We start from the raw sequence: 56,567 nt of genomic DNA, 5'->3' as shown, positions 1-56,567 counted from the left end.
CCCTTCCTCGCCTCGGCGGTCCTGGCGACCACCACCCTGCTGCGCTCGGCCGACGAGGACGCCCGCAAACGGCTGCTCCCGGCGCTGGCCGCGGGTGAAAGGGTGGCGACCCTCGCCCTCACCGAGGACTCCGCCCGCTGGGACCGGCAGGGCGTCACGCTCACCGCCCGCCCCGCGGACGGGGACTGGCTGCTGGAGGGGCACAAGACCTTCGTCCTCGACGGAGCCGCCGCCGACGTCGTCCTCACCGTGGCCCGCACCGGCGACGGGGGCATCGGCGTGTTCCTGGTCGAGGGCGACGCGCCGGGGCTCACCCGCCGGCCGCTGCCCACGCTGGACCCGACCCGGCGCCAGGCACGGCTGGAGTACGCGGCCGTACCGGCACTGCGGCTGCGCACGCACGGCGAGGGCGACGGCTGGGACCTGGTCGCGCAGGTGCTCGACCGGGCCGCGGTGGCGCTGGCCGCCGAGCAGGTCGGGGTGGCCGCACGCGCCCTGGACAGCGCGGTCGAGTACGCCAAGGTGCGGCGGCAGTTCGGCCGGCCCATCGGCTCCTTCCAGGCGATCAAGCACCTGCTGGCCGACGTCCTGCTCGAAGTGGAGTCGGCCCGCGCCGCCGCCCACTACGCGCTGCTCGCGGCCGGGAACGAGGACCCGGAGCTGCCCGCCGTGGCGAGCCTCGCCACGGCGTTCTGCTCCGACGCCTGCCTCCGGGCGACGGAGGAGAACATCCAGGTGCACGGCGGCATCGGCTTCACCTGGGAACACCCGGCCCACCTGTACCTCAAGCGGGCCAGAACGTCACAGCTGCTGTTCGGCGACCCCGCGTACCACCGGGAACGGCTCGCCCGGCACATCGGACTGGACACGGACACGGTCGAGGGAGTGGCATGAAGGTCGACGGCAAACTGAACGTCTGGGGCACCGCCGAGGTGGTCGAGGAGGCCAGGCACCACGAGAAGGCCGGCTACGACGGCCTGTGGGCCTCGGAGTCCAAGCACGACCCCTTCCTGCCGCTGCTGCTGGCCGCCGAGCACACCGACCGGCTGGAGGTGGGCACGGCCATCGCGGTCGCCTTCGCCCGCTCCCCCATGCAGCTCGCGTACACCGCGCACGACCTGCAGAGCTACTCCGGCGGACGGTTCTCGCTCGGCCTCGGCAGCCAGATCAAACCGCACATCGAGCGCCGCTTCGCGATGCCGTGGAGCCGGCCGGCGGCCCGCATGCGGGAGTACGTCGGCGCGCTGCACGCCATCTGGGACGCCTGGAACGAGGGCGCGAGGCTCGACTTCCGGGGCGACTTCTACACGCACACCCTGATGTCCCCCTTCTTCTCGCCCCCGCCCGCGCCGGGCGGGGCGCCGAAGGTGTTCGTGGCCGCCGTCGGGGAGGCGATGACCAGGGTGGCGGGCGAGGTGGCGGACGGGCTGCTCGCGCACGGCTTCACCACCGAGCGGTATCTGCGGGAGGTGACCCTGCCGACCCTGGAGGCGGGCCTCGCGGCCTCGGGCCGCACGCGCGGCGACTTCTCCGTGTCGCACCTGCTGCTGACCGCGACCGGCCGCACCGAGGAGGAACTGGCCCGCGCGATCGAGGGCACCCGCCGCCAGATCGCCTTCTACGGCAGCACCCCCGCCTACCGCGGGGTGCTGGAACTGCACGGCTGGGGCGAACTGGGCGACGAGCTCAACGCGTTGTCGAAGTCCGCGCGCGAGGACAAGTGGGAGGCGATGGGGCGGCTCGTCGACGACGAGGTCCTGCACGCCTTCGCGGTCGTCGCCGAGCCGCAGCGGGTGGCCGCCGAGATCCGCGCCCGCTACGGGGCGCTGGTGGACCGGGTGTCCTTCTACACCGCGTACGAGATCGACGCCGAGGTGTGGGAGCCCATCGTGCGGGAGCTGCGCGACAGTTGAGCGGCGGGGTGTGACCCCCGGCCCACGGGGGCAGGGGGTCAGCCGAGCAGGTCCAGGACGGTGGTCATGGACCTGTTCTGCAGCAGGTAGTCCTCGGCCTCCTGGAGGTGGACGCGCCACAGTTCCTCGGCGTCCTGGGCCCGGCGGGCGGCGACCAGCTCGACGAGGGCCACATGGGCGCGGAAGCCCCGGCGGTTGGCCCGGAGGTTCTCGGGGCTGCCGGCGTCGAGGTCGACATGGGACCAGTTCGCCTGGTCGATGATGTGCCGGACCATGCCGTTGAGGACGTTCAGCGTCTGGTTGGCGGCCAGTTCGACGACCAGGGCGTGGAACTCCATGTGGGCCCGGATGAACGCCGACGGGTCGTCCATCAGCCCCTCCGCCTCGGCGACGGCGGCCCGCAGCCGCCGCAGGTCCTCCTCGGTGCGCCGCTCGGCCAGCAGTCCGGCGCAGGGCGCCTCGATCACCGTACGGGCGTCGTAGACGTCCTTCAGGGTCGTACCCCGGTACTCCAGGACGACCCCGGCGTAGCGGGCGGCCACCGTGCCCTCCGGGACCTGCACCCGCGCCCCGCCCCGGGCACCCCGGCGCACGTTGATCAGCGACTCCGACTCCAGTACCCGGAACGCCTCGCGCAGGGTCGGCCGGGACACGGCGAACTCCTCCATGAGGGCCGTCTCGGAGGGCAGCGCGTCGCCCTCGGCGAGTTCGCCGCGCACGATCATCCGGCGCAGCCGTGCCGCGACCAGCTCCGCCATCTTGGGCACCCGCACCTGGACGCCGCCGATCCGGCCACCGCCCTGTCCACCCGTCGCAGTCATCGCGGGGCCCACCTCCGTCCGGCCCGCGGGCGGGGCACGCGGCCCGTCCGTCGAGTGGACACCACTCTACAACTAGATAACTCTTTCAACTAGGTCAGCGAGTTCGTCGTGATGAGGTGTTCGGCCAGCGTCAGCAGCAGGTCGCGGCCGACCGACCGCTGCCGCATGTCTCCCATCAGCAGCGGCACTTCGGGGTCGAGGTCGAGCGCCTCGCGCACCTCCCGCTCGTCGCGGTCCCGGTGGCCGTGGAAGCAGTTGACCCCGACGACGAACGGGATACGGCGGCTCTCGAAGAAGTCGATGGACGCGAAGCTGGTCTCCAGGCGCCGGGTGTCGGCGAGGACGACCGCACCGAGGGCGCCCTGTACGAGGTCGTTCCACATGAACCAGAAGCGTTCCTGGCCCGGCGTGCCGAACAGGTAGACCACCAGCTGCGGGCCGACCATGATCCGGCCGAAGTCCATGGCCACCGTGGTGGTGGACTTCCGCTCGATGCCGTCGACGTCGTCGATGCCGACGCTTGCCACGGTCAGGTACTCCTCGGTGCGCAGCGGCGGCACCTCGCTCACCGCCCCGACCAGGGTCGTCTTGCCCACACCGAAGCCGCCGGCCACGAGGATCTTGACGGCCGCGGGGGCCGTGCCGGCGGGGGTGCGCTCGATGAGGTCAGAGTCTGCGAAGTCCATCCCGCACCGCCCGAAGTAGGTTCATGTCCCAGTTGCTTCCTGCCGCCACGGCGAGCGGCGGACGGGTGGTCGCCCTGCCCATGGCGACCAGGTCGTCGATCAGGATCTTCGTCACCGACACCGGCAGGTCCAGTTCGGCGGCGATCTCGGCCACCGCCGCGGGCGCCCGGCACTGCCGCAGGATCGAGCGGTGCTCGGGCTGGAGACCGCGGGAGCCCGCCCGGGTGGGCTCGGGCTCGACGGTGGACACCAGCGTGATCAGGGTGAGGTCGTCGCGGGCCGGCGCGGTCCGGCCCTGCGTGATCGTGTAGGGCCGTACGGACAGTGCTTCCGCGTCACCGGGTTCCATGCCGTCCGTCCAGTGACTCACTCACGCACACCGCCCTCGCCGGCGGGTGTCACGACGCGCGCTTCGCTGCCGAGGCGCTGCCCCACCTGCTGCATCAGCGTGTGCATGGCCACCGCCATCAGTTCGGCGTCGACCTCCTGGGACGCCACGACGGCCAGATGCGTGCCCCGGCCGGCCGCGGAGATGAACAGCCACAGCTCGGCCAGCTCCACGATCACCTGGTGCACCGGGCCGCCGCCGAACAGCGTCCCGACCCCTCGGGCCAGGCTCTGCTGGCCGGTGGCCACGGCGGCCAGCCGCTCGGCGTCGCCGCGGGCGATGGTGCCGGACTGGCTCACCACCAGACCGTCGTCGGACAGCACGATGGCGTGCCGGGTGCCCGGCACCTGCTCGACCAGGCCGTCCAGCAGCCAGTCGAGATCCTGATGAGTGGCGGTCGTTCGCAGTGTCATGGTCAGTCTTCCGTCGGGAACCGTCTGCGGGTCGGCAGGCCCTCCGCGGGACCGCGGTCTGCCGTGGGTGTCGTACGCCGCGCCATCCGGGACTGGCGCTGGAAGGCGCCGACCGTGGCGCCGGAGCGGACCGGGGCGGCCCGTGGCACGGCCGGCTCGCCGTCACCGCGCGCCCCGGTGCCCGCGTCGGGGTCCCGCAGTTCGTCGACCAGGCTGGCCTGGCGCACCCGTTTGGGCAGCGGCCGCACCACCCCGGGTCCGGCGTCGCCGGGCGCGCCGGCGTGCGCCTGCCCGGGCAGCCCCGGCACCCCGTGCGGGTGCGGCGGACCGGTCCGGGCGCCGGGCCACGGATTCGCCCCGGTCGACGGGCCCGCCACCGGCACTCCGTACCCGGGCCCCGTCGCCGGTCCCCCGGACGTGCGGTGTTCGGCCGCGTGACCGGTGGCGCGCCCGTTTCCGTGTCCGGGCGCGGGGCCGGGCGCGGGGGCGGTGCCGTCTCCGTGTCCGGGCGCGGGGCCGGTGCCGTGTCCGACCGCCGGTCCGGGGCCGTGGACGGGGAGGGTCATGAGCCGTGCGTCCGGGCCGGGCCGTGGGGACGGTACGGCGTGTTCCGGCGACGGCGGCCAGGAGGCGACGGCCTCGGCCGGCCCGTTCGCGGCCTGCTCGGCGATGTCGACGACCAGTTCGTCGGGGATCAGGACGACCACCCGGGTGCCGCCGAACGCGGAGGGCCGCAGCTCCACGTGGATACCCAGGCCCTGGGCCAGCCGCGCGACCACGTACAGCCCGAGCCGGACGTCTTCGGCCCGGGACATGACGTCCATCCGCGGCGGTTCGGCCATCAGCCGGTTGATCGACTCGTACTGCTCGGCGGGCATGCCCACACCGCGGTCCTCGATCTCCACCGCGAGCCCGCGCCCCACGCGGGCGGCGTACACCTCCACCGGGGTGGGTGGCCTGGAGAACCCGACCGCGTTCTCCATGAGTTCGGCCAGCACGTGGATCACCAGTCCCACCGCCCGCTCCGACAGCCACACCCGGCTCTCCACCTCGATCTGGACGCGCCGGTAGTCCTGCACCTCGCTCTGGGCGGAGCGCAGCACGTCCAGCAGCAGCACCGGCTTGCGCCAGCGTCGCTGCGGCTGGCCGCCGCCGAGGATCACCAGGTTCTCCTCGTAGCGGCGCAGACGGGCGGTGAGGTGGTCGAGGTCGAACAGTCCCTCCAGGACCTCGGGGTCCTCGTGCCTGCGTTCGAGTTCGCTGAGCTTCTTCATCTGGAGGCCGATGAGCAGCTGGGTGCGCCGGGCGATGCGCTGGAGCAGTTTCTCGAAGCCGTGGAACTGGCCCACCTGGGCCACCGTGGTGTCCAGGACGGTGTGGCGGGCGAGGTTGAGTGCCTGGCCCAGCTGGCCGAGTTCGTCGCCGCCGTGATGGATGACGGGGAGTTCGGCGTCCGGGTCGACGCTCTCCCCCGCGCGCATGCGCCGCACCACGTCCGGCAGCCGGGTCGTCAGGTCCAGGGCGGCGGCGCGCAGGGCGGAGATCCGGCGGCGCAGCAGGCGGGTGAACAGCACGGTGACCACGGCCACCAGGATCACGGCGACGGCGCTCAGCACGCTGGTGACGACGAGCCGGGTCCGGGTCGCGTCCAGCTTGTCGTCGGTCGCCGCCGTCAGGGTCCTGGCGTAGGCGGTGTTGCGCTCCTGGAGTCCGGCGGTGACCTGGCGGACGCTGCCGCGCCAGTCGCGGCCGAGGGCGGCGGGGAAGGCGTCGGTGTCGGAACCGCTCGCGGAGCCGGCGAGGACGGCCTCCTCGACCTCCGTCTTCTTCTGCCATGCGCCGCCGGTCATGAGCTCGCGGAAGAGTTTCGCCTGGTCGGCGGGGAGCAGCGGGACGACCTTGCTGTCGTAGACGAACTGCTGGGAGCCGATCCAGCCGGCCAGTCGCCCGCGGTCGGTGCCCGAGAGGCGGCCGGTCACGGAGGCGCGGGTGAAGAGCGCGTCCTCGCGCGAGATCATCTCCAGGCCCCAGTCCTCGTCGATGGCCGGCCGGGCGAGGTGGTCGATGCCTGCCAGGCCCACGTTGCTCAGCGTGTTGAAGACCTCCAGGTGCCGGTCGACGAGGGCGGTGTAGCGGTCGAACGTCTGCTGCTGCGAGGCGGTGCGTTCGTCGACGCCGGCGCGGTAGTCGGCCAGCCTGCGCAGGTCCTGCCCCAGGTCGGCCACCCCCTCGCGGATGTCGCCCGGTGCCTTCCACCCGCCGGCGGGCAGTTCCTCGACGGCCTTGACGACGGCGTCGGTCCGGACGCGCTGCTCGCGCAGCTGTTTCTGGTAGGCGGCGGGATCGGCCAGGGCCGCACCGCTGAGCCGGCGTTCCTCCTGGAGGCTGAAGAAGGCTCCGAGGACCGGGCGGGCGGCCTGCGTCGACACGTCGTTGCGGTCCTGTTGCCGCCGCCAGTCCGTGTAGAGCTGCGCCGAGCCGGTCGCCCACAGCGCCACCAGCGTCACGATGGGCACCAGGGCGAGGACGAGCAGGACCGTCCGCAGCGACAGCTGCCGTCCGGAGTCCCGGTCCCGCTGGTCCTGTCTCTTCGACGCACGCGCATGCACTGCCACTTGGGGTCCCCAGCGATGGTCTGAAGGGGCGGGCCGTCTCGACGGGCCCGCGCGATGGCGCAGATGCTATCGCGGGAAACCGCTAACTAAATACACTGAACGCAATCAGCGTTTAAAATGTGACGAAGTACCAAGGCGGGCAAGCGGGTCAGCTCTCCGGCACGAAGTACGGCAGCGTGATCCGGTCGGTGAGGGCCCGGAAGTCGACACGCACCCGCATGCCGATGACGACGTCGTCCGGGTCGCCGGCGTCGACGTGGGACAGCAGGGTGCCCCCGTCGTCCAGGTCGACGACGGCGAGCGCGAAGGGCGCCTCGAACCCCGGTCCGGGTGCCCGGTGCACCACGGTCACCGTGTAGACGGTGCCCCGTCCGCTGCTCGGCGCGTACCGCCAGTCGCGCGCCATGCAGCCGGGGCAGGCGGGCTCGGGGACGAAGAACCGCAGGTCGCAGGAGACGCACTCCGGGACGACCAGGTCGCCGCGGCGGGCGGCGGCCCAGAACGGCTCCGACAGGACGGTGGGCCGCGGGACGGGCCTGGCGCTCATCGCATCCTCCCCAGCACGCTCATCTCGTAGTGCTGAGCGCCGGATCCGGCGTTGCCCACCACCGCGAGCTCGGCGCCCGCCACCTGGTGCACGGCGCTGCCGCGCAACTGCCGTACCGCTTCCACGACTTTGAGGGTCATCTGCTGGGTCCCGTTCCACGCGTAGGCCAGACAGCCGCCGTCCGGGTTGACCGGATGCTTGCCGTCCACGGCGATGGCGCCGTCGGCGGCCAGTGGCCCGCCCTCGCCCTCGCCGCACAGTCCGAGGATCTCCAACTGGCGTATGATCTCGAAGGAGTTGGGGTCGTAGAGGGAGAAGACGTCCACGTCCTGCGGGTCGATCCCGGCCATCGCGTAGGCGCGGTGGGCCGCTGCCCGGCCCAGGCCGCCGACCTCCCGGTGCAGTGCCGGGTTGGCGTAGGCGGCCTGGTGGTACTCCATCGCGCCGCCGAGCACGGCGACGGGTGTGCCGGGCAGGTCGCGGGCCCGTTCGGCGGTGGTCACCACGAGCGCCGCCCCGCCCTCGCCGACGATGCAGCAGTCCAGCAGGTGGAAGGGTGTGGCCACCATGCGGGAGGCGAGCACGTCGTCGGCGGTGTAGGGCCCCCGGCCGTACATCATGGCCTCGGGGTTGGTGGTGCCGTTGTTGCGGATCGTGGCGGCGACCTCGGCGAGCTGGCGGGAGGTGGTCCCGTACTCGTGCATGTGCCGGGCGGCGACCAGCGCGAACTGGGCAACGACATAGCTGCCCCACACGTCGGCGAACTCCAGCGGCACCCCGGCCCCGACCGGACCCGTCCCGCGCGAGACCAGTTTGCAGCCGCCGACCACGACGGTGTCGGCGAATCCGGCCCGGACGGCCGCCGCCGCCTTCAGCAGACCCCGGGAGCCCGCGTTGTCGAGCATCGAGTCGCTGGTCCAGCGCAGGTCGCGGCCGAGCATCCGGGCCCACGAACTGCCCTCGCCGGGCACACCGCCCGGCCCGGGCCAGTCGACCTGGGCGCCGTCGACGTCCGAGGGGGCGAGCCCGGCGTCCTCGATCGCGCCCCGCACCGCTTCGAGCGCGAGGTCCATGGCGTCGCGGTCGGGAAGGCTCAGCGCCTGTTCGGTGGCGTGCACCCCGACGACGACCGGCTGACGGGGGTCTTCCATCTCCCGCCCCCTCAGCGTCCGGCGCCGAGGGTGGCGCCGCCCGGATACCCGCCGCCGCCGAACCGCTCGTCGAGCGCCTCGTAGTCCTTGGCGAAGTCCTTGGTGCGCGGCAGCGCCTCGACGAACTCCACCGTCTTCGGCTTCTTGTACGAGGCGATCCGCGCCCGGCAGTGCTCGATGACGTCCTCGGCGGTGAGCGGGCCCGCTCCCGGGCCGAGCACCACGACGGCCTTGACGTCCTGCGCCCAGCGTTCGTTGGGCACGCCGATCACCGCGGCCTCCCTGACGTCCGGATGGGACTCGATGCAGTTCTCCACCTCGGCGGGGAAGATGTTCTCGGCCGCCGACTTGAGCATGCGGGTGGTCGTGCCGAGGAAGCTGATCGTGCCGTCGCTCTCGCGGCGGCCGAGGTCGGTGGTGTGCCACCAGCCGAAGCGGAAGCGCTCCGCGTTGATCTCCGGACGGTTCCAGTAGCCGAGGTGCACCAGGTCGCCGCGGACGCAGATCTCACCGGCCACCCCGGTCGCGCACTCGTCGCCGGCGTCGTCCAGGACGCGGACGGCGGCGAAGGGGCCCGGCCGGCCCGCGTTGCCGGTGCCGGTGCCGCCGTAGGCACCCGTCACGGCGAACCCGGTGACCTCGGTCTGTCCGTAACCGCGGCCCTCGCCGCCGCCGTTGAGGGTGAAGCGGCTCCGGTCGGTGGGCACGGTGCCCTGCCACAGGGGCGCGGCCACGCTCGCCCGCAGATGCGACAGGTCGTGGCCCGCCTCACGGTTGAGGGCGACCAGTTGCGCGATGGTCGGAGGCATCAGGTAGGCGTGGGTGCACTGTTCCGCCGCGAGCAGCGGCAGCAGTTCCTCGGCGACGACCCGGCGGACGACGACGTTCTTCCCGCCGTGCACGAAGGCCGGGACGCCCCAGAACTGGTAGTTGCCGATGTGGAACATCGGTCCGGCGCCGAGGAAGGCGGTCTCCCGGCCGATGTCGCCCATCCAGGCGGCGCCCGCCCCCATGGCGAGCAGGTTGCGGTGCGAGAGCATCGAGCCGGACTGCCGGCCGGAGATCGCCGCGGTGTAGATGACCAGCAGCGCGGAGTCGGGGTCGACGTCGGCGGCCGGGTCCTCGGGCGAACCGGAGGCGAGGAAGGACTCGTAGGTGTCCGGCCCCTCGGACTCCTCGCTCCCGGTGTCGTGCCGCAGCCACAACGCCCGGTGGTCGTCGCCGAGTTCGGCGCGTGCCTTGCGGACCGTGTCGCCGATCTCCTCGTCCTGCCAGATCACCACCCGGGGGTCGAAGTCCTCTACGGCGAACGCCATTTCGGGGGCGGCCCAGCGCCAGTAGCCCGGGCAGACCATGGCCCCGACCTTGGCGGCGGCGCCGAGCAGCTCCCAGATGCGGAAGGAGTTCTGCCCCAGCCACAGGATGCGGTCGCCGGCGCCGACGCCCGCGTCCGCCAGGGCGTTGGCCAGCCGGTTGGTGCGCTCGTCCAGCTGCGGCCAGGTCGTCCTGACCTCGCCGTCGACCAGGGCGACACCGTCGGGGAAGGAACGCCGGTGCTCACGGATGAGGTCGCCGAACGTCAGCCGGCGGGCGCGGGGGTCCGGTCCCCCGGGAGAACTCAGCATGCTGTCTGCTCCAAAAAGGCTCGGAAGGCCGCGAAGGCCGCGAAGGCTGTGACGACTACGAGGGCCGCGAAGGCTGTGAGGACTGGGAAGGCCGCGAGGACTGCGAGGCCGTGCAAGCGGTGCGGGCTGCCGCGCGGGTTGGGGCGCGTTCAGACCCGGCCGATGCCGACGCCCTTGACGTTGATGAACTCCTCCAGACCCGCCCGGCCGCCCTCCCGGCCGAAGCCGCTGATGCCGACACCGCCGAAGGGTGTGGCCGGCGAGGTGATCGGGTTGGGGCCCGGGTTGACGTAGACGGTGCCCGCCCTCAGCCGCGGCACGAGGCGGTTGACGCGGGTGATGTCACGGGACTGGATGTAGGCGGACAGGCCGTACTCGGTGTCGTTTGCCAGGGCGACCGCCTCCTCCTCCGTGTCGAAGGGGGTGAGGGCCAGGACCGGGCCGAAGATCTCCCGCTGGGCGAGGTCGCTGCGGTTGTCGACGTCGGCGAAGACGGTCGGGGTCACGAAGTAGCCGTCGGCGTCGATGCGTTCACCGCCGTACACGAGCCGTCCCGATCCGTCGTGGATCGCCTTGTCCACCACGCCCCGCACCCGGTCGCGCGCGGCCGCGTCGACGAGCGGCCCGATGTACGTCGCCGGGTCGAGCGGGTCGCCGACGGGGAGATGGGCGACGACGCCGGTGACGCGGGCGACGACCTCCTCGTAGATCGACCGCTCGACCAGCAGCCGGGTCGGCAGTGCGCAGCCCTGGCCGGTGTTGCTCATGGCGAAGGCCGCGCAGTACGGGACGACGGTGTCGAGGTCGGTGTCGGCGAAGAGCAGGTTGGCGGACTTGCCGCCCAGCTCGAACACCACGGGCTTGAGGCTGAGCGCCGCGTCCGCCATGATGCGGCGCGCGGTCGCGGGGCCGCCGGTGAAGGAGATCTTGTCGACGCCGGGGTGCTTCACCAGGGCCGCACCGGCGTCGCCGAGCCCGGTGACGACGTTGACGACGCCCTCGGGGATGCCCGCCTCCAGGGCCAGGTCGGCGAAGAGCAGGGCGGAGAACGGGGTGGACTCGGCCGGCTTGATGACCACGGTGTTGCCGGCCGCGAGCGACGGCGGGACCTTCATCGCCAGGGACAGCGCGGGCGAGTTCCAGGTGATGATGTGGCCGATGACGCCGTACGGCTCGGCGATGGTGTACTCGACGTTCTCGTGCGGGCTGTAGGCCGCGCCGACCATGCCCTCGATCTTGTCCGCCCAGCCGGCGTAGTACTCGGTCCACTCGGCGACGTGCGGTCCGACGTTGTCCGCCCAGCCGCCGACGCACACGCCGTTCTCCAGCGGGCAGATCGCGGCGAAGTCGTGGATGTGCTCGCGCAGCAGCTGGGCGAAGCGGGTGAGCAGGCGGCGGCGCTCAGCGGGGCGCATGGTGCCCCACACCTCGAACGCCTGCCGGGCCGCGGCCACCGCCCGGTCCACCTCCAGGGCGCCCGCGAGCGGGATGTGCGCCTGGACCAGGCCGGTCGCCGGGTTGCGGTGCTCGTGCACTCCGCCGCTGGCGTCGGTGACGTCCTTGCCCCCGATGACGAGCCGCGGTCGCGGCAGGTCGTGCTCGGCCCTGTCCTGGTGCAGCTTCACGTCGACCGTGACCACGGATGCCTCCTCGAGCCCGTCCCACCTATCTCGCTTAAATAGCTAACCTATTTATCCAGTCCAGTCAATGAGCGGGGAGCCGCCGGAGTCCCTCCGCAGCGCCCTTCTCACAGTCCGAGCGAGCGTCCGACGATCTCCTGCATGATCTCCGAGGTGCCGCCGAAGACCCGCTGCACCCGGCTGTCGCGCCAGATGCGGGCGATCTCGTACTCGTTGACGTAGCCGTAGCCGCCGAAGAGCTGCATACAGCGGTCGATGACCTCCCAGCCGGTCTCCGAGGTCCAGTACTTCGCGGCGGCGGCCTCCTCCGCGGTCAGCTCCCCCTCGCACAGCGCCACGATGCAGCCGTCGAGGTAGACCCGGGCGGCGTTGAGCTTGGCCCGGGCGTCGGCGAGCGCGAACCGGTTGGCCTGGAACTCGCCGATCGGCCGGCCGAAGGCGGTGCGGGACTTCGCGTAGTCCAGCGCGAGCTGGAAGGCGCGCTCGGCGGAGGCGAGCGAGGCGACGGCGATGGCGAGCCGCTCGGTCGGCAGGTTGCCCATCATGTGGTAGAAACCGCGCCCCTCCTGCCCGAGGAGGTTCTCGGCCGGGACCCGGACCTCGTGGAAGAAGAGTTCGGCGGTGTCCTGCGCCTTCATCCCGACCTTGTCGAGCTTGCGCCCCCGCTCGAAGCCCTCGGTGCCGCGTTCGACGACGATCAGGCTGATGCCCTTGTGGCCGGCCTCGGGGTCGGTCTTGCAGGCGACGATGACGAGGTCGGCGAGGATGCCGTTGGTGATGAAGGTCTTCGAACCGTCGACGACCCACTCGTCGCCGTCCCGGCGGGCGGTGGTGCGGATGCCCTTGAGGTCGGAGCCGGCGGCCGGTTCCGACAGCGCGAGGGCGCAGATCGTCTCGCCGCTGACCACCCCGGGCAGCCAGCGGGCCTTCTGCTCGGGGGTGGTCAGCTTCATGAGGTAGGGCGGGATGACGTCGTTCTGCAGCCCGAGGCCGATGCCGACCGTGCCGGTGGCGTGCATCTCCTCCGCCATGATGGCGTTGTAGCGGAAGTCCTGGATGCCCTGGCCGCCGTACTCCTCGGGGAACTGCCAGCCGATGAGTCCGGCCTTGCCCGCGGCCTCCCACGCGGCCCGGCTCACCTGGCCCTCGCGCTCCCACTGCTCGGCGTGCGGGGCGCATTCGCGCAGGTAGTAGGTGCGGGCGGTGTCCCGGAAGAGGTCGTGCTCCTCGGTGAAGATCGTACGGCGCATGCTCGTCCCCAGTCCCTCGGCGACCGTCGGTCGGCGTTCGCCGCCCGCCGGTCAGCGATCTCGATTATTTAGCTGAAGTAGTTATATGATAGAGCTGAAACGTCGGATGGTCGACGGTCCGGTCACGAGAGCGGGAGGGCGCGTGAGCGCAACGGAGAAGGTGGCACTCGTCACCGGCGCGGGCCGGGGCATCGGCGAGGCGATCGCCGGGGCGCTGGCCGCCGGCGGGGCCTCGGTCGCCGTCTGCGACGTGGACGCGGAGGCCGCCGGCAAGGTCGCGGCCCGCCTCACGGAGCGGTACGGGGTGCGGGCCACGGGAGTCGGCGCGGACATCTCCGACGGCGCGGCCGTACGCGCCGCGGTGGCGCGGGTGGAGGCCGAGCTCGGGCCGGTGGACATCCTGGTCAACAACGCGGCCGTGGACGTCATCGGCCGCTTCGTGGACAGCGACGAGCAGACCTGGGACCGGATCATCGCGGTCAACCTGCGCGGCACCATCACCGTGACCCGCGCCGTCCTCGACTCGATGATCGAGCGCGGCGGCGGCCGGGTCGTCCACATCGCCTCGGACGCCGGCCGCGTCGGCTCGTCCGGCGAGGTGGTGTACTCCGCGACGAAGGGCGGTGTCATCGCCTTCGGCAAGGCGCTGGCCCGCGAGGTCGCCCGGCACGGCATCACCGTCAACACGGTCTGTCCCGGGCCCACCGACACCGCGCTGCTCGGCCAGGTCGCCGACTACAGCCAGAAGATGTACGACGCCACGGTGCGGGCGATCCCGCTGCGCCGGGTCGCCCGGCCCACCGAGATCGCCGACGTGGTCGCCTTCCTCGCCTCCGACAACGCCGCGTACGTGACCGGGCAGACGCTGTCGGTCAGCGGCGGCCTCACGATGGTCTGAGGTGAGCCGGATGAGCAGTGTGCTGCGGGTGGAACTCCGCGACCGCGTCGCCGTGTTGACCCTCGACCGGCCCGAGCGGCTGAACGCCGTCGGGACGGACACCGTCGAGCGGCTGACGCGGGTCCTGGAGGACGTGCGCCACGACGACGGCGTCCGGGCCCTCGTGCTGACCGGGGCGGGCCGCGCCTTCTCGGCCGGCGCCGACCTCGGTGAGATCGAGTCGTTCACCTCACCCGGCCAGTTCCGGGCGTTCGTGGGCGGGCTGACCACGGCGTACGCGCTCCTGGAGGACTTCCCCAAGCCCTCGGTCGCGGCCGTCCACGGCTTCGCCCTCGGCGGCGGCCTGGAACTCGCGCTCGCCTGCGACCTGCGGGTGGCGGAGCGCGGCGCCCGGCTGGGCGTGCCCGAGATGAAACTCGGGGTGCTGCCCGGCGCGGGCGGCACCCAGCGGCTGGCGCGACTGCTGCCGCCCGCCGTCGCCAAGCAGATGATCCTCACCGGTGAGCCGCTGGACGCGGACCGCGCCTGGCAGCTGGGCCTGGTCAACGAGGTGGCCGAGCCCGGCGGCGCGCTCGCGGCCGCCGAGGCGCTCGCCGGTCGGCTCGCGGCCGGCGCCCCGCTGGCGCTCGCGGCCGGCAAGCGGCTGGTCGACCACGGGCTCGGCATGGACCTCGACGCGGCCGTCGCCTACGAGCGCGAGACCGTCTCGGTGCTGTTCTGCACCGAGGACCGGGCCGAGGGCCTCAAGGCCTTCCGGGAACGGCGGCCCGGGGAGTTCCGCGGCGTGTAGCGGTCCGCCGGGCCGGGGCCCGCTGCGGGCCCCGGCCCGGCGGACACGACAGATCCGAACCCGAACCAGGCGTGGAGGTGGGCCGTGCGGCCACTGGAGGGCATTACCGTCGTCGAGCTGGGCATGTGGGTCGCGGCCCCGGCAGCGGCCACCATGCTGGCCGACTGGGGCGCCGACGTGATCAAGGTGGAGGCGCCCACCGGCGACCCCAACCGCTACACGCTGCGCCACGTCGGCCAGGACATCGACAGCGCGCCCCCGTTCGAGACCGACAACCGCGGCAAGCGCGGCATCGTCCTCGACCTGCGGTCGCAGGACGGGAAGGACGTGCTGGAGCAACTCCTGGCGCGAGCCGACGTGTTCGTCACCAACCTGCGCCCCGGCGCGCTGGAGCGGCTCGGCCTCGGCCCGGACGCGCTGCGCGAACGCCATCCGCGGCTGGTCGTCGGCACCCTCACCGGCTACGGCTGGAGCGGCGCCGAACGCGACCGGGCGGGTTACGACGTGTCCGCCTTCTGGGCCCGGCCCGGAATCGCCGGCATGCTCAACCCGGCCGGACAGCCCCCACCCGGCATCCGGCCGGGACTCGGCGACCGTACGGCCGCCGCCAACCTGGTGGCGGGTGTGCTGGCCGCGCTGTTGCGCCGGGCCCGCACGGGCGAGGGCGGGGTCGTCGACGTGTCCCTGCTGCGCTCGGGGACCTACGCCAACGGCAACGACCTCGCGCTGCAGAACTTCTTCGGCCGGCGCGGCCGTACCCGCCCGCGCACCGAGCACGAGTCCCCGCTCTACAACTGCTACCGGGCCGCCGACGACCGGTGGTTCTGGCTGGTCGGCCTGGAGGGCAACCGGCACTGGCCCGGCGTCGTCAAGGCGCTCGGCCGCGATGACCTCGGCGTGGACGAACGCTTCGCCACCGGCAAGGCCCGCCGCGCTCACGTGCGCGAACTCATCGCCGCCTTCGACGAGGAGTTCGCGAAGCGGCCGCTGCCGGAGTGGGCCGAGCGCTTCGACGCCGAGGGCGTGTGGTGGGCGCCCGTGCAGACCCTCGCCGAGGTCGCGGCCGACCCCCAGGCCGAAGCGGTGGGTGCGTTCGTCGAGCAGCCCGGCATGGGCGACGCGCCGCCCCTGCGGACGGTGGCCACCCCGGTCAGCTTCTGGGGCGTCGACGACAAGCCGCGCGCCGGGGCACCGACGCTCGGCGAGCACACCGACGACGTACTGCGCGAACTCAACTGACCCCGTACATCAGCTCAGGAGGTAGGTCGTGGGCATCCTCGACGACAAGGTCGCCATCGTGACCGGCGGTGGCAGAGGGCTGGGCCGGGCGCACTGTCTGGCGCTCGCCGAGGCCGGCGCGACCGTGGTGGTGAACGATCTCGGCTCCGGTGTGCACGGCGAGCGGACGGGGGACTCCCCCGCCGACGACGTCGTCGCCGAGATCACCAAGCTCGGCGGCCGGGCTACGGCCAACCACGCCTCGGTCACCGACTGGGACGCCACCGAGGCCATGGTCGCCGACACGGTCGCGGAGTTCGGGCGGCTCGACGTCATCGTGAACAACGCGGGCATCGTCCGCGACCGCATGCTGTTCTCGATGAGCGAGGCGGAGTTCGACGCCGTCATCGCGGTGCACCTCAAGGGCACCTTCGCGCTCACCCGGCACGCCTGCGCCTACTGGCGCACGGCCGCCAAGCGGGGCGAGCGGGTCACCGGCCGGGTGATCAACACGACGTCCGGGACCGGGCTGTTCGGCAACCAGGGCCAGTCCAACTACGGTGCCGCCAAGGCGGGGATAGCCGGCCTGACCGTGATCACCGCGCTGGAGATGCGCAAGTACGGCGTCACCGCGAACGCCATCTCGCCGATCGCGACGACCCGGATGACGGCCGACCTCGCGGTGGGGCAACCGGCGCCGGACGAGGGCGGCTTCGACCCGGGGGACCCCGCGAACGCCTCCGGCGTCGTCGTCTACCTGGCCTCCGACGAGGCCGCCTGGCTCACCGGCCAGATCCTGCGCATCGAGGGCAACCGGCTGAACCGGCTGCGCGGCTGGACGGTCGCCGGCGTGCACCCCAGCCGGTCGGGCGGCGCCCTGACGACCGAGGAACTCATCGACGCCGTACCGCAGTTGTACGGCGCTCTGCCCGCGGGCCGGGCCACCGGGGCCGGCCAGTGACCGCGCGGGGCCACGACGCCGCCGCGCTCGTGCTGCGCGCGACCCTCGGTCCGATGCTCGTCGCGCACGGCTGGAACAAGGTCGCCGGTCCGGGCGGACTGGCCGGCACCACCGGCTGGTTCGAGGCGCTCGGGCTGCGGCCCGCGCGGGTGCACGCCCGGCTGGCCGCCGCGACCGAGATCGCGGCGGGCGTCGGCATCACCGCGGGCGCCGCGGGCCCACTGCCCGCGGCGGCGGCCGTCGGCCTCATGACCGTGGCGGCCCGCACCGACCACCGCGGCAAGGGCTTCTTCGTCTTCAAGGGCGGCTGGGAGTACGCCGGCGTGGTCGGCGGCGCGGCCGTCGCACTGGCCGCCCTGGGCCACGGCAGGTACTCGCTCGACGCCCTGCTTCGACGCCGGCACGCGGGCCCCGGCCCCGCACTGCTCGCCGCGGCCCTCGGCACGGCCGGCGCCGCCGCCCTGCTGGCCGCGTGCTACCGGCCGCACCCGGCCGCGGACACGGCCACGGCCACGGCCACGGCCGAGCCGGACACGACGGATCACTGACATGGGACGTGGACGAGAAGGGAGTCGACATGGACGCGGATGACTTCAGCGCGGTGCTGTCCGAGGTCCGGCGTTTCGTGCGGGAGCGCGTCGTGCCGGTCGAGGCGGAGATCGACGAGAAGGACGAGATGCCCGCGGACATCCGCGAGGCGGCGAAGAAGATGGGCCTGTTCGGCTTCGCGCTCCCCGAGGAGTACGGCGGGCTCGGGCTGTCGATGTACGAGGAGGCCCGGCTGATGTTCGAACTGGGCTACACCACACCGTCGTTGCGCTCGATGTTCGGCACGAACAACGGCATCGCGGGACATGTGCTGATGGTCGGGGGCACGCAGGAGCAGAAGGCGCGGTGGCTGCCGCGGATCGCCTCGGGCGACGTCCTGGCGTCGTTCGCGCTCACCGAGCCCGAGGCCGGCTCCGACCCGTCGACGCTGACCACGCGCGCCCACCGGGACGGCGACGAGTGGGTGATCAACGGTGCCAAGCGGTACATCACCAACGCCCCGCTCGCCGACGTCTTCATGGTCTTCGCGCGCACCGACCCCGACGCCCCGCGGACCCGGGGCATCTCCACCTTCCTGGTCCCGGCCGGCACCCCCGGTCTCACCGTGGCGCCCCGGGACCACAAGATGGGCCAGTTCGGCGCCTGGACGGCGGACGTGTTCTTCGACGACGTACGGGTTCCGGCCGACGCCCTGGTCGGCGGCGAGGAGCACGGGCTCAACCGGGGCTTCGGCACCGCGATGGGCTGTATCGCGCACGGGCGGGTGCACATCTCCGCGCTGATGGTCGGCATGGCCGAGCGCCTGGTCGACGAGTCGGTGGCGTACGCGAGCACCCGCAGGCAGTCCGGGAAGCCCATCGGCTCCTTCCAGCTCGTCCAGGGCCTGATCGCCGACTCGCAGACCGACTACTACGCGGGCCGTGCCACGGTCCTGGAGGCCGCGAGGCGCTTCGACTCCGGCGAGGACACGAAGCTCGGCCCGTCCTGCACGAAGTACTTCGCGAGCGAGATGGTGTGGCGGGTCGCGGACCGCGCGGTGCAGGTGCACGGCGGCGCGGGCTACATGCGCGGCGTCGCCGTCGAACGCTTCTACCGCGACGCCCGCCTCTTCCGCATCTACGAGGGCACCAGCCAGGTCCAGCAGGTCATCATCGCCAAGGCCCTGCTGGGCGAGGCGGCCCGCGGCTGACCCGGCACTCCGTGCCCGCACGGCTGTCGGCATGCGACCGCGACGGCCGGTCCCGCGCGGGAACCCCACGGTGGACGTCCGTACGTCCCGGTGTCGGTCCGCCTGTCGGGTCCGACCGATCGACCACGCGGCCTCTGCGCGTGTCACGTCACCAGTTCGTAGATGCTGCGTGCCGTCAGCCACAGGCCGAACAGCAGGGAGAGGGTGACGATCAGCTGTTCCTGGTGATGGTCCAGCCAGCTGCGCAGGGCGTGCAGACGGGCGTTCGCGGCGCTCGGCGCCCAGACCGCGTACATCTCCATGACGATGAGGATGAGGCTGAGGGTGGCCAGCAGGCAGTAACCGGTCAGCACGAGCCAGTCGGCGGTGGTGGAGAGGTCCGCGTCGACAGCGGTGGCGGCACCGGCGCCGACCAGTGCCCAGGGCTGCAGCACCCAGGCCAGACCGGCCGCTGTGGCCAGGGACGCGTCGTCGATACGGGCGGTCCAGCGCGGCGGCCCGTGCGGGGGCGGGGGCCGGCGGTGCCGGTGTGTGCCGTAGACCACCAGCAGCACGCCGAGGGCGAGTTTCGCGGCGATCGCGGCGGTCGAGGGCGCGCTGTGCTGGTCCAGGGGCTGACCGCCGGTCAGCAGCAGCACACAGGCGATGACCACGGTCAGGTTGACCAGCCATGACAGCAGGAACGCCAGACCGTGGCGAACGCCGCGCCGCGCGGAGAGCAGCAGGATGAAGGCGCTGTTGTGCAGGGGCCCCAGGGTGATGGCCGTACCGATCACGAGCAGGTCGAGGACCATCGGATCAGTCGCTCCCGAATGTCGGGCCGCCTGGGCCCGTGACGGGCAGGCCGGTCGGCGGGATTCGGGCGGCGCTGGGATGGTGCCGCATGCCGACTCTGAACGCGGTGACACGGCAGGTCAAGCAAGCCGTGTCCGTGTCCTGGTGCACGTCTGGCCTGTTCGATTTCGCTGGGGGCGACCGTGCTCACCAGCGGCCCAGCAGCCCGCGAAGCCGACGCGGACACGGCGCGCCGAACGTGGACCGGATCACGCCGCGGCAGGCAGGGTCGCGGGGAACGGCCGCCCGAGCCGCCCGTGCAGCCCGCCCCTCTCCTGATGAGGCGGCACGCCTCAGTCATCCGAGGCGGCGTGCCGGTCCTGTCCTGGAGGCGGCGCCTCAGTACGGCAGGCCCTCCGAGGCCGCGCGCACGGCGGCGAGGAGACAGGCGGTGATGTCGTCCGACGCCTCGTGGGCTGCCGAGGACCGGCGGGCGAAGTCCTCCGCCGCTGCGCGCAGTGCGCCGTTGAGAGCCGCCGCGTGCACTTTCACCCGCAGGTCGTCGGCGCTGGCGCCGGAGCGCTGGGCGAGGAGCTTGCCGAGAACCGGGAGAGCGTCGTTGTGGGCCTGGAGCCAGACGGCGCTCAGGGCCGGGTCGGTGGAGGTCATGCGGATCAGGTCGAGGATGACGGGGGCGGTGGACGGCAGTTCACCCGGGCTGCAGATCTCGGTGAACCACTCCAGCAGGCTCGTCCGGGGCGGCCAGCGGCGCAGCTGGTCCACGGCGAAGTCGAGCCCCGCGGTGAGCAGGGGCAGTACACAGCTTTCCTTGGTGGGGAAGTGGCGCCACAGCGTACGGGAGGAGATGCCCACCGCCCGGGCGATCTGCTCCCCCGTCGTCGCGGTGACGCCCTGCGAGGTGAACAGCCGGACCGCCTCGGCCGCGATCTCCAGGCGGAGAGCCGACTTGCGGCGCTGAGCGATCGACGGCCGTACGCCGTCAGCCTGTTGCGGTACCGCGGCGAGTGTCTCGTGCACGCTCGCTCCACCACCCCTCTGTCGTCGAGCGCGCAGCATAACGAAGCAGCCGGAAGTGGCACACGCAGACGTCTTGTCACTGACTGCCATCCGAACCTACGCTCCAGTAGGTAACCCGCGAGTAACCCACACCCACGATTGGCATGTCCCCGTCATACCGTCTGGGTCGCCGTACCACCCCCCACGTGGTCGGCCCGTCGGCCGGGACTCCGACAGCCGCCCGCGACCTCGGCACCCCCACCTCTTCGACGAACGAGGAGCTCCCCCATGAGCCGCAAGGGATCGCGTTCCCGCTCCACAGCCGTTCTCCGGCCCGCCGCGGATCCGTCCGCGGACGCGGCCCGCCGCAGCATGCCGGCCGGCCTGCGACTGCTGGCCGGCGTCATGACCGTCGGCGTCATCACCGTCGGCGTCGTCGGCGCCGGCCCGTCGGCGGTGGCCGCCGCCTCGGCGGATCCCGTCGTCTCCCGCGGGGTCACCATCCCCGCCTTCTACACGCCGCCGACCGAACTTCCCTCGACCAACGGGGCGTTGGTCCGAACCGAGGCCATGCCGCTCGGGCTGAGCATCCCCGGCCTGGACGGACGCCCGATGCCGGGCACCGCCACCCGTCTGATGTACAGGTCCACCGACTCCGCCGGGCAGCCCGTCGCCGTGACCGGCGCCTACATCGAGCCGTCCGCCGCCTGGAGGGGCTCCGGTCCGCGCCCCCTGGTCGCGGTGGCCTCGGGCACCATGGGCCAGGGCGACCAGTGCGCCCCGTCGTTCGCCCTGCAGCATCCCCTCACCCTCACGGGCGACACCGTGTCCGTGGGATACGAGGCCCTGGCGATCTACCGCCTCCTCGCCACCGGCGCGGCAGTCGTCGTCACCGACTACGTGGGCCTCGGCACCACCGACCGCCTGCACACCTACGTCAACCGCGTCGACGAGGCACACGCCCTGCTCGACGCGGCCCGCGCCGCCCACGCCGTCCCCGGCGCGTCGATCACCGCCGCCTCCCGCACCGGCCTGTACGGCTACAGCCAGGGCGGAGGCGCCGGCGCCGCGGCCGCCGAACTCCAGCCCTCCTACGCCCCCGACGTCCCGCTCGCCGGAACCTACGCGGGAGCGCCCCCGGCGGATCTGACCTCGGTCATGAAGGGCATCGACGGCAGCGCGCTCGCCGGCGCGCTGGCCTGGTCGATCAGCGGGTTCGCCCAGGCCGACCCCGACCTGCGCGCGGTCGTCGACGCGAACATCAACGCCACCGGCAGGGCCGCCCTCGCGGACGCGTCAACCATGTGCGTCGGCGACGCGCTCCTCGGCTACGGCTTCACCAAGAGCAGCAAGTGGACCACCAGCGGCAAGTCCATGGGCGACATCATCGCCGCGGACCCCCGGGCGAAGGCGGCCCTGGACAAGCAGCGCATCGGCACCCTCAAGCCCTCCGGGCCCGTACGTCTGGCCACCGGCGTCCAGGACGACATCGTCCCCCACTCGCAGGCGCGGCAACTGGCCCTCGACTGGTGCGAGAAGGGTGCCAACGTCACCTACCGGGCCGTCGTGCTGCCGAACCTCGGTGACAAGATCCTCACCAACCATCTCGTGCCGCTCATCACCGACCAGGGCGACGCCATCTCCTGGCTGACCGACCGCCTGGCCGGCAAGGCAGCCACATCCAACTGCTGGACGATGCCCGTCCAGCCCTGAACCGCTGCACCGAGGGGCCGAGGGTCTCACGCTCCACCGAGGGGCCGAGGGTCTCCGTGGCGGAGACCCTCGCGTCCCACCGGTTCGCGCGTCACGGTCGGCCGACCCACCCCGGATCGGCCGGCCTTCCCGCCGCACGCCCACTTTCGCCGCACGGCCCGCGCCCCGCATCCACTCACCGCCGCCGGACGGACAGCACCCCGACTCGCAGCCGAGATCGCCGTCGAAGGCGTTCACGCACGACCGCCGCACGCCACGGTCCTCGACGCCGGCCGATCGACAGAGACCCGTTCTAGACGACTGGTCTATTCCTGGGGTACGGTTCCACCATGCCCGCCACCACAGCACGCAGCGCCGACACCCGTCGGAGCATCCTTGACGCCGCCCAGCGGATCATGGCCCACAAGGGCTACTCCGCGGTCGGCCTCAACGAAGTGCTCGCGGAGGCCGGCGTCCCGAAGGGGTCCTTCTATCACTACTTCGCTTCCAAGGACGCCTTCGGCGAGGCCCTGCTGAAGAGTTACTTCGAGGAGTACCTCGCCGACATGGACCGCGTCCTCGCGCGGCCCGGCCGGTCCGCCGGCGAGCGCCTGCTGGACTACTGGCAACTCTGGCGGGAGACGCAGAGCTTCGACGAGTGTCAGGGCAAGTGTCTCGCCGTGAAACTCGGAGCAGAGGTCTCCGACCTCTCCGAGCCGATGCGGCTGGCACTCAAGGAGGGAACAGGCGCGATCATCGATCGTCTCGAGCGGACCATCTCCCGTGGTCTCACCGACGGATCGATCGCGACAGACGGTGCGCCGCTCGAAACGGCGCAGGTCCTCTACGACATGTGGCTCGGCGCCAGCGTCATGGCGAAGATCCATCGCAGCCTCGAACCCCTCGACGCCACTACGGCGATGACGCGCCGACTCCTCAACGCACAGGGGTAGTTCCGCGGACCCACCGACCGACCGACTGTCGGACGCGGGGGCGCTTCTTCGCCCGTTCATATACGACTGGTCTACTCACACAGGAGAGCACCATGAAGGTCCTGATCGTCCTCACCTCGCACGACACGCTGGGCGACACCGGCCACAAGACCGGGTTCTGGCTGGAGGAACTGGCCGCGCCCTACTACCACTTCAAGGAGGCCGGCTGGGAGATCACCCTCGCCTCCCCCAAGGGTGGCCGGCCGCCGCTGGACCCCAAGAGCAACGAGACCGCTTTCCAGACCGAGCAGACCCGCCGGTTCGAGTCCGACGCGGAGGCGACCGCCGCGCTCACGAACACCGTGCGCCTCGACTCCGTCTCGGTGGAGGACTACGACACCGTCTTCTACCCCGGCGGCCACGGCCCGCTGTGGGACCTGGCCGAGGACACCGACTCGGTCCGCCTGATCGAGACCACTCTGCGCTCGGGCAAGCCGCTCGCCCTGGTCTGCCACGCGCCGGGCGTGCTGCGCCACGCCGTCAACGAGGACGGCACCCCGCTGGTGCGGGGCCGGAAGGTCACCGGGTTCACCGACACGGAGGAGGAGGGCGTCCAGCTCACCAAGATCGTCCCCTTCCTCGTCGAGGACGAACTCAAGGGCCTGGGCGGCGTCTACTCCAAGGGCGACGACTGGCAGCCCTACGTCGTGCAGGACGGCCTTCTGATCACCGGCCAGAACCCGGCCTCCTCGGGCCCGGCAGCCGAAGCCCTCATCAAGCTGGCCGGCACGGTCGCCGCGTGAACAGGCTTCCCGCCCCGCGCCGGTAGACCCCGTGTCCGTTCGGGCCGGACGGCTCGACGGATCAGATCGTGCAGCCCGGGCGAACGTCGCCACGGGGTGGTTGTGCGACGCGGAACCACCCCGTGACGGCAGGACGGTTCCGGCGAGCCGACCGGGCTGCCGGGAGCGTAGGTCTGTGGTCAGGGTGTTCGTTCGGATCAGGGCCGGATCGGCCCGGCCCTGATCCGGAGGGGTCAGGGCCGGGCACGCCGGGTCAGATGCCGAGGCGGTCCAGGAGCCGCTCGTGGTAGACCGCCGGTCCGCCGAACAGCAGTTGTGAGGACTTGGCGCGCCGGAAGTACAGGTGCGCCGGGTGCTCCCAGGTGAAGCCGATACCGCCGTGCACCTGGATGTTCTCCGCCGCCGCGAACACGTACGCGCGGGAGCAGCAGGCGTGGGCCACCGCCGCCGCGACCGGGAACTCGGGCGAGTCCTCGGCGGCCAGCCGGGCCGCCTCGCGGGCGGACGCCTCGGCCAGTTCCACCTGGACCAGCATGTCGGCGCACTTGTGCTTGACCGCCTGGAAGGAGCCGATCGGCCGGCCGAACTGGTACCGGGTGCGGGCGTACTCCGCGCTCGTCTCCAGGCACCTGCGGGCCCCGCCCGCCTGCTCCGCGGCCAGTCCGACCGAGGCGGCGTCCAGGACCCGGGTCATGACCCGGCCGGCCGCCCCGTCCGCGCCGACGAGTACGGCGGGCACGGCGTCGAGGGTGAGCCGGGCCATGGCGCGGGTGGCGTCCAGGGTCTCCAGGGGCTCGGCGGTCAGTCCGGGCGCCTGCCGGTCGACGGCGAACAGGGAGGGACCCGCGACGGTGCGGGCGACCACGAGGAGCAGGTCGGCCGTCGTACCGTCGATGACGAAGCACTTGCCGCCGCTCAGCCGCCAGCCGCCGTCCCCGTCGGGGCGGGCTCGCGCGGAGATCAGCGCGGGGTCCCAGGAGCCGCTGTCCTCGGCGACGGCGAGGGCGGCCGTGGTCCGGCCGGCGGCGATGCCCGGCAGGTGGCGTGCGCAGGCCGCCCGGTCGCCCGAGGCCAGCAGGGCCTGGGCCGCCAGGACGACGGTGGCGAAGAACGGTGCGCACAGCAGCGCGCGGCCCATCTCCTCCAGTACGACGCCGAGTTCGACGGGTCCGAAGCCGTCACCGCCGTACTCCTCGGGGATCGCGAGGCCCGGCAGGCGCAGTTGGTCGGCGGCCTGTGCCCAGACCGCCTGGTCGAAGCGCGGTTCGCTCTCCATCAGCTTGCGGACGGCTTCCTCGGGTGACTTGGCCTCCAGGAACTCCCTCACGGCGGAGCGCAGTTCGCGCAGTTCGCTCTCTTCGGCGGTCACGGACGCACCTCCTTGGCAGCGGTGCTCACCGGTTCCCTGGGCAGGCCGAGGACGCGTTCCGCGAGGATGTTCTTCATGATCTCCTCGGTGCCGCCGAGGATGCGCAACGCCGGTGTGGCGAGCAGCAGTTCGGTCCAGGCGTAGGTGCCCCAGCGGCCGGTGTCGGCGATCAGCCGGGGGCCGAGGGTGTCGGACACGAAGTGCGCGGCGCGGGTCAGGTTCTGGGCGTACATCAGCTTGGAGACGGACCGCTCGGGGCCGGGTGCGACGCCGGCGCGCAGGGTGCGCCCGGCGCGCGTGTTGAGGTGGCCGGTGGCCATGGCGTCCACCAGGAGTTCGGCGAGGCGGGCACGCAGGGCGCGGTCGTCCCAGGTCCAGGTGGCGCGCATGAGCGCCGAGAGGCGGTCCGGGGAGAGGGCGGCGGCCACCGGGCCCGCGCCCTCGCTGCCGACGGTGGCCCGCTCGTTCATCAGGGTGGTCAGGGCGACCGTCCAGCCGCCGTCGACCTCGCCGAGGCGGTGGTCGTCGGGGATGCGGACGCCGGTGAGGAAGACCTCGTTGAAGTCGGCGCCGCCGGTCATCTGGCGCAGCGGCCTGACCTCCACGCCGGGCGCGTCCATCGGGACGAGGAAGGCGGTGATGCCGCGGTGCTTGGGCGCGTCGGGGTCGGTGCGGGTCAGCGCGACGCCGATCTGGCTGTGGTGGGCGACCGACGTCCACACCTTCTGCCCGTCGAGGACCCAGTGGTCGCCCTCGCGGACGGCGCGAGTGCTCACGCTCGCCAGGTCCGAGCCCGCGCCGGGCTCGCTGAACAGCTGGCAGGCGATGGCGTCCCCGCGGTACATGGCCGGCAACCAGCGGTCCTTGAGGTGGGGTTGGGCGTGCGCGAGGATCGTCGGGCCGATCATGCCCAGGCCGACCACGCTCAGCACACCGGTGTCGGGGACGTCGTACTCGGACTCGACGGCGTCGTAGACGAGGTCGTGCACGGGGGTCAGGCCGCGGCCGCCGTACTCGGGCGGGCCGGTGATCCAGCCGAAGCCGTTCTCGTGGCGGATGCGCTGCCACTCCCGTGCCCGCTGCACGTGCTCGCGTTCCTCCTCGGGCGGCAGGCTGCTGAAGTAGGCCGTCGAGTCGTCGCCCTCGCCCCAGGTGAAGGCGGCGGGGTCGGGAGCCTTCGCCACGTGCGCGTCGAGGAAGCGGCGCGCCTCGGCGGCGAAGTCCTGTGTGTTGTCGTCTGCCATCGCGTGTGCGCTCCGAACGAGTCAGGTCGAGAGGATCGTCACCGCCGACACGCCGGGCGCGCCGTACAGGTGGGTGTAGCCGACGCGGGGAGTGCCGGAGATCTGCCGGGTGCCGGCCGTGCCGCGCAGCTGGAGCACGATCTCGTGGATCTGGCGGAGCCCCGAGGCGCCGATCGGTTCGCCGTTGCCGAGCAGCCCGCCGTCGGTGTTGACCGGGATCCGGCCGCCGATCGTGGTGGCGCCCTCGGCGATGAGGCGTTCCTGCTCGCCGTCCTTGCAGAGGCCGTTCTCCGCCATGTGGATGATCTCCGAGCCGGCGTCGGTGTCCTGGAGCTGGGCGACGTCAACGTCCTCGGGGCCGATGCCCGCGAGCTCGTAGGCCGCCCGGGAGGCGTCCACCGTCGGACTGTCGACGGGCTCGCCGACCGGGAAGGACGGGCTCTGCACCTCGAAGGCGCCGAGCCGGCGGCTGCGCAGGGCGGTGGCGCGCACCCGTACGGGGGTGGTGGAGGTGTACTTGTGGGCCTGGTCGGCGCGGCACAGCACGAGGGCGGCGGCGCCCTCGTCCGGGCCGCAGTACATGAACTGGCGCAGGGGGTAGTTGAGGACCGGGGAGGCGAGGATCTCCTCGGGGGTGAGGGGGGTGCGGCGCCAGGCCTTGTCGTTGCCGGCCGCGTTGCCGAAGTTCTTCGAGGCGACGCGGGCCAGCGTCTCGTGGGAGATGCCGTGGTCGTGCATGTAGCGGTTGATCTTCATGCCGAAGAAGTGGGTGGTGAGGAACATCCCGGTCTGCCCGTACCAGGCGGGGATGCCGGCGACCGACGGGTCGGCGGCGAACGCGCCGCGCGGGTGCTTGTCCAGGCCGATCGCGATGGTCAGGTCGTGCTCGCCGGTCTCGATGGCCTTCGCGGCCAGCGCCACCGCCGTACCGGCCGTGGCGCAGCCGTTGAACACCCCGCGCAGCGGCACCCCCGTCAGGCCGAGGCGGCCGACGATCGCGTCCGGGTTGGCGACCTCGTAGCTGCCGATGTAGCCGCCCTGGATCTGCGGCCAGGTCACACCCGCGTCGGCGAGCGCGAGGCGGACCGCGTCCGCGCCCATGTCCAGGGCGGGTTTGCCGGGGAACCGGCCGAAGGGGTGGAGCCCCACCCCGATGATGACGGCCTCGGTCACGGTGTCTCCTCCTCGGCCGGGGCGAACGCGAACGTCATGACCTCGGTTCCGTCGTCCTGCACGGTGTAGGGCACGAGCGTCAGCCGCATGTGCTGCCCGATCCGCAGCCTGTCCGGGTCGGGTTCGGTCAGGCGCGCCTCGACCAGCAGCTCTCCGGGCAGCTCGACGTAGCCCACGGCGTACGGCTCGAAGGCGGCCGGTCCGTCGTACGGCGGGGACGGCGGCCGGAAGCCCTGGGTGGTGTACGTCCACAGGGTGCCGCGGTCCGCCAGCAGCCGCTTCTTCGACTCCCCGCTCGCGCACCGGACGCAGTCCGTGGCGGCGGGGAAGCTCACCAGGCCGCAGCCGGCGCACTCGGAGCCGATCAGCCGGGGCGGGTCGGTGTCGGAGGCGGGCCAGGTGAACAGGCCCTCGGCGACCGGTCGTTGTGTCGTCTTCATCTCAGGCTCCGTTCCGGTTGCCGAGGGCGTCCGCGTTCGGGGCGGCCTTGGCCACCAGGTTGGGCACGACGGAGGTCAGTTCCTCCGGGGTCCACCGGGTCTCCGTGCCGGCGGCGGGTCCGTTGACCCAGCCCTCCAGGACGGTGATCCGGTTGCCGACGACGCCGAACACCCGGCCGGTGACCTCGCGGGAGGCGGCCGAGCCGAGCCACACCACGAGCGGGGAAATGGCCTCGGGCGTGAGGTCCTGCGCCTCGGCGGCGCGTCGCATCATCTCGATGTCCTCGGTGAGCCGGGTCAGCGCGGTGGGCGCGATGGCGTTCACCGTGACGCCGTAGCGGGCGAGTTCGGCGGCGGCGATGAGGGTGAGGCCGGCGATCCCGGCCTTGGCCGAGCCGTAGTTGGACTGGCCGGGGTTGCCGAAGATGCCGGACGGCGAGGTCGTGTTGATCACCCGGGCGTCGTTGCTCAGCCCGGACTTTGCGCGCTCGCGCCAGTGGGCGGCCGCGTGGTGCAGGGTGGCGAAGCTGCCCTTGAGGTGGACGGCGAGCACGCTGTCGAAGTCCTGCTCGGTCATCGACACGATCATCCGGTCGCGCAGGATGCCCGCGTTGTTCACCAGGACGTCAAGGCCGCCATAGGTGTCCACGGCCTGCCGGACCAGGTGGGCGGCGCCGTCCCAGGAGGCGATGTCGTCGGTGTTGGCCACCGCCTCGCCGCCGGCCGCGACGATCTCGTCCACCACGCTCTGCGCGGGTCCGGCCGAGGCGCCCGCCCCGTCCCGCCCGCCGCCCAGGTCGTTGACCACGACCTTCGCCCCGTGCGCGGCGAACGCCAGTGCGTGCGCCCGCCCGATGCCGTTGCCGGCGCCGGTGACGACCACCACACGGCCGTCGACCACTCGTTCAGACATCCTCAGCTCCTTGCTGACAGTGCGGGGCCGGCCTCGGCGAGCTGGACCCGCGGGTCCTGGCTGCCGCAGGCGCAGCTGCCGGTGACGACACGGCCCGCGATGCCGAGCGGCGTCTCGGGCAGTGACGACGTGCGCTGCTCGCCCGCCGCCACGAACAGCTCCCCGTCCCGTGCGCCGACCCGCCACTCGGCGGCGTTGACGTGCCCGCCCTGCCGCTCGGGGCACTCCAGGGCGAGGGCGGGACCGACGGCCGCGATCAGGGCGGCGGGTATGCCGAGTCCGCGCAGCACGGGCACGGCGGCGGGGCGGGCCAGGACCAGGGCGGTCGGCCGGAACATCTCGGCGACGTCGGCGGCGCCCGCGAGCCCTTCCAGGGTGTCGGCGGACAGCCCGATCACCGCGTGCGGATTGAGTTCCCGGTGGAAGACGGCGGTACGGCGGTGGTCCCAGCCCATCGCCTCGGCGATGCCGTACGTCACCCTCAGCTCGCTCAGGGCGCCGATCACCGCCCGCCCCCAGAAGCCCTCGAAGCCGGAGGTGTTGAGCAGCGCCCGCTGCCCGGCGGCCAGGCCGTGCCCGCGCAGCGCCCCGGCCACCCAGGCGGTGTCCCGGGCGAGTTCCGCCCAGGTCAGCTCCATGTCGGTGGTGCCGTCGGCGGCGCTGAAGCGGACCAGGTAGGCGAGTTCGGGCCGGTCGAGCTTCCTGGCCCGGGCGAGGGTGTCGGCGCGGGCCATCAGCTCTTCACCACCCGGGGGAACTTCGCGACGCTGGTCATGGTCTTCAACAGGTCCTCCTCGGTGCGCATGTCGAGGACCGGCTTGACCCCGGTGCGCTCGCGCACGGCCTCGCCCAGCCGGCCGGCCAGGGCGTCCACGTCGTCGGTGAGATGGGGGTCGTAGCCGACGCGCAGCCGCAGTTCGTCGACCTCGCGGCGGTCGCGGACGATCTGGAAGACCCCCGCGACCGTCTCCGGCTGGTCCTCCACCGCCAGCCAGACGTCCCGCAGGACCACGGACCGGCCCCGGACCAGCGTCTCGTCACCGCGCCGCCCCGCGACCCACATGCGGGCGTGCGTGCGCCCGCATCCGCAGGTGTCCCGGGACAGCCGGACCAGGTCCTCGCTGCGGTAGCGGATCAGCGGGGCGGCGCGGTTGTCCAGATCGGTGGCGACCAGTTCGCCGAGGTCGCCCTCGGCGGCGTCGCTCCAGCCGTTCGGGCCGACGTCCACGCACTCCGCGAAGACGGTGTCCTCCCAGAGGTGGAAGCCGTCGTGCTCGCGGCACTCCCAGGCGGTGCCGGTGTCGGCGGCGCTGGTGTACTCGTAGACGTCGATGCCCCAGTCGTCGCGGATCCGCTCGCGCATCTTGCGGCTGAGGGGCTGCCCGGCGCAGGAGGCGCCCTTGAGGGAGGAGAACGCCTCCTTCAGGTCCACCCGCTCGGCCAGCCGCTCCAGCTCCACCATCTGCGGGTACATCATCTGGAGGTAGGCCGGGCGGTAGGTGCGCAGCGCCTCGACGACCTCGTGCATCCTGCCGAGCCAGGTGTCCACCTCGATCACCACCGCGCCGAGCGCCTGGTAGCCGGGGTCCATGAGGTTGCGGAAGGTGCCGGGCGGACTGAGCACCCGGTCACCCGGGCGCAGCCCCAGCTCCCACAGGTCCCGCACCTGCGCGGTGACCAGTGGCGGGGCGTCCTGCCAGATCTCGGCGAAGAACTCCGGGTCGCCGGTGGTGCCCGAGCTGGAGGAGACCGAGGTCAGCTCCTCGGTGGGGACGCACAGCAGCCCGCCGAAGGGGTCGCCGGTACGGGCCCGGTAGGCGCGCACCATGTCCTTGGTGATGAACGGGACGCGGGCCCGGAAGTCCTCCAGGGTGCGGATGTCCCGCGGATGGGCCCCGTGCTCGTCCCACAGCTCGCGGTAGAAGGCGGAGTTGGCGTAGGCGTACTCGACGAGTTCGACCACCCGCTCCTCCTGCCGCGCGCGGAGTTCCTCGCGCGGCATGGTCTCCACCTGTGGCTCGAAGTACCTGTCACCGGTGTCCCTGTCGTCGACCATGTCGCCTCCTCGCGGCTCAGCTGACCAGATCTTCCAGCTATCAGCGCAATCAGTCAACCAATTCGACGGATTCAAAGCGGAGGCTCGCCTTCTGTCGAGTTATATAGTTAACTATTAGCACTCATTAGACCTGTTGGAGGGTGCTGTGAAGATCGTTGTCTGTGTGAAGCACGTGCCTGACGCGGGCGCCGACCGCACCTTCACGAAGGACGGCACCACCGACCGCGCGTCGGCGGACTCCGTACTCTCCGAGCTCGACGAGTACGCCGTCGAGCAGGCCCTGCGGATCGCCGAGTCGGGCGTCGACGCCGAGATCAGCTACCTCACCGTCGGCCCCGAGGACGCGCGGGACGCGCTGCGCAAGGCGCTGGCCATGGGCGGTGACTCGGCGATCCATGTGAGCGACGAGGACATCGAGGGCAGCGACGCGTTCGGTACCTCGCTCGTGCTGTCCCGGGCCGTGGAACGGCACGGTTTCGACCTCGTGCTGTGCGGAATGGCCTCGACGGACGGCACGATGGGCGTCGTACCGGCGCTGCTGGCCGAACGTCTGGGCGTCCCGGCCGTCACCCACGTCGAGGAGCTGGTGGTCGGGGACGGCACGGTCGGCGGCCGGCGTGAGGGCGACAGCGCGACCGTGCGGATCGACGCGGGACTGCCGGCCGTGGTGTCGGTGACCGACCGCTCCGGCGACGCCCGCTACCCCTCCTTCAAGGGGATCATGGCCGCCAAGAAGAAGCCGGTGGAGACCCTCGACCTCGCCGACCTCGGCATCGACCCCGCGGAGGTGGGCCACCGCGGGGCGCGCTCGGCGGTGGACACCGCCACCCGGCGCCCCGCGCGCACCCAGGGCGAGATCGTCACCGACGACGGCACGGGCGGGACCGCGCTCGCCGCGTTCCTCGCCGCGAAGAAGTTCGTCTGACCGGTGCGGGCCCCCGGCCTGTTGCACCCCCGCGTCCCGGCCTCTCGCCCGCCCCTCCCCCCCCTTTCTGCTCCCCCCCTCCCCCGTTCCGACCCGTTCCCGGCAAAGAGGAGTGCATGACCGTGGCCGAGATCCTCGTCCTCGTCGACCACAGCGACGGCGCCGTACGCAAGACGACCCTCGAACTGCTCACCCTGGCGCGCCGGTTGGGCGAACCCTCGGCGGTGCTCCTCGGACCCGGCGCGGACACCGCGATGGAGGTCCTCGGCCGGCACGGCGCACGGAAGATCTACGTCGTGGACGCCCCGGAGGTGAAGGACTTCCTGGTCACCCCGGCCGTCGACGCCCTCACCGGGATCGCCGCCGGCGCCGCCCCCGCGGCGATCCTCCTGACCTCCGGCCCGGACGGCAAGGAGACCGCCGCGCGGGTCGCGCTCCGGCTCGACTCGGGTCTGGTGACCGACGCGGTCGACGTGACGGCCGGCCCGGACGGCCCGGTCACCGAGCATTCCGCGTTCGCGGCGACCCACCAGGTCACGGCGCACGTCACCCGGGGTGTGCCGGTCATCACGGTCAAGCCCAACGCGGTCGCCCCCGAACCGGCACCGGTGACGCCCGTCGTGGAGAAGCCGGACGTCGTCTTCGGCCCGGCCTCCGTCGCGGTCCGGGTCCTGTCCCGCACCCCGCGCGAGCGCGGCGACCGACCCGAGCTGACCGAGGCGGACATCGTGGTCTCCGGCGGGCGCGGGGTCGACGGCGCCGAGAACTTCGCCGTGATCGAGCGGGTCGCCGACGCCCTGGGCGCGGCCGTCGGGGCCTCCCGCGCGGCGGTCGACGCCGGCTGGTACCCGCACAGCCACCAGGTCGGCCAGACCGGCACCCAGGTCTCCCCGCAGCTCTACCTCGCCGCCGGCATCTCGGGGGCCATCCAGCACCGCGCGGGCATGCAGACGTCCAGGACCATCGTCGCCGTCAACAAGGACGCGGACGCGCCCCTCTTCGAGCTGGCCGACTACGGCGTGGTCGGCGACCTCTTCCAGGTCCTTCCGCAGCTGGTCGAGGAGATCGAGCGGCGCCGGAGCTGATCGGGACCCCTCCCGGACTTCCACCCGGCCAACGAAACACCTAAACTGTTTAACTGATTGCATCCATTGACCCGAAGGAGTGCCATGACGAAGATCTGGGTCAACTCGGGGGACTCCCACGTGATGGAACCGGACGACCTGTGGACCGAGGCGCTGCCGCCCCGGCTGGCCGACCGGGCGCCGCGCAGCGAGCGCGGCGAGAAGTACGAGGTGCTCTACATCGACGGCGAGCGCATCGACCGCCAGCTCAACGACTTCATGGACGCCATGCGACCGCCGGGCGCCCGCGACCTCGACGTCCGGCTCAAGGACCTGGACCAGGAAGGCGTCTGGGGCCAACTCGCCTTCCCCTCCATGGGGTTCTGGCTGGTGACGATCACCGAGCGGGAGCTCGCCCGGGAGACCGTGAAGGCCTGGAACGACTGGGCGCACTCCGAGGTCCTCGGCAAGAACAAGCGCGTCATCACCCCCGCCTGCGTCTCGACGGCCAACGTCGAGGACGCCGTCGCGGAGATCGAGCGGGTGGCCGAGATGGGCTTCCAGTCGGTCTTCCTGCCGTGCGGCACCCGGCCGGGTGAGGAGTACGCCCTCGACCGCTGGGAGCCGCTGTGGACGGCGGCCGAGCGGACCGGCCTGGTGCTCGGCTTCCACATCGGCACCGGCGGCGAGAACGTCGTCTTCCGGGGCCCCGGCGGCGCCGTCGTCAACTACATGGAGACCACCTACCCGGGCATGCGCGTGGTGTCCCACATGGTCGCGGGCGGTGCGCTGGACCGGCACCCGGACCTGAAGATCCTCATCGCGGAGGGCGGCGCGGGCTGGGTGCCGGCCATCGGCGACCGGATGGACGAGGCGTACCGCCAGCACGGCATGTTCGTCCGGCCCAAGCTGGACCGGCTGCCCAGCGAGATCATCCGCCAGCAGGTGTACGCCTCCTTCCAGCACGACAAGAGCTCGGTGGAGATCGTCGAGTCCACCGGCTACCGCAACGTGATGTGGGGCGACGACTACCCCCACCTCGAAGGCACCTACGGCCACACCCAGTCCACGCTGCGCGAGCTGTTCGACGGCGTGCCCGACGACGTCCGCGAGCGCGTCACCCGTGGCACCTTCAACGAGCTCTTCCACCTGCCGGCCCAGACTCCCCAGGAGGCGGCCGTCTGAGCGGCGCCGAGGGCACCGGCGCCGGACGGGACACCCCGTGACCACTTCCCCGCACCCGGAGCACCCGGAGCGCCCGGAGCACCCGGAGCGCCCGGAGCGCCCGGAGCGCCCGGGACGGTCGTACCCCGAGGATCTGGAGCGCCCCGGGCTCGTGCGGACCGGGCGGTCGACGTTCGTGCGGCCCATCCGGCCCGAGGACGCCGACCGCCTGGTCCGCTTCGTCGGCGGCCTGTCCCGGGCGACCCTGGCCTACCGGTCCCTCGGTCCGGTGGTCCGCGCCCGCGACGACGTCATCCGGCGCGGCGCGCACGTGGACTACCTCAACGAGCTGGCGCTCGTCGCCCTGGCCGGCGACGAGATCGCCGGCCTGGTGCGCTACGTCCGCGACCCCGAGGAGCCGGAGCACGCCGAGGTCACCTTCACCATCCGCGACGACCACCAGAGCGAGGGCTTCGGGCGGCTGCTCCTGGAGCACATCGCCGCGGCCGCCCGGGCCCGGGGCGTGCGCGTGCTGGAGGCGGACGTCCTCGCCGACAACGACCGCATGATCAACGTGTTCGCCGGCGCCGGCTACCGCGTCGAGACCGGGCCGCCCGGCCAGATCATCCACTTCGAGATCGCCATCGACCCGCAGGCCCAGGCCACCGCGCGGGCCGAACGCCGTGAGCACACGGCCGTACGTCGTTCGCTGCGGCCGCTGCTCGAACCGCGCTCGGTCGCGGTGATCGGTGCCAACCGCGGCCCTCTGACGATCGGCCACGAGATCGTCGCCAACCTGCTGCGGGGCGGTTTCCGCGGCGGTGTCTTCCCGGTCAACCCGCGGGCCGCGCGGATCGCCGGAGCCCGTGCCTACCCCTCGGTGCGGGACCTTCCCGAACCCCCGGACCTGGCACTGGTGGCCGTGCGGGCCGAGGCGGTGCCCGACGTCGTACGGGAGTGCGCCGAGGCCGGGGTGAAGGCGGTGGTCGTGGTCTCGACGGGCTTCGGCGAGGCCGGTGCGGCGGGCCGGGCGACCGAGCTGGAGCTGGCCCGCTTCGCCCGCGCCTCCGGAATGCGGCTGGTGGGCCCCAACTGCATGGGCGTGGTCAACACGACACCCGCGGCCCGGCTGGCGGCGACCTTCTCGCCCGCGCTGCCCACGCCCGGCCGGGTGGCGATGTCCAGCCAGTCCGGGCCTCTGGGGCTCGCGGTGCTCGACTTCGCCCGCCGGCTGCGGCTCGGCTTCTCCGGCTTCGTCTCGGTGGGCCACGCCGTCGACGTGTCGACCAACGACCTCCTGCAGTGGTGGGAGGAGGACCCGGCGACCTCGGTGATCCTGCTGCACGTCGAGACCTTCGGCAATCCCCGCCGCTTCGCCCGCATCGCCCGCCGGGTCGCGCCGCGCAAGCCGATCGTCGCCGTGCACCCGGGCCACGGGGACTCCGCGGTGAGCTCCCTGTTCGCCCAGTCCGGGGTGATCCGCACCCGCAGCCTCCAGGAACTCTTCGACGTGGCGCTGCTGCTGGCCCATCAGCCGCCGCCGCCCGGCAACCGGGTCGCCGTCCTCACCAACGCCGGCGGGCCCGCCGCACTGACCGTGGGCGCCTGCGCGGGCAGCGGGCTGAGCGTGCCCGCACTCGGTGAGCACACCCGGCGGACGCTGCGGGCGGCACTCCCGCCCCTGGCGGAGGTCGCCAACCCGATCGACCTGACTCCGATGGCCACCGCCGCGCACTACCGGCAGGCCCTGGACGCGGTGCTGGCCGACGACGGCATCGACGCCGCCGTCGTCCTGTTCATGCCGCCGCTCGCGGACAAGCCCGACGAGGTCGCCTCGGCGATCCTCGACGCGGCCGCGGCCGCGCCCACGAAGCCGGTGGTGACCAGTTTCCTCGGCGGTGCGGGCGTCGCCGACCTGCTGCACAGGGACGGGCTGGTCGTACCGACGTACACCTTCCCCGAGGCGGCGGCGACCTCGCTCGGGCACGCGGCGGCCTACCAGGCGTGGCGCGGAACGCCCGCCGGTGTCGTACCGGACCTCCCGGGAGTCGACACCGAACGCGGCCGCTCGCTCGTCACCGGGCGCACGCCCGGACCCGTCCCGGACTCGCTGGTCACCGAACTGCTGGACGCCTACGGCATCGTCGTCGCCGGCACCGGACCGGGCCCCGGCCCGGACGCCTTCCTCTCCGTCCGCGCGGACCCGGTGTTCGGCCCGGTGATCGCCTTCGGTCTCACCGGCGACTACGCCGACCTCATGGCCGACGTGGCCCACCGGGTCACCCCGCTCACCGACCGCGACGCGAGGGAGATGGTCCGCTCGCTGCGGGCGGCTCCCCTGCTGGACGGCCGGGCCGGCGGTGACGGGGTGGACCTGGCGGCGCTGGAGGAGGCCGTCCTGCGGATCTCGGCGATGGTCGAGGACCTGCCGGAGATCGAGGCACTGGAACTGAGGCCGGTACGGCTGCTGCCGCCCGGGCACGGCATCGCCGTCGCCCGCGCGGCGATCCGGCTGGCGGACAACACGACGGGAGGCGGTCCCCCATGAAGGTGGGCATCTACTTCGATCTGCGCAACCCTCCGCAGTGGCGGCAGAGTTGGTCGCGGGTGTACGGCTTCGCCCTGGAGATGTGCGAGGAGGCGGACCGGCTGGGCCTGGACTCGGTGTGGTTCTCCGAGCACCACGGCTTCGAGGACGGGTACCTCCCGCAGCCGCTCACCATGGCCGCGGCGGCCGCCGCCCGCACCCGGCGGGTGCGGCTGGGCACGGCGGTGATCCCCGCCCCGCTGCACGCGGCGCCCGAGCTGGCGGAACAGGCCGCGCTGGTGGACATCATCAGCGACGGGCGCCTGGACCTCGGTCTCGGCACCGGCTACCGCGTGCCCGAGTACGCCCTGTACGGCGCCGACCTCACCAGGCGTTACTCGACGACCGACCAGCGGGTGCGGGAGATCCGCCGCCTGTGGGCCGAGTCCCTGGTCACGCCGGGCCCGGTCCAGGACCCGCTGCCGATCTGGCTCGGCTACCAGGGCCCGCAGGGCGCCCGCCGCGCCGGCCGGCTGGGCACCGGACTGCTGTCGCTCAACCCCGCCCTGCTGACGCCGTACCGCGACGGGCTCGCCGATGGCGGCCACGACCTGTCGACGGCCCGGATGCAGGGCTCGTTCACCACGTTCGTCACCGAGGACCCCGACGGCGACTGGCCGGTGGTCCGTGAGCACCTGGCGTACCAGTGGGACAGCTACCGCCGGTACATGGTCGAGGGCACCGACCAGCCCGCCCCGCGGCCGATCGACCCCGAGAAGTGGCGCGAGACGGGCCTGAGGGCGACGGGCGTCGGCCAGTTCCTCCACGGCACCCCGCAGGACGTCGCCGAAGCCATCAGGGCGTACGTGACGGGGCTGCCGGTCGAAGGCGTGTTCCTGTGGGCCTCGCTGGCCGGGATGCCCGAGGACATGGTGGCCCGCCAGGTCCAGCTCATCGCCGGGAAGCTGCGCCCGCTGCTTGCCGATGTCTGATCCGAGGAGTCACCGCATGTCGACGAGTAGGGGTGAGCCCGCGGCCACCGCGCCGGCCGGACGCTGGGCCGGGGCCGACTTCCAGGAGCCGCCGCGCACCCCGGGCGGGGTGGCGCTGTGCGGCGCGTGCCGCGTCGCCGGTTCCTGCCGCCTGGGGGTGCGGCGCGAGCGGCTCGACGACGAGGGCCTGGCCCTCTTCGAGCTGGCCTGCCCCCGGGACCAGGAGGGCGGTCCCGAGGTCGCGCACGGCGGCTGGACGGCCGCCGTACTCGACGACTGCCTCGGTCATCTGCCGCTGCTGCACCGGGTGTTGAGCGTGACCGCCGAGCTGACGGTGAGCTTCGTGAAGCCGGTGCCGGTGCAGCGGCCGCTCGAGGTGCGGGCCTGGGTGGAGCGGCGGGAGGGCTCGCGCTGGTACATCAGGGGCGAGATGGTGCTGCTTCCGACCCGCGCCGTGCTGGCCCGCGCGTCCGGAATCTGGGTCACCCGCGACCAGGGCCACTTCGCCCGCCACCAGGCGTGGCTGGCGGGGCAGTCGGGCTCCGGGGGCGCGGGTACGGGCGGCTCGGATGCCGGCGGCCCGCGTGCGGGCGGCTCGGATGCCGGCGGCCCGGGTGCGGGCGGCCCGGATGCCGGCGGCCCGCGTGCGGGCGGCTGAGACGTGAAGGGCTCCGGTGCCGGCGGATCCGCCGGCACCGGAGCCGAGCGACCAGCCTCAGTAGGACCGCAGGCCCATGCTGCGCGCGATGCCGTTGCGCTGGATCTGGCTGGTTCCGCCGGAGATCGTCGCCACGATCGACTCCCGGTAGCGGAAGCTCATCACGCTCTCCGTGGAGAAGCCGTGGCCGGCGCAGACCTGCATGCCCAGCCGGGCGGCCGCCACGTACGTCTCGGAGCCCTTCAGCTTGGCCATCGAGCCCTCCCGGGTGCACGGCTTGCCCTGGGCGAGCAGCCAGGCGGCCCGGTGGGCGAGCAGCCGGGCGGAGTCGATCTCGGTCTGCAGGTCGGCCATGGCGTGGGCGAGCGCCTGGAAGTTGCCGATCGGACGGCCGAAGGCGTGCCGGGTACGGGCGTACTCCAGCATCTCGTCCAGGGTGGCCTGGGCGGCGCCCAGGTAGCCGCCGGTGATGATCACCTTCTCCAGTTCGATGTTGGAGAGCATCACCTTCCAGCCCTCGTCGCGCGGGCCGACCAGGTTCTCCTTCGGCACCAGGACGTCGTTGAAGAACACCTCGTTGGTGCCCAGGATGTGCCGGGCCAGGGTGGGTGTCCGGCGCACCTCGACGCCCTTGGTCGCGGGGTCGACGAGCAGCAGGCTGATACCGCCGTGCTTGGGTTCGCGGGCGCCCGTGCGCACGTAGGTGGCGATGGTCGTGTCGGGCAGGCCACCGCCGGTGCACCACGCCTTCTGGCCGCGGACCAGGAAGTGGTCGCCGTGGTCCTCGGCGCTGGTGCGCAGGGCGGCGGCGTCGGACCCGCTGTCCGGCTCGCTGAGGCCGACGGCGAGCCGGTGGCGGCCGGTCATGACCTGTTCGCGGATGAAGGCGCGCTGCGCCTCGTCGCCCCAGCGGAACACCGTGATGCCGGGGATGAGCACGCCGATGTAGCACATGGCGACGTCGAAGCTGGCGCGGCCGAGTTCCTCGGCGATGAGGATGAGTTCGATCGGTCCTCCGCCGTCGCCGCCCTCGTCCTCACTGAACGGCAGGCTGAACCAGCCGAGTTCGGCCATCCCCCCGAACAGCTCGGGCGGCACGGTGCCCTCCTCGTCCCACTGCTTGGCCTTCTCGGCCGGGCACACGTCTGCGACGAACTGCCGTGCCGTCGCGCGCAACATGTCCTGCTCGTCGGTCAGCCCGAAGTCCACGGCCACTCCTCGCCACCACTAGCTCATTTATCTATCTAATTATTCTATGTTAGCTGATGGGTGGAGAGGAAGAGCCGGAAGCGGAGCCCGAAGACCGGTAGGTGGGAGGCGGGAGGGCCGCCGGCGCCGGGGAGGCCGACAGGGCGGCGTGACATCGGGCCGCGCGACATCCGGCCTCGGGCACGCGAAAGGGCCCCCGCGGACTTTCGCCCGCGAAGGCCCTTCACACCGTCGGGACGACAGGATTTGAACCTGCGACCCCTTGACCCCCAGTCAAGTGCGCTACCAAGCTGCGCCACGTCCCGGCGTCCGTCTGACCTGGGGTTTCCCCGGGCCGAACGTGCAGGGAAACAATACCGCACTCGGGTCGGTGGTCGCGCACCCTTAACGCGCGGCCGGCCCCAGCTCGGGGTGGTCCTCGATCAGCCGGGGCGGGGCCGCCTGCCGCCAGGTGTCGGCGAGGATGTCCCGCAGCTCGGCCTCGTCCTCCACCTCGGCGAGCCGGACCCGCACCCAGGCGAACTGCGCCTCGTGGTCCGCGATCCAGAACTTCCCGGGTTCCGCCAGGACCAGTTCGTCACGCTCCTCCTTGGGGCAGCGCACCGCCATGGAGGTCTCCTCCTCGGGCAGCGTGGCGAACATCTTCCCCGCCACCCGGAACGTGGGCATGTTCCAGGCGGTCTTCTCCGTCGTCTCCGGCAGGGACAGGGCGATACGGCGTGCGTCTTCGGCGTCCGGCATGACAGGCACCGTAGCCGCTCGCACCGACAGTCACCCGGCGGGTGCGTCCCGGGCGGCGCCGGCCCGCTCACCGGAGGCGGGCGTCCCGCTTCCCGGTGCCTGTGCGTCCACGTGCTTGTAGAAGAGCGTGGTCGGCCGCAGGGCTCCGCCCGGTTCCGCCGCGTAGTCGGGGATCACTCCCGCCCTCGTCCAGCCGGCCGAGCGGTAGAGGGACTCGGCGGGACTGCCGGTCTCGGTGTCCAGGTGGAGCAGGGTGACACCGGCCGATGCGGCCGCGTGTTCCGCCGTACGCAGGAGTCCGCGGCCGAGTCCTCGGCCGCGGGCGTCCCGGTGCACCAGCAGCTTGACCAGCTCGGCGCGGTGGCGGCTGTTGGGTTTGTCGGGGAAGGCGAGGCTCACCGTGCCGACCACCCGCGTCCCGTCGTGCGCCGCCCACACCGCGTACCGGCCGGCGGCGACCGGGCCGACGCGTTCCCGCCACCAGGCGGCGGCCGCGCGGTGGTCGAGCGGCGCGAGGAAGCCGACCGAGGCGCCGCCGTCCACGGCGTCGACCAGCAGGCCAGCCAAGTCGTCCGTCCAGGATGCCAGTTGGGCTTCGCTCAGTCGGGTCACGATCACGGCCGCACCACCGCGAGCAGGTAGCGCGCCGCGGTGGTGCGGGCGCAGCGGAACCGGGTCGGCCCCCACACGCGCAGGCGCAGGCAGTCACCCGCGCCGAGCTCGTGCGCGGTGTCGCCCGCCGTCACCTGGAGCATCCCTTCCAGGACCCAGACGTGCTGTTCCAGTCCGGGCACGGGCGGACGGTCGTAGGCGATGTCGGCACCGGCGGCGAGCCGTCCCTCGACGAGTTCGCCGCGCAGGCCGGCGTGCGGCGGGGACACCGACCGTCGCAGGAACCCGGAGGCCGTGTCCTCCCACACCGGCTGCTCGGCGGCCCGCAGCAGCGGTACGGGGGCCGTCTCGACCTCGCTGAGCAGCTGGGACATGGTGTGGCCGTACACCGCGCACAGGCGGTTGAGCTGGGCGGCGGTGGGGCTGGTCTCGGCCCGTTCGGCCCGCGAGAGGGTGGACCTGCTCACCCCGCTGCGCTCCGCCAACTCGCCCAGGGACCAGCCGCGTTCGGTGCGCAGTTCGGCGAGGCGGGTGCCGAGCCGGGTGTCCAGACGCGCGTCGGCGGCATCAGGGACGGGGCCTCGGGTGCCGATGGCGTCACGCCCTGCATCGTGTCTCATATCCGGGATCCTATCCCTGATATGAGACATCCGGATCACGTCCCGGCTGCTTCGCCGAGCGCGTCCAGCACCGGACGGATCAGGGGGTGGTCCTCGGCTCCGCGCCGGACCGCCGCGAACACCCGGCGGGTCGGCGCCACCGCGTCGACCGGCCGTACGACCACGCCCGTGAGGTCCATGCCGCGCAGCGCGGAGCGGGGCACGAGGGCCACTCCCGCGTCCGCGGAGGCCAGCGCCACGACCGCGCGGAAGTCGTCCGAGGAGTGCTCGAGACGGGGCTGGAATCCCGCGTTCTCGCAGGCCAGCACCACCACGTCATGGCACGGGTTGCCGGGGTAGGGGCCGATCCACGGATCCTTGGCCAGCTCGGCGAGCGGGACCTCGTCGGTGTCGGCGAGACGGTGGGTGACCGGGACGACCGCGTCGAAGGGCTCGGCGTACAGCGGCACGTGGGTCAGGCGGGGGTCGTCGGCGGGCGGGGCCCCGCGGTACTCGACGGCGACCGCGACGTCCACCAGCCGGTCCAGGACCATCGGCAGGCTCGCGTCACCCTCGGCGTCCTGGACGCGGATGCGGATGCCGGGCGCCGAGACGGCCAGCCGGGCCAGCGCCGGGGCGACGACCAGGGCGATGCCGGTCGCGAAGGAGGCGACCGTGACCGTGCCGGCCGCGCCCGAGCCGTACGCGGCCAGTTCCGCCTCGGCCCGCTCCAGCTGGGCCAGCACCGCGTTGGTGTGGGCCAGCAGGATCTCGCCGGCCGGCGTCAGCCGGACGCCTCGGGCGCCGCGCTCGACCAGCCGGTGGCCGGTCTCCTGCTCCAGGGCGGTCAGCTGCTGGGACCACGGCCGACGGGGTGAGATACAGCGCGGCGGCAGCCGCCGTCACCGTGCGGTGGTCGGCCACCGCACGGAGGATGTGGAGCCGCCGCGCCTCGATCATGGGACCGATTCTCTCAAATGACCGGAACCCGCCGGGGCCCCGGCGGCCGCCGCCGATCCCGTCGGCTTGGCCGGCTCACGCCCGAGGCCCGGCTCACGCCCGAGGCCCGGCTCACGCCTCAGGCCCGGCTCACGCGTCCAGCTCGGCCCGCGCCGCCACGAACGCGTCGACCGCGCGGTTCACGTCCTGTGTCGAGTGCGCCGCGGACAGCTGCACCCGGATCCGCGCCTGGCCCTGGGGCACGACCGGATAGGAGAAGCCGATGACGTACACCCCGCGCTCGAGGAGCAGTTCCGCCAGGCGTCCAGCGCGCGCCGCGTCTCCGATCATCACGGGGGCGATGGCATGGTCGCCGGGCAGGACGTCGAAGCCCTCCTCGGTCATCCGGCGGCGGAACAGGGCGGTGTTCTCGGCCAGTTGGACGCGCAGGTCGTCCGCCGCCTCCAGGAGGTCGAGCACCTTCAGCGAGGCCGCCGCGATCACGGGAGCGAGGGTGTTGGAGAAGAGATAGGGGCGGGAGCGCTGGCGCAGCAGGGCGACGATCTCCGCGCGGGCCGCCACGTAGCCGCCGGACGCGCCGCCCAGCGCCTTGCCCAGCGTGCCGGTGATGATGTCGACGCGGTCCATGACCCCGTGCAGCTCGGGCGTGCCGCGGCCGCCCGGGCCGACGAAGCCCACGGCGTGCGAGTCGTCGACCATGACCATCGCGTCGTGCCGGTCGGCGAGGTCGCAGATCTCGCGCAGCGGCGCCACATACCCGTCCATGGAGAACACGCCGTCGGTGACCACCAGCTTCCGGCGGGCGCCGGCCTCCGTGGCCTCCTTCAACTGGCGTTCCAGGTCGGCGAGATCGCGGTTGGCGTAGCGGAAGCGGCGGGCCTTGGACAGGCGGATGCCGTCGATGATCGAGGCGTGGTTGAGGGCGTCGGAGATGACCGCGTCCTCGGGGCCGAGCAGCGTCTCGAACACGCCGCCGTTCGCGTCGAAGCAGGAGGAGTACAGGATCGTGTCCTCCTGGCCGAGGAACGCCGACAGCCGGCTCTCCAGTTCCTTGTGCACCTCCTGCGTACCGCAGATGAAGCGCACGGAGGCCATGCCGTAGCCCCAGCGGTCCAGTGCCTCGTGGGCCGCGGCGACGACCTCGGGGTGGTCGGCCAGGCCGAGGTAGTTGTTGGCGCAGAAGTTGAGGACCTCACCGGGACGGCCGCCGGCGGTGACCCGCACGGTCGCGGACTGCGGGCTGCCGATCACCCGCTCGGGCTTGTGCAGGCCGGCGGCGCGGATCTCGTCCAGGGTGGCGCGCAGGTCGTCGCGCACGGAGTCGAACATCATCGGTTCCTTACGTCCTCAGAGGGTCCAGTCGAGGATGACCTTGCCGCCGCGGCCGCTCGCCGCGTCGGCGAACGCCGCCTCGAAGTCACGGTGGCCGTACCGGCCGGTGATCACGGGGGCGAGGTCGAGGCCGCCCTCGAGCAGGACCGACATCGCGTACCAGGTCTCGAACATCTCACGGCCGTAGATGCCCTTGATGGTGATCATGGAGGTGACGATCCGGGCCCAGTCGACCGGGAACTCCTCGGCGGGCAGGCCGAGCATCGCGATCCGGCCGCCGTGCGTCATGTTGGCGATCATGTCGCGCATGGCCTCGGGGCGGCCGGACATCTCCAGGCCGATGTCGAAGCCTTCGCGCAGGCCGAGTTCGCGCTGTCCTTCGGCGATCGTGGTCCGCGACACGTTCAGCGCGAGGCTCGCCCCGATCTTGCGGGCCAGTTCGAGCCGCTCCTCGCTCACGTCGGTGATCACGACGTTGCGGGCGCCCGCGTGCCGGGCGACGGCGGCGGCCATCAGGCCGATCGGCCCGGCGCCGGTGATCAGGACGTCCTCACCGACCAGCGGGAACGACAGGGCGGTGTGCACCGCGTTGCCGAACGGGTCGAAGATCGCGGCCACGTCCAGGTCCACCGGCGTCCGGTGCACCCACACGTTGGACGCGGGCAGCGCGACGTACTCGGCGAACGCGCCGTCCCGGCCGACGCCCAGTCCGACCGTGGCCCGGCACAGGTGCCGGCGGCCCGCGAGGCAGTTGCGGCACTTCCCGCACACCAGGTGTCCCTCACCGCTCACCGTGTCACCCGGGCTCACCTCGGTGACGTCCCGGCCGGTCCCCACGACCTCCCCGACGAACTCGTGCCCGAGCACGAGCGGGGTGCGGATCGCCTGCTGAGCCCACCCGTCCCAGGCCCGGATGTGCAGGTCGGTGCCGCAGATACCGGTCCGCAGGACCTTGATCAGTACGTCGCCGGGTCCCACGGCGGGTTCCGGAACGTCCATGAGCCACAGCCCGGGTTCCGCCTTCTCCTTGACCAGCGCCTTCAACGCTATGGCTCCTGACGGTGAGGCCCCGGGTCCGGGCACGCCGGGGCGGCCCGTCCGGGGAGGGATGAGGGGAATCACCTGGCAATCTGCCCTACCGGCGCCGCCCGGTCCATCGAGGATTTCTTAAGCGGCGCCACAGCTCCGCTTCACACCTCCCCGCCGGTCCCGGGTCCGGCCCGCCAGGTGTCGTACGCCTGCGGGAGACCGCTCCCTCAGGTGAGGCGGGAGACCTGGTAGTGGGCGATACGCCAGTCGTCGCCGGCCCGCCGCACCAGCACGGCGAGCTTGACATCCAGCGTCGGCCGGTCGGTGAAGGAGAAGCCGACGTCGAGGTAGCCGAGCACCAGGCCGTCCGCCGGGCGCCGGGTCTCCAGGACGCGGTACTCCGCCGTCATGCCGGGGGGCTGGGAGTCGTAGTAGTCGGCGACGCCCCGCCGTCCGACGCTGTACGGGTGCAGCCCCTGGAAGATCGCGTCCTCGGTGAAGAGGGCCGCGACGCGGGCGGGGTCGTGGTCGTCGACGGCCGCCTTCCAGCGGTCCAGGACCTCGCGCAGGACCGCCTCGCCGTCGACGCCGTCCGCCGCCGCAGCGCCGGTCGTCGTGCGGTGGGTGCCGCCGTGCGGGGAGTCCGGTGCGGAACTCCGTGCCCTGCTGTCGTCGCCCATCGCGGTCGCTCCCTCTCGGACGGTCCGGTGACCGGCGCTCACGCCGCCGACCACGTGCAGGATCTCCCCGGCGGCCCTCCGGGCCGGCTCAGCGGACGCCCCGAAGCCACCGATGTCGCCCACGCCACCCGTCCGGCCCACATATCGGGGCCGGACGGTCGGGAGGGGGTGGGGGCGGGGGGGCGTGGGGTGGGGGCGGGGGGGGCGTGGGGTGGCTCGGGGTTCGGCAACCGGGGGCCGCGTGGGTCGGGGGGGCGGGGTCCGGCGTCTCGTCCGGGCCGGGAGGCCGCGCGTACCGGCCGGCGGGAAGCCGGCGACGCGGCCGGGGTGGCAGCCCGGAGGGCGGCCGAAGACGGCAGCCCGGCAGCACGGCCCAAGGCAACAGCGGTGGTGGCACGGCCCAAGGCGACAGCCCGGCAGCACGGCCCAAGGCAACAGCGGTGGTGGCACGACCGAAGGCGGCAGCGGTGGTGGCACGACCGAAGGCGGCAGCGGTGGTGGCACAACCGAAGGCAGCAGCGGTGGTGGCAGCCGGGCCGGTCAGGGCCCACGATGGACGCACGGCAACCCGGCAGCGGCGCGTCCGCGCGGTCGTGGGTCCCGCCGCCCCGGGCCGGACCCGGGCGACGACCCGTCCCCGCGTTCCCGCGACCCCCTGCCGGCATCGTGTGCGAACGGAGAGGGATCATGCGAGAGTTCCTGGTCGAGATCACCACCACCGTGCCCGAGGGCACCGCCCCGGACGAGGTCGACCGACGGCGGGCCGCCGAAGCCGTCCGCGCGCGGGAGCTCGCCGCCGATGGCCTTCTCGTACGGCTGTGGCGCCCGGTCGGTGAGCTGCGCAGCATCGGGGTGTGGCGCGCCGCCGACGAGGACGAACTCCACGAGAAGGTGCTCGGCACGCTCCCGCTGCGGCCCTGGATGTCGCTGACCGTCACACCGCTGGAGCCCCACCCGAATGACCCGGGGCCGTCCGCCCCCACGGTCTGACTCCGGCGGGCCGGACCTCGGGTGGCCGGGCCTCCGGCCGCCCGACCTCCCGTGCCGCGGCGCTCCGCGCGCGGGACGGGCGTGCGAGACTCGCCCCTGCACGACAGCACCATCCCTCGGCAGCGCCACGCCCGGACGACCGGACCCGGCGACGGAACCGGCCGACCGACGAGGTCGGCGGAGTCCGGCGACACGGCCCGAAGCCCCGGCCCGGCGCCGCCGATCCGAGACGGGCCGTCCGGCCCGGCGGCCCACCGACGGGGAGCCTTCCATGACCACAGCACGGGACCTGTTGATCGTCGCCATGCAGACGGCACCCGACCGTCCGGTGGAGCCGGGTGATCTCTCCCTCGCGCTCGCGGGAGCCGAACTGATCGACCTGCTCGAGAACGGCTCCCTGACCCTGGACGGCGACCGCATCGTGCCGGGTCTCCAAGTGTCCACCGGGGACGAGCTGTTGGACCAGGCCGCGGCGGCGCTCGTCCGGCAGGACCCCTACGAGTCGGCCGAGGACTGGCTGTGGCGCCGGGGCCGCGGCCTGTCCCTCACCTATCTCGCCGGTCTGGAGAAGGACGGCGTCGTCACCCGCTCAAAGGGCCGCTGGATCCCCGTCGCCACCCGTCGGCGGGAGCTGGCCGACTCGCCGGCCCGCCGCCACGCCGAGGCGCGCCGGGCGGCGGACGAACCCGTACTGGCCGCCCTCACCACCTCCCTGCGCATGGACGACAAACGCGCCGACGACTTCGAGAACCTCACCGACGAGGCCGTCGTGACCGTGCTGGCCGCGGTCGGCGAGGCCGTGACGGAACTTGAGTCGGTACGGCAGCGGCGGACCATCGAGGACGCCGCCTTCGACAACGTCTGGCGGGGCCAGTGACGGGGTCGCGGGTGCGTTGACCGGGCCGGGACGGGGCGCGCCGACCGGTTGGCAGGGGCGACAGGCCCGATTGCCGGTGGCCGGCCGGGCGCGTGGGTCCGTCGTCTCGCGACAGCACGCGGGGTCGCCGGGGCGGCTCACAGCGGGAATCCGTCGTCCGCCCGTCGCTCCAGCCGCGCCGCGAGGTCCGCGGCGGTCGACTTGATGGTCTCCAGTCCCGCCTTCCCCCAGGCGCGCGGTTCGACGTCGGCGACACAGACCGTCCCCAGCACCATGCCGGTGGTGTCGATGAGCGGAGCGCCGAGGTACGAGCGGATGCCGAACTCGTCGACCACCGGATTGCCCGCGAACCGCGGGTAGTCGCTGACGTCCTCCAGGACCAGCGCCTTGCGCCGCACCACCACATGGGGGCAGAACCCGTGGTCGCGCGCCATGGAACGGCCGACTCGCGGCCGGCTCCCGTCGCTCTTGGCGACCGGGCCGGTGGCGGGGCTGTGCAGGCCCGCGAAGAACTGCCCCTGCTCGCCCACGAAGTTGACCATGGCGTACGGCGCCCCGGTGCACTCGGCGAGGCGGTGCGCGAAGGAGTCCAGGACGGGGTCCGGGCTCTCCCCCAGGCCGAGTCTGCGCAGCCGCAGGGCCCGGGCGGGCGCCTCCTTGTCCTCCGGCGTGAGCAGCAGACGACCGGCCGGGCGCGCGGGGTCGTACCTCATGGGCGGGCTCGGTCAGTGTGGGCGTGGGTCATGGATCGGCTCCGTGGCGGGTCTGCGGGACGGTGCGGGAGTGTGCGTGGCTCACATGTGGGCGCCGTGGCTCGGCGCGGGGGCGGGGGTGTGGGCGATGAGATGCCGTACCAGGGTCAGCAGGGTCTGTACGCCCGAGCTGGAGATCCGCGCGTCGCAGCGCACGACGGGGATCTGCGGGTCCAGGTCGATGGCGGAGCGGACCTCCTCGGGGTCGTACCGGTACGAGCCGTCGAACTCGTTGATCGCGACGATGAAGCCGACGCCGCGCTGCTCGAAGAAGTCCACGGCGGCGAAGCACTCCTCCAGGCGCCGGGTGTCGGCGAGGATCACCGCGCCGAGGGCGCCCTCGGAGAGCTCGTCCCACATGAACCAGAAGCGCTCCTGACCGGGTGTGCCGAACAGGTACAGGACGTGTTGGGGATCGAGGGTGATGCGGCCGAAGTCCATGGCCACCGTCGTCTCGACCTTGTTCTCGATGCCGTCGAGTTTGTCGGTCGCGGCGCTGACCGTGGTGAGCAACTCCTCTGTGCTGAGGGGCGCGATCTCGCTGACCGCGCCCACGAAGGTCGTCTTGCCTACTCCGAACCCGCCGGCCACCAGGATCTTGAGCGCGGTGGGGAAGGGGTCAGAGCTGTCGTCGTAGTCCATCGAGCACTGCCTCCAGAAGGGCCCGGTCAGTCGGGTTGTGGTGGAACTCGGGTGGCTTGGTGGTGAGCGCTCCGCAGTCGACGAGGTCCGACAGCAGCACCTTGGTGACCACCGCGGGCAGTCTGAGATGGGCGGCGACCTCGGCGATCGAGACGGGCGCCCGGCACAGGTCGAGCGCCTGCGCGTGCTCGGGGCCGAGGTAGCCGAGGGGCGTGGCCCCGGTGGCCCGTACGTGCGACAGCAGGTCGAACACGACACTGGGCCGGGTGCGGCCGTTGCTGACCGTGAAGGGGCGTACGAGCCGACCGGCCGCGTCGTCGAGCCAGGGCCCGTCACCGGCCGTCGCCACGCTCAAGGCCTCATCGCCGACGGTTCGACGGCGTGCTGCCGGGGCGCCGTCACCAGGTAGGGGCGGACGCTCTTGACGAGCATCGCCATCTCGTAACCGAGCACCGCCGCGTCGGCCTCGCGGCCGGCCAGCACCGCCAGGCAGGTGCCGGAGCCGGCCGTGGTCACGAACAGCAGGGTCGAGTCGAGCTCGACGACGACCTGGCGGACGTCCCCGCCGTCACCGAAGCGGACGCCGGCGCTGCGGCCGAGGGAGTACAGCCCGGACGCCAGGGCCGCCATGTGGTCGGCACTGTCCGGGTCGAGGCCGTGAACCGACTTCACCAGCCCGTCGCAGGAGAGGAGAACCGCGCTGGTGGTGTGCGGTACGCGCTGCACGAGGCCGCTCATCAGCCAGTCGAGATCGGATACCTGGCCGGTCGGCGCTTCGCTCGCCATGGTGGATCGACTCCTTGAGGTACGAAGGTCTGCGGGAGCGCTGGGCGTGGGGGTGGAGAGGGGGGTGGTCATCCGGCCGGTGCGCTCCCGTCGTGCCGGGTGGTGTGGTCGAGGCGGTCACGGCCGGGCGCGGACGCGTGCGCGGGGCGCGCTTCGGCCGATCCGAGGGTGGTGTCGGGGGTTGAGCTGTCCGGGTGGGGACCGCTGATCGGCCGCTGCCCCATGGACCGTTCGGCCGTGTGCCGTTCAGCCATGGAGCGCTGCTCGGCGGGGTGCCGCTCGGTCATCGACCGCTCGGCGGCGTACCTCTCGCCGAGGTGGCGCTCGCCGGTGGGCGGCTCGCCGACAGGTCGTTGGCCGGTGGGGCGCTCGACCGGGGAGGGTTCACGGAGGCGGCGGCCGTCCGTGGGTGGCGCGCTCAGGGGGTACTCCGTCATGGGGCGTTCCGTCGTGGGGCGTTCCGTCGTGGGGCGCCGGCCTGTGGCCGACACATCCACGAAGTGCGGCGGAGTCATGGGGGTTGCACCCATGTGGGGCGCGTCCAGAGCGGATGGGGCAAGGTACGACCCGTTTGTCGGGCGCACGTCCATGGGCCGTTCCCCCATGGCTGATACGTCCATGAAGTGGGGCGGGTTTATGAGGTTGGCGCCTGTGTGAGGGCCCTCCACGGCGGCCTGCCTGCCCGTGGCCGTCGACTCGCTGTGCGCGGGCCTGGTGTGAACGGAGTCCATGAGGGCTGCGTCCGTGGGGGCTGTGTCGGTGCGGGCTGTGTCGGAGGGGGCCGGGGTCATATGGCCGAACTCCATAGAGCCGGACTCCACGTGGCCGGACTCCACGTGCCCTTGAGCCAGGGGGCTCGGCGTCACCTGCCCAGGCCCCGTGTGGCCCGGCTCCATGTGGCCAAGTGCCGTGTGGCCGGGCTCCATAGGTGCCGGCGCCGTCGGGGCTGTCGACTCCGGGTACGTCGCCTCCAGGTGCTGCTGGGCCTCGGCGAGTCCGACACCGCGTTGGAAGGCGGCCATCAGCCCGGGGTCGTGTGCGGCGGTCTGGTCGGATTCCTGACGGGGCGCCGGACCGTCGCGCAGCTGGGGCACGATGTGCTCCTGCGCCCGCCGCCGGGGCAGCTGGGGCTTGCCCATGGTGCCGCGCACCGCGCCAGCGGCCCGAGGTGTGGGGGGCGCCGACGTGTGCTCGGCGACGGCCTGCCGGTCGTCGGGCCGGATGCCGGGCCGCGCCTCGGCCGGGTTGGGCCGCTCTCGGTGAGCGCCCCGCTTGGGCAGGGGCGCCGGCGCGGCCGTTCGGCCGGTCTCCTGCGGCTCCTGTCCCTGCCGCTCGCGTCGCTCCGGGCCTTCCTGTCGCTCCGGGCGCGGATCGGCAGGCGGTCTCGGAGGCGCCCCCCGCCGCACTCTCCCGCCCCTCTCCCCGGGGCCCGACTGCGCAGGTCGGCGCGGTGCCGGCACGGATGAGCCCGGCGCCCCGGACGCCGCCCCGGTCATCTCACCGGAAACGCCCGAGGCGTCCTGCCCCGGCCCCGGCTGTCCCTGCTGCCCGGGCGGCAGGGCGGCGCCCGGCATCCCCGGCACCTCGTGGGCGGGGATACCGGCCGGGCTCCCGGCGGCATCCGGAGGCGTACCGAGGAGCGCCTGCGGTACGACGAGTACGGCCTGCACCCCGCCGTAGATGTTGTTCTGGAGGCGGACGTGGATCCCGTGCCGCTTGGCGAGCTGGGAGACCACGAAGAGGCCGATGCGGCCGTCGGCGAGCAGGCTGGCGACATTCACCTGGTCGGGGTCGGCGAGCAGGGCGTTCATCCGGTGCTGCTCGGCGACGGGCATGCCGAGTCCGCGGTCCTCGACCTCGACGGCGAGACCGGAGGTGACCAGGTTGGCGCGCAGCAGGACCTGGGTGTGGGGGGCCGAGAACAGCGTGGCGTTCTCGACGAGTTCGGCCAGCAGATGGATGACGTCGGCGACGGCGTGGCCGCGCAGGGTGCCGTCGATCGGCGGGACGAGCTTGACCCGCGAGTACTGCTCGACCTCCGCGATGGCGGAGCGCAGCACCTCGGTCATGTCGACCGGGTTGCTCCACTGGCGCCGGGAGACGGCGCCGCCGAGCACGGCGAGGTTCTCGGCGTGCCGGCGGATGCGGGTGGCGAGATGGTCGACGTGGAAGAGGCCCTTGAGCAGGTCGGGGTCCTCGATCTCGTTCTCGAGTTCGTCGAGGATCGAGATCTCCCGGTGCACCAGTGACTGCAGGCGCCGGGCGAGGTTGAGGAAGACCTCCAGTTTCTGCTCGCTGCCCGCCTGGCTGGAGAGCTGGGCGGCCTGCATGACGGCGGTGACGGCCCCGTCGTGGGCGCGGGCGAGGTCGGCTGCGAGCAGCTCGAAGTCGTCGGCGTCCGCGGGCGGGCCGCTGCGCGCCTTGCGCTGCGGTGGGCCCTCGCCACGGCGCAGGGCCTCGACCAGGTCCCGCAGCTCGGCCTCGCCGCGCGCGTTGCCGCGGCGCAGTGCGCCGAGACGGTCGTGCACGGACGTCGCGGTGCGTTCGGCGGCCACGGCGGCGATCAGGATGCCGGCGAGGGCCACCGAGGCCGCGCCCGCGAGCACCCCGCACAGGGTGAGGCTCAGATGGGCCCCGGTGGAGCGGAGGGTGAAGAGCAGGGCGGCGCAGGCACTCAGGGCGACCGCGACGGGCGGCAGCACCGCCAGACGCATCAGCTGGGGACGTATGTGCGTCTCGGGCAGCCCGGGGGCGGTGCGGGCTGCCGGCGGCCGGCCGTGCCGTCCGCCCTCACGGCGGTCTGCACGGGCGGCCGGGGCGCGGAGGTGAGACATCGGCGTCCTCGTACTGGTCCGTCGGTCGGGGCCTGGGCTCGCGCGGTCCGCGCGTCGCGGGCGTGCGTCATGGCTGTGCCGGTCGAGAGAGCCCGAGAAATCGGCCCTGCGTCGCCCAACGGACACTCACAGTAGTCGGCAAGCCATCATGTGCGGTGGGCAGTTGACAAAGTCCCGCAGCCGGCGTCCCGCTCTGGTATGAGGCCTCGTACGACAGACCGACAAGCCGTCGCCACGTCCGCTCGAAATATGGAAGGGATCGATCGAGCCTGGTCAGAACCGGTCACGAAGACAAGAGTGAGGGCCCGGGCGCTTCTCGCGCTCCGGACCCTCGCCCTGCTTTTCCACCGCTCCCGACGGGGCCGCCCGGACCGATCAGGGGCGACCCCCACCTCCGGCCGCACTCGGCCGTACGTCACGGGCCGTATCGGCGGCCATCCGCACGCCACCCGGCGCGACAGCCACCACGCCCGCCCCGACCCACCGGAGCGCCGACGGTATGCAATAGGCGGTAACCGGTATGCATCACACGGCTGACCGCCGACCGCCGACCGCCGACCGCCGACCGCCGACCGCCGACCGCCGACCGCCGAGGATCCAGCGACCCAGCCCCCGCTACTCCCCCACCAACGCCTGCTCCGGATCGGACTCCACCGCCGGCCAGGCCGACCAACCCTCGCTGGGGGCCAGTGCGACGGGTCGCCACCACGGGGTCGTGGGCGGTGAGTCGGCCGGCTCGAAGGGCTGGCCGGGCCGCGGCGACGCCATGGTCACCCCGGCCTTGTGGGCCGCCTGCATCGTGCCCTCGCCGGGCTCCGCCCACGGATGGGTCGCCAGGTTGAAGGTGCCCCAGTGGATCGGCAGCAGCACACCCGCGGCCGGATCGCCGCCCTGCAGGTCGAGGTGGGCGCGGACCCCCTCCTCGGGCGTCATGTGGATGTCGGGCCAGAAGTCCGAGTAGGCGCCGATCTGGATCATCGTGGCGTCGAAGGGGCCGTGCGCGGATCCGATGTCCCGGAATCCGTCGAAGTAGCCGGTGTCCCCGCTGTGGAATATCCGGTGCTCGGCGCCGGCGACGACCCAGGAGGCCCAGAGGGTGTGCTGGGTGTTGCGCAGGCCCCGGCCGCAGAAGTGGCGGGCCGGGGTCGCGGTGAGGCTCAGTCCGCCGACCTTCGTCGTCTCGTGCCAGTCCAGCTCGCGCAGCCGGTCGGCCGGTACGCCCCAGCGTTCGAGGTGGGCGCCCACGCCGAGCGGCACGGCGAACAGGGTGTCTGTTCCGGCCAGCGCCTTGATGGTGGGCAGGTCGAGGTGGTCGTAGTGGTCGTGCGAGATGACCACGACGTCGACCGGGCCGAGCGCGGCCAGTGCCACGGGGACCGGGTGCAGCCGCTTGGGCCCGGCGAAGGGGAACGGGGAGCAGCGCTCACCCCACACGGGGTCGAACAGCACGCGCTGCCCGTCGATCTCGGCGAGCACGCTGGAGTGGCCCGCCCAGGTCAGCCGCAGCCCGGTGGCGGGCGGCGAGGCGATGTCGGCGAGGGTGGTGGTGTGCAGCGGGATGGTGCCGCTGGGCGCGCGGCGGGGCCGGGACTCCTTGTCGAAGAAGACCTTCGCGAAGGCCGTCATGGAGCCGGAGGGCCTGGTCCGGGCCTCGCCGCCCGGGTTCTGGAAGACGCCGTCCTTGAAGTGGGGCGATCTGCGGATGCGCGCCATGCGCTCACCTTCGGGGTCCGCGCCGAAGGCCACGGGCCGCAGCGCTCGGAGCCCGGAGCTGAGGGAACGGATGCCGGCCACGGTACCTCCAGGTGGAGTCGGTGAGTCGTTCCATTATGGTCGGCCCGTCCGACCGTGCCGGACCCGCCCGGTCGCCGAGGGGTCGTGCGCGCTCACCGAGGGGCACCGTGCGGTGCCGGTGGACGCCGTCCGGCACGTCGGCGGGGCGTGCCGCGGGTCCCGGCGCTGACTCGCCGTTCAGTAACATCAGTGCTTCCGCCGAGCCGGGCGTTCGCGAGAGGACCGCATGACCACTCCCCTGATCTCGCTCACCTGGACCGACCACGTCACCGGCCTTCGGGGCTTCCTGGTCGTCGACCGGCTGGTGCGCGGTGTCTCCAGCGGCGGGCTGCGCATGCGCGAGGGCTGCACCGCGGACGAGGTCGCCGGGCTGGCCCGCGGCATGACCATGAAGGAGGCGCTGCACTACAACCCGGAGGGCCGCTACATCCCGCTGGGCGGCGCCAAGGGCGGCATCGACTGCGACCCCCGGGACCCGCGGGCGTACGGGCTGCTGGTGCGGTACCTGCGCGCGGTGCGGCCGTACGTCGAGTGTTTCTGGACCACGGGCGAGGACCTGGGCCTCGGTCAGGACCTCGTGGACCGGGCGGCCGTGGAGGCGGGGCTCGTCTCGTCCGTCCAGGCCGTGTACCCCCTGCTGGACGACGAGCGGGCCGCCCGCCGCCGGCTCGCGGACGCCTTCGCGGTCGAGGTCGACGGCATCGGCCTGGACGAGCTGGTCGGCGGTTGCGGGGTCGCCGAGTCGGTGCTCGCGGCCCTGGACCGGGCCGGGGTGCCGTACGCGGGGACCCGTGCCGCCGTGCAGGGCCTGGGCACCATGGGCGGCGCCACCGCGCGCTTCCTGACCCGGGCCGGGCTCACGGTCGTGGCTGTCGCCGACATCAAGGGCACGATCGTGAATCCGGCGGGCCTCGACGTCGAGGCGCTGCTGGCCGCGCGGGACGCGTACGGCACCGTGGACCGTTCGGCGCTGCGCCCCCGGGATCGTGAACTGCCGGGCGACGCCTGGCTGTCGACCGGTGCGGAGATCCTGGTGCCGGCGGCGGTGTCGTACGCCATCGACGCCGTGAACCAGGAGGCGATCGACGCCCGTTGGATCGTCGAGGCGGCCAACATGCCCGTACTGCCCGAGGCGGAGGAGCTGCTGGCGGCGCGCGGGATCACCGTGCTGCCGGACGTGGTGGTGAACTCCGGTACGAACGCCTGGTGGTGGTGGACGCTGTTCGGTGACATCGGCGCGGACGCGGAGGAGGCGTTCGCGTACACACGCCGCTCGATGCGCGCGCTGGTCGAGCAGATGCTGGCCCGCGCGGACGCCGACCAGGCGACTCCGCGGGCCGCCGCGCACGCCATCGCCGCGGACCGGCTGCCGGTGATCGCGGAACGGTTCGGCTGGTACCGCTGACCGACCGGACACCGCCCACCGCGCCCGCCCGGCAGAGCGCACGGCCGGTACCACCGACGGACCGGACACCGCCCGACCAGGCCGTACGACAGGCACCGCCGAGCCCACCGACACCGCCCACCGCAGCGCCCCGCACAGGCCGTACGACAGGCACCGCCGACCGCCCCGACACGGCCCACCACACCGTCCGGAACAGGCCGTACGGAGTTGTCGCGTCCGGCCCCCCACAGATCCACACATTAGGGTGACGGGGTGGCGAGAGTGCGGTTGAGCGTGGCGGAGCGGCGCGAGGAATTGCTGCGGGCGGCGATCGGGCAGATCCAGGAACGGGGCGTGGCGGCGGTCAGGATCGCCGACGTCGCCTCGGCGCTCGGCGTGAGCAACGCGCTGGTGCTGTACCACTTCTCGACCAAGGAGCAGCTCGTCGCGGCGGCCTTCCGGTACGCGGCCGAGGACGATCTCGCCCACCTGCGCAAGCTGCTCGGCCGCCGGACGACGGCGCTGCGCCGGCTGCGCTCCGCCGTGCGCTGGTACGCGCCGACCGGGCAGGCCAAGGGCTGGCGGCTGTGGATCGAGGGCTGGGCGGCGGCGCTGCGCGAGCCGGCGCTGCGGGAGGTCACCCGGGATCTCGACCGGGAGTGGAAGGCGGCGATCGCCGGGGTCGTCGCGGAGGGCGTGGCCGCGGGCGAGTTCCGCTGCCCTGACCCGTCCGCCGCGGCCCTGCGTCTCACGGCCCTGCTCGACGGACTCGCCGTACAGATGACGTCGTACCCCGGAGCGGTGTCCCGGGCGCGGGCGCAGGAGTGGGTGGACGAGGCACTCGCCCGCGAACTCGGCCTGGAGCGGGAGGCGTTGACGGCGACCGGAGCGGTGACGCCGGGCGCGGTGACATGAGGGCGGGCGGTGGGGGCCGGGTGATCCACCCGGC

Annotated in this window: 52 protein-coding genes, 1 tRNA gene and 2 pseudogenes (1 of these 55 running past the window's edge); 21 read left to right on the top strand and 34 right to left on the bottom strand. The window is 72.9% G+C overall.

Features of this window, described 5'->3' with window-relative positions; all coding sequences use genetic code 11:
* A protein-coding gene (locus ABZT03_RS13865; RefSeq protein ID WP_356038109.1) for an acyl-CoA dehydrogenase family protein crosses the window boundary here: on the top strand, nt 1–894 show its 3' portion. It extends 258 nt beyond the left edge of the window; only the last 894 of its 1,152 coding nucleotides appear in the window; its start codon lies off the left edge, out of view; its stop codon occupies nt 892–894.
* Entirely contained in the window at nt 891–1,913 is a 1,023-nt protein-coding gene (locus ABZT03_RS13860; protein ID WP_356038106.1) for a TIGR03617 family F420-dependent LLM class oxidoreductase, read from the top strand. The genes ABZT03_RS13865 and ABZT03_RS13860 overlap by 4 nt, the downstream gene beginning before the upstream one ends.
* A 38-nt stretch (nt 1,914–1,951) precedes the next feature.
* Here the strand turns inward: ABZT03_RS13860 and ABZT03_RS13855 are convergent, their stop codons facing one another.
* From ABZT03_RS13855 to ABZT03_RS13810, 10 genes are all read right to left on the bottom strand, one after another.
* Entirely contained in the window at nt 1,952–2,734 is a 783-nt protein-coding gene (locus ABZT03_RS13855; protein ID WP_356038103.1) for an FCD domain-containing protein, read from the bottom strand.
* Between the two features lie 89 nt (nt 2,735–2,823).
* Nucleotides 2,824–3,420 carry an ATP/GTP-binding protein gene (locus tag ABZT03_RS13850; protein WP_356038100.1) on the bottom strand — a complete coding sequence of 199 codons (597 nt, stop codon included), beginning with the start codon at nt 3,418–3,420 and terminating at the stop codon, nt 2,824–2,826.
* Nucleotides 3,401–3,769: a DUF742 domain-containing protein gene (locus tag ABZT03_RS13845; RefSeq protein ID WP_356038288.1), complete on the bottom strand. Its 369-nt coding sequence runs from the start codon at nt 3,767–3,769 to the stop codon at nt 3,401–3,403. The genes ABZT03_RS13850 and ABZT03_RS13845 overlap by 20 nt, the downstream gene beginning before the upstream one ends.
* Nucleotides 3,770–3,786: 17 nt before the next feature.
* The gene (locus tag ABZT03_RS13840; protein ID WP_356038097.1) at nt 3,787–4,221 is read right to left on the bottom strand and encodes a roadblock/LC7 domain-containing protein; all 435 of its coding nucleotides are present in this window, start codon (nt 4,219–4,221) and stop codon (nt 3,787–3,789) included.
* Between the two features lie 2 nt (nt 4,222–4,223).
* Nucleotides 4,224–6,836: a nitrate- and nitrite sensing domain-containing protein gene (locus ABZT03_RS13835; protein WP_356038095.1), complete on the bottom strand. Its 2,613-nt coding sequence runs from the start codon at nt 6,834–6,836 to the stop codon at nt 4,224–4,226.
* Nucleotides 6,837–6,984: 148 nt separating this feature from the next.
* Nucleotides 6,985–7,383 carry an OB-fold domain-containing protein gene (locus tag ABZT03_RS13830; protein ID WP_356038092.1) on the bottom strand — a complete coding sequence of 133 codons (399 nt, stop codon included), beginning with the start codon at nt 7,381–7,383 and terminating at the stop codon, nt 6,985–6,987.
* Nucleotides 7,380–8,534 carry a thiolase family protein gene (locus ABZT03_RS13825; RefSeq protein WP_356038089.1) on the bottom strand — a complete coding sequence of 385 codons (1,155 nt, stop codon included), beginning with the start codon at nt 8,532–8,534 and terminating at the stop codon, nt 7,380–7,382. The genes ABZT03_RS13830 and ABZT03_RS13825 overlap by 4 nt, the downstream gene beginning before the upstream one ends.
* A gap of 11 nt (nt 8,535–8,545) precedes the next feature.
* Entirely contained in the window at nt 8,546–10,159 is a 1,614-nt protein-coding gene (locus tag ABZT03_RS13820; RefSeq protein WP_356038086.1) for an AMP-binding protein, read from the bottom strand.
* 149 nt (nt 10,160–10,308) lie between these two features.
* The gene (locus tag ABZT03_RS13815; RefSeq protein ID WP_356038083.1) at nt 10,309–11,799 is read right to left on the bottom strand and encodes an aldehyde dehydrogenase family protein; all 1,491 of its coding nucleotides are present in this window, start codon (nt 11,797–11,799) and stop codon (nt 10,309–10,311) included.
* Nucleotides 11,800–11,906: 107 nt separating this feature from the next.
* A complete protein-coding gene (locus ABZT03_RS13810; protein WP_356038080.1) occupies nt 11,907–13,049 on the bottom strand; it encodes an acyl-CoA dehydrogenase family protein in 1,143 nt (380 codons plus the stop codon).
* 142 nt (nt 13,050–13,191) lie between these two features.
* Between ABZT03_RS13810 and ABZT03_RS13805 the strand changes: the two genes are divergently transcribed.
* From ABZT03_RS13805 to ABZT03_RS13780, 6 genes are all read left to right on the top strand, one after another.
* Entirely contained in the window at nt 13,192–13,947 is a 756-nt protein-coding gene (locus ABZT03_RS13805; RefSeq protein WP_356038077.1) for a glucose 1-dehydrogenase, read from the top strand.
* A 10-nt stretch (nt 13,948–13,957) separates the two neighbouring features.
* Nucleotides 13,958–14,737, top strand: a complete 780-nt coding sequence (locus ABZT03_RS13800) for an enoyl-CoA hydratase/isomerase family protein (protein ID WP_356038074.1) — start codon at nt 13,958–13,960, stop codon at nt 14,735–14,737.
* 84 nt (nt 14,738–14,821) lie between these two features.
* Nucleotides 14,822–15,976, top strand: coding sequence for a CoA transferase (locus ABZT03_RS13795; protein ID WP_356038072.1), 1,155 nt, complete (start codon nt 14,822–14,824; stop codon nt 15,974–15,976).
* A gap of 28 nt (nt 15,977–16,004) precedes the next feature.
* Nucleotides 16,005–16,916 (top strand): SDR family NAD(P)-dependent oxidoreductase, encoded by a 912-nt coding sequence (locus ABZT03_RS13790; RefSeq protein WP_356038069.1) that lies wholly within the window; start codon nt 16,005–16,007, stop codon nt 16,914–16,916.
* On the top strand, nt 16,913–17,464 hold the full coding sequence (locus ABZT03_RS13785; RefSeq protein ID WP_356038067.1) for a DoxX family protein: 552 nt from the start codon (nt 16,913–16,915) through the stop codon (nt 17,462–17,464). Before ABZT03_RS13790 ends, ABZT03_RS13785 begins: the two co-directional genes overlap by 4 nt.
* A 29-nt stretch (nt 17,465–17,493) precedes the next feature.
* The gene (locus ABZT03_RS13780; protein ID WP_356038064.1) at nt 17,494–18,654 is read left to right on the top strand and encodes an acyl-CoA dehydrogenase family protein; all 1,161 of its coding nucleotides are present in this window, start codon (nt 17,494–17,496) and stop codon (nt 18,652–18,654) included.
* A gap of 143 nt (nt 18,655–18,797) precedes the next feature.
* On the opposite strand, the gene ABZT03_RS13775 is transcribed toward ABZT03_RS13780, so the two are convergent.
* Nucleotides 18,798–19,448: a GAP family protein gene (locus tag ABZT03_RS13775; protein WP_356038061.1), complete on the bottom strand. Its 651-nt coding sequence runs from the start codon at nt 19,446–19,448 to the stop codon at nt 18,798–18,800.
* Between the two features lie 379 nt (nt 19,449–19,827).
* Nucleotides 19,828–20,466: a TetR/AcrR family transcriptional regulator gene (locus ABZT03_RS13770; RefSeq protein ID WP_356038058.1), complete on the bottom strand. Its 639-nt coding sequence runs from the start codon at nt 20,464–20,466 to the stop codon at nt 19,828–19,830.
* 267 nt (nt 20,467–20,733) lie between these two features.
* On the opposite strand from ABZT03_RS13770, the gene ABZT03_RS13765 reads away from it, so the two are divergent.
* From ABZT03_RS13765 to ABZT03_RS13755, 3 genes are all read left to right on the top strand, one after another.
* Nucleotides 20,734–22,158: a lipase family protein gene (locus ABZT03_RS13765; protein WP_356038055.1), complete on the top strand. Its 1,425-nt coding sequence runs from the start codon at nt 20,734–20,736 to the stop codon at nt 22,156–22,158.
* A 329-nt stretch (nt 22,159–22,487) separates the two neighbouring features.
* Nucleotides 22,488–23,090: a TetR/AcrR family transcriptional regulator gene (locus ABZT03_RS13760; RefSeq protein ID WP_356038053.1), complete on the top strand. Its 603-nt coding sequence runs from the start codon at nt 22,488–22,490 to the stop codon at nt 23,088–23,090.
* Nucleotides 23,091–23,182: 92 nt separating this feature from the next.
* Nucleotides 23,183–23,872 carry a type 1 glutamine amidotransferase domain-containing protein gene (locus tag ABZT03_RS13755; protein ID WP_356038050.1) on the top strand — a complete coding sequence of 230 codons (690 nt, stop codon included), beginning with the start codon at nt 23,183–23,185 and terminating at the stop codon, nt 23,870–23,872.
* 253 nt (nt 23,873–24,125) lie between these two features.
* On the opposite strand, the gene ABZT03_RS13750 is transcribed toward ABZT03_RS13755, so the two are convergent.
* The 7 genes from ABZT03_RS13750 to ABZT03_RS13720 are packed head-to-tail and all read right to left on the bottom strand — an operon-like array spanning nt 24,126 to nt 31,067.
* Nucleotides 24,126–25,241, bottom strand: coding sequence for an acyl-CoA dehydrogenase family protein (locus ABZT03_RS13750; RefSeq protein WP_356038047.1), 1,116 nt, complete (start codon nt 25,239–25,241; stop codon nt 24,126–24,128).
* Complete coding sequence (locus ABZT03_RS13745; protein ID WP_356038045.1) at nt 25,238–26,485, bottom strand: acyl-CoA dehydrogenase family protein; 1,248 nt, start codon at nt 26,483–26,485, stop codon at nt 25,238–25,240. The genes ABZT03_RS13750 and ABZT03_RS13745 overlap by 4 nt, the downstream gene beginning before the upstream one ends.
* A 21-nt stretch (nt 26,486–26,506) precedes the next feature.
* Nucleotides 26,507–27,658 (bottom strand): thiolase family protein, encoded by a 1,152-nt coding sequence (locus ABZT03_RS13740; RefSeq protein ID WP_356038042.1) that lies wholly within the window; start codon nt 27,656–27,658, stop codon nt 26,507–26,509.
* A complete protein-coding gene (locus ABZT03_RS13735; protein ID WP_356038039.1) occupies nt 27,655–28,098 on the bottom strand; it encodes an OB-fold domain-containing protein in 444 nt (147 codons plus the stop codon). Before ABZT03_RS13735 ends, ABZT03_RS13740 begins: the two co-directional genes overlap by 4 nt.
* A 1-nt stretch (nt 28,099) precedes the next feature.
* Nucleotides 28,100–29,011, bottom strand: coding sequence for an SDR family oxidoreductase (locus ABZT03_RS13730; RefSeq protein ID WP_356038036.1), 912 nt, complete (start codon nt 29,009–29,011; stop codon nt 28,100–28,102).
* 2 nt (nt 29,012–29,013) lie between these two features.
* The gene (locus ABZT03_RS13725; RefSeq protein WP_356038033.1) at nt 29,014–29,745 is read right to left on the bottom strand and encodes a hypothetical protein; all 732 of its coding nucleotides are present in this window, start codon (nt 29,743–29,745) and stop codon (nt 29,014–29,016) included.
* Nucleotides 29,745–31,067, bottom strand: coding sequence for a phenylacetate--CoA ligase family protein (locus ABZT03_RS13720; protein WP_356038030.1), 1,323 nt, complete (start codon nt 31,065–31,067; stop codon nt 29,745–29,747). The genes ABZT03_RS13725 and ABZT03_RS13720 overlap by 1 nt, the downstream gene beginning before the upstream one ends.
* 163 nt (nt 31,068–31,230) lie before the next feature.
* Here ABZT03_RS13720 and ABZT03_RS13715 point away from each other — a divergent pair, with 163 nt between their 5' ends.
* The 6 genes from ABZT03_RS13715 to ABZT03_RS13690 all read left to right on the top strand — a co-directional run bounded on the left by ABZT03_RS13715 (nt 31,231) and on the right by ABZT03_RS13690 (nt 38,397).
* Nucleotides 31,231–31,992 carry an electron transfer flavoprotein subunit beta/FixA family protein gene (locus ABZT03_RS13715; protein WP_356038027.1) on the top strand — a complete coding sequence of 254 codons (762 nt, stop codon included), beginning with the start codon at nt 31,231–31,233 and terminating at the stop codon, nt 31,990–31,992.
* 122 nt (nt 31,993–32,114) lie between these two features.
* On the top strand, nt 32,115–33,077 hold the full coding sequence (locus ABZT03_RS13710) for an electron transfer flavoprotein subunit alpha/FixB family protein (protein WP_356038285.1): 963 nt from the start codon (nt 32,115–32,117) through the stop codon (nt 33,075–33,077).
* Nucleotides 33,078–33,161: 84 nt separating this feature from the next.
* On the top strand, nt 33,162–34,241 hold the full coding sequence (locus tag ABZT03_RS13705; protein ID WP_356038024.1) for an amidohydrolase family protein: 1,080 nt from the start codon (nt 33,162–33,164) through the stop codon (nt 34,239–34,241).
* Between the two features lie 37 nt (nt 34,242–34,278).
* Nucleotides 34,279–36,768 carry a GNAT family N-acetyltransferase gene (locus ABZT03_RS13700; RefSeq protein WP_356038021.1) on the top strand — a complete coding sequence of 830 codons (2,490 nt, stop codon included), beginning with the start codon at nt 34,279–34,281 and terminating at the stop codon, nt 36,766–36,768.
* Nucleotides 36,765–37,739, top strand: coding sequence for an LLM class flavin-dependent oxidoreductase (locus ABZT03_RS13695; protein WP_356038018.1), 975 nt, complete (start codon nt 36,765–36,767; stop codon nt 37,737–37,739). Before ABZT03_RS13700 ends, ABZT03_RS13695 begins: the two co-directional genes overlap by 4 nt.
* A gap of 16 nt (nt 37,740–37,755) precedes the next feature.
* Entirely contained in the window at nt 37,756–38,397 is a 642-nt protein-coding gene (locus ABZT03_RS13690) for a PaaI family thioesterase (protein ID WP_356038015.1), read from the top strand.
* A gap of 57 nt (nt 38,398–38,454) precedes the next feature.
* Here ABZT03_RS13690 and ABZT03_RS13685 read toward each other — a convergent pair whose 3' ends face one another.
* From ABZT03_RS13685 to ABZT03_RS13645, 9 genes and pseudogenes are all read right to left on the bottom strand, one after another.
* Nucleotides 38,455–39,606, bottom strand: a complete 1,152-nt coding sequence (locus tag ABZT03_RS13685) for an acyl-CoA dehydrogenase family protein (RefSeq protein ID WP_356038012.1) — start codon at nt 39,604–39,606, stop codon at nt 38,455–38,457.
* A gap of 231 nt (nt 39,607–39,837) precedes the next feature.
* A tRNA-Pro gene (locus tag ABZT03_RS13680) sits at nt 39,838–39,911 on the bottom strand.
* A gap of 79 nt (nt 39,912–39,990) precedes the next feature.
* The gene (locus ABZT03_RS13675; protein ID WP_356038010.1) at nt 39,991–40,347 is read right to left on the bottom strand and encodes an MmcQ/YjbR family DNA-binding protein; all 357 of its coding nucleotides are present in this window, start codon (nt 40,345–40,347) and stop codon (nt 39,991–39,993) included.
* 30 nt (nt 40,348–40,377) lie between these two features.
* A complete protein-coding gene (locus ABZT03_RS13670) occupies nt 40,378–40,965 on the bottom strand; it encodes a GNAT family N-acetyltransferase (protein WP_356038007.1) in 588 nt (195 codons plus the stop codon).
* On the bottom strand, nt 40,962–41,579 hold the full coding sequence (locus tag ABZT03_RS13665) for an XRE family transcriptional regulator (RefSeq protein WP_356038004.1): 618 nt from the start codon (nt 41,577–41,579) through the stop codon (nt 40,962–40,964). Before ABZT03_RS13665 ends, ABZT03_RS13670 begins: the two co-directional genes overlap by 4 nt.
* 35 nt (nt 41,580–41,614) lie before the next feature.
* Nucleotides 41,615–42,518: pseudogene (locus tag ABZT03_RS13660) on the bottom strand (LysR family transcriptional regulator).
* Nucleotides 42,519–42,647: 129 nt separating this feature from the next.
* On the bottom strand, nt 42,648–43,847 hold the full coding sequence (locus ABZT03_RS13655; RefSeq protein WP_356038283.1) for a glycine C-acetyltransferase: 1,200 nt from the start codon (nt 43,845–43,847) through the stop codon (nt 42,648–42,650).
* Nucleotides 43,848–43,865: 18 nt separating this feature from the next.
* On the bottom strand, nt 43,866–44,894 hold the full coding sequence (tdh, locus tag ABZT03_RS13650; RefSeq protein ID WP_356038001.1) for an L-threonine 3-dehydrogenase: 1,029 nt from the start codon (nt 44,892–44,894) through the stop codon (nt 43,866–43,868).
* Between the two features lie 212 nt (nt 44,895–45,106).
* The gene (locus ABZT03_RS13645) at nt 45,107–45,448 is read right to left on the bottom strand and encodes an SgcJ/EcaC family oxidoreductase (RefSeq protein WP_356038281.1); all 342 of its coding nucleotides are present in this window, start codon (nt 45,446–45,448) and stop codon (nt 45,107–45,109) included.
* 798 nt (nt 45,449–46,246) lie between these two features.
* On the opposite strand from ABZT03_RS13645, the gene ABZT03_RS13640 reads away from it, so the two are divergent.
* Nucleotides 46,247–46,549, top strand: coding sequence for a muconolactone Delta-isomerase family protein (locus ABZT03_RS13640; RefSeq protein WP_356037998.1), 303 nt, complete (start codon nt 46,247–46,249; stop codon nt 46,547–46,549).
* Nucleotides 46,550–46,820: 271 nt separating this feature from the next.
* The gene (locus tag ABZT03_RS13635; RefSeq protein ID WP_356037996.1) at nt 46,821–47,426 is read left to right on the top strand and encodes a GPP34 family phosphoprotein; all 606 of its coding nucleotides are present in this window, start codon (nt 46,821–46,823) and stop codon (nt 47,424–47,426) included.
* A 137-nt stretch (nt 47,427–47,563) separates the two neighbouring features.
* On the opposite strand, the gene ABZT03_RS13630 is transcribed toward ABZT03_RS13635, so the two are convergent.
* From ABZT03_RS13630 to ABZT03_RS13605, 6 genes and pseudogenes are all read right to left on the bottom strand, one after another.
* Nucleotides 47,564–48,139, bottom strand: a complete 576-nt coding sequence (locus tag ABZT03_RS13630; RefSeq protein ID WP_356037993.1) for a GAF domain-containing protein — start codon at nt 48,137–48,139, stop codon at nt 47,564–47,566.
* 81 nt (nt 48,140–48,220) lie between these two features.
* Nucleotides 48,221–48,820, bottom strand: a complete 600-nt coding sequence (locus tag ABZT03_RS13625; RefSeq protein WP_356037990.1) for an ATP/GTP-binding protein — start codon at nt 48,818–48,820, stop codon at nt 48,221–48,223.
* Nucleotides 48,798–49,169 carry a DUF742 domain-containing protein gene (locus tag ABZT03_RS13620; RefSeq protein WP_356037987.1) on the bottom strand — a complete coding sequence of 124 codons (372 nt, stop codon included), beginning with the start codon at nt 49,167–49,169 and terminating at the stop codon, nt 48,798–48,800. Before ABZT03_RS13620 ends, ABZT03_RS13625 begins: the two co-directional genes overlap by 23 nt.
* Before the next feature lie 2 nt (nt 49,170–49,171).
* Nucleotides 49,172–49,606, bottom strand: a complete 435-nt coding sequence (locus tag ABZT03_RS13615; RefSeq protein ID WP_356037985.1) for a roadblock/LC7 domain-containing protein — start codon at nt 49,604–49,606, stop codon at nt 49,172–49,174.
* Nucleotides 49,607–50,580: 974 nt separating this feature from the next.
* Nucleotides 50,581–52,440, bottom strand: a pseudogene (locus ABZT03_RS13610) (ATP-binding protein); the annotation flags it as partial.
* Between the two features lie 615 nt (nt 52,441–53,055).
* Nucleotides 53,056–54,234: an MBL fold metallo-hydrolase gene (locus ABZT03_RS13605; protein ID WP_356037982.1), complete on the bottom strand. Its 1,179-nt coding sequence runs from the start codon at nt 54,232–54,234 to the stop codon at nt 53,056–53,058.
* A gap of 226 nt (nt 54,235–54,460) precedes the next feature.
* Between ABZT03_RS13605 and ABZT03_RS13600 the strand changes: the two genes are divergently transcribed.
* Nucleotides 54,461–55,639 (top strand): Glu/Leu/Phe/Val dehydrogenase dimerization domain-containing protein, encoded by a 1,179-nt coding sequence (locus ABZT03_RS13600; RefSeq protein WP_356037979.1) that lies wholly within the window; start codon nt 54,461–54,463, stop codon nt 55,637–55,639.
* 252 nt (nt 55,640–55,891) lie between these two features.
* Nucleotides 55,892–56,533 carry a TetR/AcrR family transcriptional regulator gene (locus ABZT03_RS13595; protein WP_356037976.1) on the top strand — a complete coding sequence of 214 codons (642 nt, stop codon included), beginning with the start codon at nt 55,892–55,894 and terminating at the stop codon, nt 56,531–56,533.
* Nucleotides 56,534–56,567 lie beyond the last annotated feature (34 nt).

Origin of the sequence: Streptomyces sp. NPDC005574 (genome assembly GCF_040605435.1) — a bacterium.
In the GTDB taxonomy this organism is placed as follows: domain Bacteria; phylum Actinomycetota; class Actinomycetes; order Streptomycetales; family Streptomycetaceae; genus Streptomyces.
Note: the sequence above shows the minus strand (reverse complement) of the source record. Positions and strands in the feature narration are given on the sequence as shown.

Excerpts from the sequence above, each read along its gene's own strand:
- ABZT03_RS13695 (WP_356038018.1), top strand. The coding sequence starts at position 36,765 with ATGAAGGTGGGCATCTACTTCGATCTGCGCAACCCTCCGCAGTGGCGG.
- ABZT03_RS13775 (WP_356038061.1), bottom strand. The coding sequence starts at position 19,448 with ATGGTCCTCGACCTGCTCGTGATCGGTACGGCCATCACCCTGGGGCCC.
- ABZT03_RS13830 (WP_356038092.1), bottom strand. The coding sequence starts at position 7,383 with ATGAGCGCCAGGCCCGTCCCGCGGCCCACCGTCCTGTCGGAGCCGTTC.
- ABZT03_RS13800 (WP_356038074.1), top strand. The coding sequence starts at position 13,958 with ATGAGCAGTGTGCTGCGGGTGGAACTCCGCGACCGCGTCGCCGTGTTG.
- ABZT03_RS13635 (WP_356037996.1), top strand. The coding sequence starts at position 46,821 with ATGACCACAGCACGGGACCTGTTGATCGTCGCCATGCAGACGGCACCC.
- ABZT03_RS13725 (WP_356038033.1), bottom strand. The coding sequence starts at position 29,745 with ATGGCCCGCGCCGACACCCTCGCCCGGGCCAGGAAGCTCGACCGGCCC.
- ABZT03_RS13780 (WP_356038064.1), top strand. The coding sequence starts at position 17,494 with ATGGACGCGGATGACTTCAGCGCGGTGCTGTCCGAGGTCCGGCGTTTC.
- ABZT03_RS13735 (WP_356038039.1), bottom strand. The coding sequence starts at position 28,098 with ATGAAGACGACACAACGACCGGTCGCCGAGGGCCTGTTCACCTGGCCC.
- ABZT03_RS13690 (WP_356038015.1), top strand. The coding sequence starts at position 37,756 with ATGTCGACGAGTAGGGGTGAGCCCGCGGCCACCGCGCCGGCCGGACGC.
- ABZT03_RS13745 (WP_356038045.1), bottom strand. The coding sequence starts at position 26,485 with ATGGCAGACGACAACACACAGGACTTCGCCGCCGAGGCGCGCCGCTTC.
- ABZT03_RS13850 (WP_356038100.1), bottom strand. The coding sequence starts at position 3,420 with ATGGACTTCGCAGACTCTGACCTCATCGAGCGCACCCCCGCCGGCACG.
- ABZT03_RS13720 (WP_356038030.1), bottom strand. The coding sequence starts at position 31,067 with ATGGTCGACGACAGGGACACCGGTGACAGGTACTTCGAGCCACAGGTG.
- ABZT03_RS13655 (WP_356038283.1), bottom strand. The coding sequence starts at position 43,847 with ATGTTCGACTCCGTGCGCGACGACCTGCGCGCCACCCTGGACGAGATC.
- ABZT03_RS13820 (WP_356038086.1), bottom strand. The coding sequence starts at position 10,159 with ATGCTGAGTTCTCCCGGGGGACCGGACCCCCGCGCCCGCCGGCTGACG.
- ABZT03_RS13845 (WP_356038288.1), bottom strand. The coding sequence starts at position 3,769 with ATGGAACCCGGTGACGCGGAAGCACTGTCCGTACGGCCCTACACGATC.
- ABZT03_RS13665 (WP_356038004.1), bottom strand. The coding sequence starts at position 41,579 with ATGAGACACGATGCAGGGCGTGACGCCATCGGCACCCGAGGCCCCGTC.
- ABZT03_RS13615 (WP_356037985.1), bottom strand. The coding sequence starts at position 49,606 with ATGGCGAGCGAAGCGCCGACCGGCCAGGTATCCGATCTCGACTGGCTG.
- ABZT03_RS13705 (WP_356038024.1), top strand. The coding sequence starts at position 33,162 with ATGACGAAGATCTGGGTCAACTCGGGGGACTCCCACGTGATGGAACCG.
- ABZT03_RS13600 (WP_356037979.1), top strand. The coding sequence starts at position 54,461 with ATGACCACTCCCCTGATCTCGCTCACCTGGACCGACCACGTCACCGGC.
- ABZT03_RS13810 (WP_356038080.1), bottom strand. The coding sequence starts at position 13,049 with ATGCGCCGTACGATCTTCACCGAGGAGCACGACCTCTTCCGGGACACC.
- ABZT03_RS13765 (WP_356038055.1), top strand. The coding sequence starts at position 20,734 with ATGAGCCGCAAGGGATCGCGTTCCCGCTCCACAGCCGTTCTCCGGCCC.
- ABZT03_RS13755 (WP_356038050.1), top strand. The coding sequence starts at position 23,183 with ATGAAGGTCCTGATCGTCCTCACCTCGCACGACACGCTGGGCGACACC.
- ABZT03_RS13825 (WP_356038089.1), bottom strand. The coding sequence starts at position 8,534 with ATGGAAGACCCCCGTCAGCCGGTCGTCGTCGGGGTGCACGCCACCGAA.
- ABZT03_RS13640 (WP_356037998.1), top strand. The coding sequence starts at position 46,247 with ATGCGAGAGTTCCTGGTCGAGATCACCACCACCGTGCCCGAGGGCACC.
- ABZT03_RS13840 (WP_356038097.1), bottom strand. The coding sequence starts at position 4,221 with ATGACACTGCGAACGACCGCCACTCATCAGGATCTCGACTGGCTGCTG.
- ABZT03_RS13855 (WP_356038103.1), bottom strand. The coding sequence starts at position 2,734 with ATGACTGCGACGGGTGGACAGGGCGGTGGCCGGATCGGCGGCGTCCAG.
- ABZT03_RS13675 (WP_356038010.1), bottom strand. The coding sequence starts at position 40,347 with ATGCCGGACGCCGAAGACGCACGCCGTATCGCCCTGTCCCTGCCGGAG.
- ABZT03_RS13625 (WP_356037990.1), bottom strand. The coding sequence starts at position 48,820 with ATGGACTACGACGACAGCTCTGACCCCTTCCCCACCGCGCTCAAGATC.
- ABZT03_RS13860 (WP_356038106.1), top strand. The coding sequence starts at position 891 with ATGAAGGTCGACGGCAAACTGAACGTCTGGGGCACCGCCGAGGTGGTC.
- ABZT03_RS13730 (WP_356038036.1), bottom strand. The coding sequence starts at position 29,011 with ATGTCTGAACGAGTGGTCGACGGCCGTGTGGTGGTCGTCACCGGCGCC.
- ABZT03_RS13760 (WP_356038053.1), top strand. The coding sequence starts at position 22,488 with ATGCCCGCCACCACAGCACGCAGCGCCGACACCCGTCGGAGCATCCTT.
- ABZT03_RS13630 (WP_356037993.1), bottom strand. The coding sequence starts at position 48,139 with ATGAGGTACGACCCCGCGCGCCCGGCCGGTCGTCTGCTGCTCACGCCG.